Genomic DNA, 47779 nt, shown 5'->3' with positions numbered 1-47779 from the left:
AAAAGGGCGAAGTAAGTGCCAAAAGCCAAATGCTAAAAGAATAAGGCAAAAGGCAGAAGCTAAAAGAAGAAGGCAAAAGCAGATATCAGAAGATAAAAGTGAAAAGCTAAAAGTCTAAAGTAAATAGTCTAAAGTAAATAGGGTAAAGGCAAATTGAATAAATGACTATAGCACAGTTATAATTTATAAACTAAGGTTCAATAAAGGGATTAATCTCTAGGTCGGAATATTATATTCAAATTAGGAAATGTTTAAACTAGATCTTAATCTTTAATGTTGATCTTAGCTAGGAATATTATATTCAAATTATAAATATTCTAACTGGAATATTTATTTTAAACGATAAGATATTATTAGAGGTGAGTATATATTATTTAATAACATTAGTAAACTTTTAAAACTTGAACATTTAACTTAAAGGATAGATTAGTAAATTATCATCATTATTAGTTTAAATAAAAGCCTCTAATATTATTAGAGGCTTTATTATTTTTAAAAAGTAGTATTTAAATTATAAATTACTACTCTGTGGAGTAGATATATTTATGTTATTACTTTGGTTAGTTAGTGGTCTTGCTGTGCTTAATTCTATTTAGTCTTATTGCTTTTGAAAAGACTATCTAAAATTGTATTTATACCTTTAAAAGCCATAAATACAGCTAATACACATATTAGTATTGCAATTATTAATAGTGGAATATAGAAATCTCTTTCTTTATTACTTAATACGAGATAAAGTAATGTAGGACCAACAAACATTAGTAACATTGCTATACCCATTTGTTTTACTCCTTTTACAAGAATATCTTTGTCTGTTGATTTAGTTTCCATTGTTATAATGATTTATTGCATTTCTAACACTTTTGTGTGTTTTTAATAAACTTTCTGCTTCTGTATAAGTTATGTTTAATTCTGACATTATCATTTTTGTACCTCGGTCTACTAGTTTGTCATTACTTAGTTGCATGTCTACCATTTTGTTTCCTTTTACCTTACCTAATTTTATCATGGTTGTGGTAGATATCATGTTTAGGACAAGTTTTTGCGCTGTACCTGCTTTCATACGTGAGCTACCGGTTACAAATTCTGGTCCTACTATAACTTCTATAGGAAACTTTGATACTTTGCTTAATGGGCTATTACTATTAGATGTAATACAACCTGTTAGTATACCTTCTGAATTACATTGTTTTAATGCTGCTATTACGTATGGAGTAGTACCTGACGCTGCTATACCTATTACTACATCTTTTGTTGATACGTTATGTTTTGTAAGATCACTCCAACCCTGTGTTGTAGAATCTTCTGCAAACTCAACTGCTTCCCTAATAGCTTTATCTCCTCCGGCTATTAGTCCTATTACTACGTTATAAGAGACTCCGAAGGTTGGAGGACATTCTGATGCATCTACAACTCCTAGTCGTCCGCTTGTACCTGCACCTAGATAGAATATTCTTCCGCCTTGTTCTAATTTATTTACAACTTGCTCTACTAATGTTTCTATTTGTGGTATTGCTTTTTGTACAGCTTTTGGAACAGTATTATCTTCTGTATTTATATTTTTAAGCAAGTCTGTTATAGACATTTTTTCTAAATTGTTATAATTTGAATCTTGCTCTGTTGTTTTTGTAAATTTCATAGTTTAATGCTAGTACTGATTTGCGTTAGAGATTGAGGCATTTGTTGAAGCTCCTCGCAGAGAGCGACTGCCGAAAGCGCGACCCTTGTGGTAACGCCCAATAGTTATTCTACAATATAGGTAAATTGGAAAGCTTGTGACACTCTAAAGTAACCTAGTGGAAAATTATCTGGATTTGTAATGTTTACGCAGTTTCCTCTAACAGTTGCTGGTTGGGTTTGAAACGGACCGCCACCACTATCTGAGGTTTGTTGTAATAAAATATCCATGAATTGATAAAATTGTTGGGATATTCCGTAATTATTTATGGTTACTTGGTTTCCTGACTCTAGGTCTTCTTCTGAGTAAAATGCGAATATCTGATTACCGTCTGTAAATTGATCGTCATAAACTTCTAATACTGGAATTTCGGGAATATCGGATATAAACTCGTAAAAGTAGTAATTGTCTATATTAGCTGGATCAGTATAATAGGCTTTAAGTTCTATATCTTCTCCAGAAAAACCGCCATCGTTATTCTGTTCGATATAATCTATAGGAGTTACTGTTGTGAGTACTTCTGTACCTACGTACGTTTGATTTTGATATATAATAGTTAATGTATATTCTTGATTAATTTGAGGTATAAATGTTGATGTTCTATATATTCCGGTTTCAGCATCTTCTAAAAATTGAAACATATTACCATTGTTATCTTCCACAGTTACGATTGCATTATTGGCTGGTGGAACTTGTGCATCGAAAAATGGTGCAGATAATGTTAGTTTTATTTGTTGTTGAGCTCCATCTGTACCATCAAACCAATTTAATGATGCTTCTATCACTAATTTAGGATCTGATGTTGGGACTTTTAAATCGATTACATCTTCGCAATTAAAGAGTGTAAATACTATTAATATATATAGGATTTTTTTCATTTTTAATTAAAATTTAAAATTGTAAGATACAGATGGGATTAACCCGAAAATGGCAAGTCTTGTTGCTTCGTTATTTCCTGTCATTCTGTTTTCTCCAAAAGTTATTGATGCTGCGTTGCGTCTGTTATATAGATTGTATATACTAAAGACCCAATAGCTTTGCCATCCGGAAGTTTTATCTGGTTTTGGTGTGTAATTAGCCGATAAATCCATACGATGATAGGCTGGTAATCTGTCTGTGTTTCTATTACTGTAACTAGGTATATTTATTCCGTTATAGGTGTATTGTCCATTTGGATATGTTGTTGGTTGCCCTGTTTGAAATAGGAAGTTGGCATTAAATTTCCATTTTTTATTCCAATCATAACTACCAGTTAAGGATATGTCATGTGTTTTGTCATAAGCTGTGTTATACCAATTACCATTATTTATACCAGTTTCGTTTGTTGTGCGACCGGGAGTTTTCTGTTCGGATTTTGAAAGCGTATAGGCTAACCAACCTTTAAAACGCCCTTCGTTTTTTCTTAATAATATTTCTAGTCCGTATGCTCTGGCTTCTCCATTAAGTATTACTTGCTCTATAGCATCGTTAGCAATTAAGTCTGCTCCGTCTATATAATCAATTCGGTTTTGAATTTTTTTGTAATAAGTCTCTACTTCTAAACTATATTTATCATCATTAAAACTTCTAAAGTACCCTAAGGCAACTTGGTCCAATAATTGAGGTTTTACATATTTACCGCTAGGTGTCCAAACATCTAATGGTGTAGGAGAGGATGTGTTTGACAATATATGTAAATATTGTGTCATCCTATTATAACTAGCTTTTATAGAGGCATCATCGTTTAACTGATACGCTAAGGATGCTCTTGGTTCTATATTTGCGAAACTTTCTATAACATCACTTTTATTATAAGATTCTGATCCTGTTGGAGTCGCTTTTTGATAGATTTGAAAATCGTTATTAAAAACAACAGCTTGATTATCTTGATACGTATTTAATTGGTCTTGCCCTAAACGTAGAAAAGAACTAATACGTAATCCGTAACTTAGATTTAATTTATCTGTTATTTTATGTTCCGCATCTATGTACACAGCATTTTCAAATGCATATTTATCTGTTAGTTTAAATGGGTTTATTCCTGAAGTTGGCGTAGATGGTTTAATATCTCCTGGATTAAATTTATAGTAAATACTATTTAAACCATATTGTAACTTGAAGCCATCGGCTACGTAATGTTTAAAGTCGTATTTGAAATTAAAGTTTTGAATTCCGGAATTCCAATCAAATTCTACAAAATTTAGTTTTAAACCATAATAGTAATCAGAATAAATAACAGACATATTGGAGAATAATTTATCAGAGAATAAATGATTCCATCTAAAATTAAGGACCGTATTACCATATGTGTTTTCAAAGCTATCTGAAATACTAAAGACATCACGACCAAAATAACCAGAAAGGTAAATACTGTTATTATCGTTTATATCGTAGCTTAATTTTGTGTTTAAATCATAGAAGTAGGCTTTATTATCTATGTCAAATAGAGGCAGAAATAAATGTGCATAACTGCTACGTCCACCAAATAGAAAAGACCCTTTGTCTTTTTTTATAGGTCCTTCTGCTAAAATACGAGATGCAACGATACCAATACCACCATTCATATGAAACTCTTTACTGTTACCTTCTTTCTGATAAATATCTAAAACTGAGGAAACTCTTCCTCCATAACGTGCGGGAATACCACCTTTATATAATTTTATATCTTTTATGGCGTCAGGATTAAAGACGGAAAAGAATCCAAATAAGTGAGACGAATTAAAAACAGTAGCTTCATCCAATAATATTAGGTTTTGGTCTACAGCACCACCACGGACATTAAACCCAGAAGATCCTTCTCCAGCGTTAGTAACACCTGGTAATAGTGTGATGGCTTTAATTACATCAGCTTCTCCAAATACCACAGGAATATCTTTTATAGTTGCAGAACTAAGCGCATTAACACTCATTTGAGGTTTTTTAATGTTTAGTTTTTCTATGTTTTCTGTAATAATTACTTCATCTAAATTTTCAAAAGATTCTTCTAAACTAAAGTTTTTAGAAATATCGCTATCTAAAGTTATTGTCTGGATAGCATCAGAAAATCCAATATAAGACACAATTACTTTGTAGGTTCCTTTAGGAAGTGTGATGGAGTAAAAGCCATATTCATTAGTAACAGCACCAGTATTTAATTCTGGTATAATTACGTTAACGCTAATTAAAGTTTCATTACTACTAGCTTCTGTTATTTTTCCACTTAAAGTGAATTTTTCTTGTGCGCAGAGTACAGAACTACAAAGAAGGAATAGTATTAAGATATAGTTGGTGACGTGTTTCATTGTTTAATTTTGAGTAGTAAAAATAATGAAAATGTGCCTTAGTAATTAGTATTTAACGTTAAGATAAAATTTATTTGGGTTAACTATTTAGGCTTAATTTTCTAAGTTATTTATTATTAAACGATGGTTGTGGAACATTAATATATTATTTATTAATAATTTGAAATAAAAAAAGCCCCCAATTGGGAGCTTTTTTATTCTATAATCAGTGACTTAGATACTTTTAAGTAAGTTGTTAAATAACTGAATAGGTCTCATTACTTTATTTGTTAATTCTTCGTTTGTTGAGTAATACCCTTCAAGATCTACTGCAACACCTTGGATATCATTTAAAGCGGATATAATTGTAGATTCTTCAGCTTTAAAAGCTAAAGCTACTGGTCCAAATTGTGCTTTTAAAGCAGCATCCTTATCTTGGTTTGCTAATGCTTCTGCCCAATACATTGCTAAATAAAAGTGACTTCCTCTGTTGTCAATTTCACCAACTTTTCTTGATGGTCCTTGTTTGTTTTCTAATAATTTTTCAGTTGCATCATCTAATGCATCACCTAAAACTTTTGCTTTTGGATTATTATTTACTTGACTGAAATGTTCTAAAGATACAGCAAGTGCTAAAAATTCTCCTAAACTATCCCAACGTAAGTGATTTTCTTCTAGTAATTGTTGTACATGTTTTGGAGCAGATCCACCAGCACCAGTTTCAAATAAACCACCACCGTTCATTAATGGCACAATAGATAACATTTTGGCAGATGTACCTAATTCTAAAATTGGGAATAAATCTGTTAAGTAATCACGTAATACATTTCCAGAAACAGAGATTGTATCTTCTCCAGCTTTTACTCTTTTTAAAGTAAACTCAGTTGCTTTAATTGGAGATAAGATATGAAGTTCTAAACCTTCAGTATCGTGATCTTTTAAGTATGTATTTACTTTTTTGATTAATTCTGCATCATGAGCTCTGTTTTCGTCTAACCAGAAAACAGCAGGTGTTTGAGATGCTCTAGCACGAGTAACTGCTAATTTTACCCAGTCTTGGATTGGTGCATCTTTAACTTGACACATTCTCCAGATATCTCCAGCCTCAACATTATGAGAAATTAATACATTTCCGTCAGTATCAATAACGTCTACTTTACCGTCTGCAGCAATTTCAAAAGTTTTGTCATGAGATCCGTATTCTTCAGCTTTTTGAGCCATAAGTCCTACGTTTGGAACTGTTCCCATTGTTGTTGGGTCAAAAGCACCATTTTCTCTGCAAAAATCGATTGTTGCAGTATATATTCCTGCATAACTACTATCAGGAATTACGGCTTTAGTATCTTGAGCTTTACCATCCGCATTCCACATCTGACCAGAGTTTCTTATCATTGCAGGCATTGACGCATCAATAATTACATCACTTGGTACATGTAAGTTGGTGATTCCTTTATTACTATCTACCATTGCTAAAGCAGGGTTTGCTTTGTAAGCAGCATCAATATCTGATAATATCGCGTTACGTTCAGCTTCTGGTAACTCACTTAAGTTACTTAATAAATTTCCGAATCCGTTATTTACGTCAACACCAATTTTATCAAATGTTTTGCTGTATTTAGCAAATAAATCCTTGAAAAATACACGTACTGCGTGACCAAAGATGATAGGGTCTGAGACCTTCATCATTGTTGCCTTCATATGTAAAGAGAATAGCACTCCTTTTTCTTTAGCATCTTTAATTTGTGCTTCTAAAAAAGTTAATAATGCTTTTTTACTTAATACAGTACCATCAATAATTTCTCCTTTTAATACCCCTAAGTTATCTTTTAAAATAGTTTCATTTCCTGATGTATCAGTATGTACTATTTTAATACTAGTTGCCTCAGCTAATGTCACAGACTTTTCGTTGTTTGCAAAATCACCTTCTGTCATTGTAGAGACATGTGATTTAGAGTCTTTAGACCAAGCACCCATTGAGTGTGGGTTTTTCTTAGCGTAATTTTTTACTGCTTTTGGAGCACGTCTATCAGAATTACCTTCACGTAATACTGGATTTACAGCACTACCTTTAATTTTGTCGTAACGTAGTTTTGCGTCTTTTTCTTTGTCATTTGTTACTTCTTCTGGGTAACTTGGTATAGCAAAACCTTTTGCTTGTAATTCTTTTATTGCAGATTTTAACTGCGGAATAGAAGCACTAATGTTTGGAAGTTTTATAATGTTAGCTTCTGGTGTTTTGGCTAAAGCACCTAAAAAAGCTAAATCATCAGACACACGTTGGTCTTCTGTTAAGTAGTCTGGAAAGACTGCTAATATTCTTGAAGCAAGTGAGATGTCTTTAGTTTCTAATCCTATTCCTGAAGAAGCTGTAAAAGCTTGTACTATTGGTAAAAATGAACGCGTCGCTAAAGCAGGAGCTTCATCTGTTATAGTATATATAATTTTTGGTGTATTTGACATAAATATATATTGTGTATTAGTTTAATTTTAAGCTTGGCTAAGATACAAAAAACAGGAGGTATTTTAAAGCGAAAACGTTTACTTAACACTCCAATTGGTTGGAAAATAAATTGAAGCTTAGTTTATTGCGGAATTAATAAAAAAAGAATAATATATTAAGAAATATGGATTTTGTAGCTATCTAGCAAGCCATGAATTTCCGCTTTCGAAAATTTAGCACCTTTTATTTTGTTGTTTTCGGGATTGATAGAGTAGTTGTAGGATGTTAAAAAGCTAGCATGCTCTACATTAGTATTAAAAAAGACAGCATGCTTAAAGTCACACGCGTTAAAATTTGATTTTGAAAAGTTTGCTTCTGTTAATTCTGTCTTATCAAATGTACATTTGTCAAACTGCGTATTTACTAATTTAACTTGATAAAATGAGGCAAAATTAAGTTGACAATTCTTAAAGGTAATAGACATTAACAACTGATTACAGTCATTAAATAATACTCCTAATAATTTACAGTTTTTAAAAGTTACATCTTTAAAGGTGGTATCTGATGTTTTACTATTGCTTAAATCACAATCTATAAATTCACATTCTAAAAAAGTACTTATAGACAGGTAGCTTGCGTTAAAATTACAGTTTAGAAAACTACAATTGTCATATTCCCCTTTTTGTAGACTATTGATGGTGAAGTCTTGATTTTTAAACGTTTTGTTCGGTATAAAGGGTAAGTGCATCAGTTTTTGTTTGTATGGTTATACAATATAAATGGTTTTATTTTAAAACAGGTTGATTTTATATAAATTACAAAAGCCATAACATAATAGATCTAACTATTGTTGTTATGGCTTTTTTGAGATAACACTATGTTGTCTTATTTAATTTTCATTAAATCAATCCAAAACTTACGTTTTACATTTTTTCAGAACAAACTAACATTAAATCAATAGTACATTTGGGTGTAACTTTCAAAATGTATTGACTTGTTACTAAATGTACCAGGTAATTGCTTTTCTTGATGCTTACTTTATAGTCCTTGTTTACACAATAACTACTTTTCTTTTGCATCGTTTTGTTTAAATACATTCGCTTTCACTCCTGTAGTTTACTTAAAACTTTCAATCTTACTAGTTAAATCCTGCGTGCATGATTCACTTTTTAAAATATCATGGTTTTTAATTGACATGACTACACATATTATTTTAAAACCTCAAAAAACAATTAAACTAACTCAAATTCAATTTTTGATTGAAACCAATTTTACTATTGTTGTTAATTGTCTTACTAAATTACGTTTTATCTTCAAGATTTTACAAAATATAACCACTTAGTTATTAACTAGTTATGAACCGTAGTTATTAACAAAAGTTAATAACGCAAAAAAGCCTAACTTATAAAAGTTAGGCTTTTTATTATGTGTAAGGTTGAAGATGTTATTTTCTTCTAACTTCTTTAATTCTAGCTTTCTTACCAGTAAGACCTCTAAAGTAAAAGATTCTAGCACGACGTACTTTACCTTTTTTGTTAACTTCAACTTTCTGTAATGCAGGTAAGTTAACAGGGAAGATACGCTCTACACCAACTGTTCCTGACATTTTTCTGATAGTAAATGTTTCAGAAGAACCAGTTCCTCTTCTTTGAATTACTACTCCTCTAAAAAACTGAGTACGTACTTTTTCTCCTTCTCTAATTTCGTAGTACACAGTAATTGTGTCTCCAGCTGAAAATTCAGGGAAGTCCTTTTTAGTTACAAACTCGTCTTGTACAAATTTTATTAAAGATTCCATCTTTATTTTATTTTTAATGATTGATTCAGAGCAACATTCACGTATCTCGCCAGAGGTTAATCCGAAATTGGGTGCAAATATAAGTAAAAACTAAAAAGTATAAAGTATAATTGTTAAAAAATTTGAAGCTTTTTTAAACCTAATTTCACTGTAGTACGTTGTTGTTTAATGTCTTGTTTATTAGTGATTTAATTGGATTATTTATCCAATAAATCTGGGCGTCTTTCTTTTGTGCGTTGGTAAGCTTGGTCTTCTCTCCACTTATCAATGTTAGCAGCATGACCACTTAATAATATTTCTGGAACTTCTAAGCCTTTATAGTTTCTTGGTTTTGTATAAATAGGAGGAGCTAATAAATTGTCCTGAAAACTATCCGTTAAAGCAGATGTTTCGTTTCCTAATACTCCCGGTATTAATCTTATAACAGCATCACAAAGTACAGCAGCACCAAGCTCTCCTCCGGATAACACATAGTCACCAATAGAAATTTCTTTAGTAATAAGTAAATCACGAACACGTTGATCCACACCTTTATAATGTCCGCAAAGGATAATAATATTTTCTTTTAATGAAATATGATTCGCAATACCTTGGTTAAGTGTCTCTCCATCGGGTGTCATATATATAACCTCGTCATAATCTCTTTCTTCCTTTAGTTTAGAGATGCATTTATCAATGGGTTCAATACTCATGACCATACCGGCTCCACCACCAAATTGAGTGTCGTCAATAGATTTATAGTTACCTGTAGTGTAGTCTCTTAAATTATGAAAATGTACTTCTACCAGGTCAGCTTCTATAGCGCGTTTTAATATTGATGCTTCAAACGGGCTTTTTAATAATTCTGGTAAAACAGTTATTATATCTATTCTCATGGTTTTGCTTTATAGTTTGCAAAGATAGAAGAAATGTTTGGATGATTCTACGTCAATTTATTCTCGTTTTTATCCTAAAAAGTAAGATGATTTGTTGTTGTGTCTATTTAATAGGAGTGTTTTTAATCATATTTTTATAACAAAGTCAAATGTAGATTGGCTTAAATACTAGTCTTTTTATTACTTTCGCAGCATTAAAAAACAGACTATGATTTCTATAGATAATTTGGCAGTAGAGTTTAGCGGTACCGCTTTGTTTAGTGATGTATCTTTTGTGATTAATCCAACGGATAAAATTGCTTTAATGGGAAAAAACGGAGCAGGTAAATCTACCATGATGAAAATTGTTGCAGGTAGACAAAACCCAACACGAGGACATGTTAGAGCTCCAAAAGAAGCTGTAATTGCTTATTTGCCACAACATTTATTGACAGAAGATAATTGTACTGTTTTTGAAGAGGCAGCCAAAGCGTTTAAGCATGTTTATGATATGCGAGACCAGATGGAAGTACTTAATAAAGCGTTAGAAACTAGGACGGATTACGAGAGTGATGAGTATATGTCTATTATTGAGCAAGTGTCTGATTTAGGTGAAAAGTACTATGCTTTAGAAGATGTTAATTACGATGCAGAAGTAGAAAAAGCTTTAAAAGGATTAGGCTTTAGGCAAGATGATTTTACAAGATTTACTAATGAGTTTTCTGGTGGATGGCGTATGCGAATTGAATTGGCAAAAATTTTATTACAAAAGCCTGATTTAATTCTATTAGATGAGCCCACTAACCATATTGATATAGAATCTGTTATTTGGCTAGAAGATTTTTTAGTTAATAAAGCGGATGCAGTTATGGTAATATCGCATGATAGAGCTTTTATTGACAATATTACAAACCGTACTATAGAGGTTACTATGGGACGTATTTATGATTATAAAGCTAATTATAGTCATTATTTACAGTTAAGAGAAGATAGACGTGTACATCAAATAAAAGCGTATCAAGAACAGCAAAAGTATATTGCGGATAATATGGCTTTTATTGAACGTTTTAAAGGAACATATTCTAAAACTAACCAAGTGACTTCGCGAGAGCGTATGCTTGAAAAACTGCAAATTATAGAGATTGATGAAGTCGATAATTCTGCATTAAAATTAAGTTTTCCTCCGGCACCAAGATCTGGAGATTATCCTGTTTCTGTGCAAAACTTAACCAAAAAGTATGATGATGTTGTGGTCTTTAGTGATGCTAACATGTCAATTAAAAGAGGGGAGAAAGTTAGTTTTGTTGGTAGAAACGGAGAAGGTAAGTCTACAATGATTAAAGCTATTTTAGGTCAAATAGACTTTGAAGGAGAATGTAGTTTAGGTCATAATGTTCAGGTTGGGTATTTTGCTCAAAACCAAGCGGCTTTGTTAGATAACGATTTGACTGTTTTTCAAACGGTGGACGAGGTTGCAAAAGGAGATGCTAGAACAGGTGTAAAAAATATTTTAGGTCGCTTTATGTTTAAAGGCGATGATATTGATAAAAAAGTAGGTGTTTTATCTGGAGGAGAGAAAACAAGGCTAGCTATGGTTAAGTTATTATTAGAACCAGTTAACTTGTTAATTTTGGATGAACCCACAAATCACTTAGATCTTAAATCTAAGGACGTATTAAAAGAAGCATTAAAAACATTTGATGGGACATTGGTATTAGTCTCTCACGATAGAGACTTCTTACAAGGTTTATCTGAAAAGGTGTTTGAATTTAAAGAGCAACGCGTTATTGAACATTTTGAAACTATTGATGCCTTTTTAGAACGCAATAGAATTAAGAGTATTGCAGATATTAATTTAATGAAATAAGTGTTTAGAGATTAAATCTGTCTTCAATAGATTTAGCCGTTCGTTTTAAAAATTTAGGAGCAATAAATCGGTAACCAAAGTACAGACTAGCATAGCTTTTGTCTGTTACAACACTTTGTGTAAGCTTTTTATTTACAGCGTTAGAGTCAAAATTGAAACTAGCGCCAGCGCTAATAGTTTCTGAGGTATACCCAAATTGTAATGTAAAGTCTAAAGCACGAGTAATAAACGTGTTTTTGGTTGTTGCTATTTGGTCTATTTTTTCTGTTGTAAAACGAACCCCTAAAGCAGGAGCGATAGAAGAGGAAATAAACCAATGTTCTTTAAATGCCCAAGTATAATAGTATGCCGGAGCTATTGCAATGTCAAAGCTGTTTTCTGCAATTTTTTGATTCTCTATAGTATTACTTAATCTATTAAAACCATACTTTAATGTCGGGACTAAGCTTCCTGCAGTTTCTCTCTGCCATTCAGTAAGGTGCGTCAAGTGTTTTAAAGAAAAATTATCATTCAACACATAAGATGTAGTACCAATCCAACTGGTTGTTTTTAAATTAGGGAATTGTGCCAATACATCTGCATGATTATCTTGATAAAATCCTTTGACTTTTCTGTATTCAAAACTCTGTATCCATTGTTTTATAAAAATATTTAACTGGGGATTGATAAACTTAGACTTGAAATTAGAATTACGACTGCTTGGAGAAAATCCTACTTTTAAACCTAAAAACTTATAGTTAGCAGCGACTTGTAATCTGTACGTGTTATTTGCATTTACAATAACAGATTGCCCATTATCTTGGACGGAAAACGACTCGGACTGCGTGCTAATATTAGATTTTACTAGTAAATTTTCTTTAAATGAAATCACAGCATTCTGTCCACAAACAAAAGTTGTGATAAATATTGAAACAATTAAAAATGTATATTTCATAATTATAGTACAGAAATAAAGGTGTTGATACCTTCTGTTGCAGATTCAGCAATAACAGTTACCTTTTTAGAGCTAGAAATAGATGGGGTTGGATCAATAAAAAAGGTAGGCGTATTTTCCGGTACATAATGCATTAAGCTTGCTGCGGGATATACTTGCAGTGATGTACCTATAATTAATAATTTATCTGCTGTAGCACAAATCTCTACAGCTTTATCAATTAACGGTACGGCTTCTCCAAACCAAACAATATGCGGACGCAATTGGTTTCCGTTTTTATCTAAATCCCCTAGATTAAGATCTTTTTTCCAATCAAAAACTAGAGCTTCATTTTTTGTACTCCTTACTTTTAATAATTCGCCATGTAAATGTATGACGTTTGTACTACCTGCGCGTTCGTGCAAGTCATCTATGTTTTGCGTAATTATGGTTATTTTAAAATGCTTTTCTAAGTTAGCTAATTCTAGATGTGCTTTATTGGGCGCTACTTCTAGTAACTGTCGTCTGCGCTGGTTATAAAACTCTAATACTAATTCTGGATCAGCCTCAAAACCTTCTGGAGAGGCGACTTGCATAACATCATGACCTTCCCACAAACCATCAGCACCTCTAAACGTTTTTATGCCACTTTCTGCGCTCATACCCGCTCCAGTAAGTACTACTAAATGTTTCATAATTAATTTGATGTTTTTATTTTCCAAGCTTTATAAGGCTCAGACTGGACTAATACTTCTAAGATGTTTTCGCCATTATCATCATCTTCTTCAACATAATTAATTATATCTGCCCTATCATAGCCTTCGCTAATTAATGTTTCTATATAGGTTGTAGCATCTTTAAAGTTTTCCATCATTACTAAAGTGCTTAAATATCCAGCTTGACCTTCAAAAAAATCAGGATAGTTATCTATTATATATTTATAGTTGTTAAGCGCAAAGTCATAATTTTCGTCATAAAACGCAACATTTGCTTTTATAAAGTTTAAAAAATCGTCTTCTGTTTCTTCTTGTAGTTGATTAATTACTTGTATAGCTTCAAAGTAATCTTCTTTATAGACATAGTAATCAATTTTGTTAAGCACAATAGTTGGATCGTCTTTATAGGTTTCTATTAATTCTTCTAAAGTAGCAAGATATTTTTCGTCATCAACGTTGCTTGCCATTAAAGACTTAAATATTAAGAAAAACTTTTCTTTAGACAGCTTAGAGGTTATACCATCCATTAATTTGTAGGCTAGCTCAAAATTTCCTGATTTTTTATATTGTATTGCTTGAAATAGTTCTGTAACACCCTCGTCTTTTGTTGTTTCTATTAGTCCTAATATTTTTTTATTGGGTGCTACATAAGTCATTAATCTTGACATGGTAGTGGTAATATTTTCTCCAGCAAGATATAAGTAGATGTCGGATATTAACATCTCAGAATCCTTTTTATGGATTCTGTAATCATGATAATTTAATCCACCTTCGGCAGAGTATAGTCTAAAAAGGATATAATAGGTTTGTAAATTTTGATCATATCTGTAGTTTACAAAATCGTAATACGCACCATTTTCTACTTCGGTTATAATTTCTTGAGGAAATAGGTCTAGGCCTTGTTTAATTCCTTTGACAAAAGATTTTAGGTAATCACTATTTAAATCTGGGGTAGTATTGTCTTGCAGAATACGTTTTAGTAATGCGTTTTTATACAGTTTTCCAACAAAAGGTTCTGATTGGTTATTAAGTACGGAGCTTTCTATTAAATTACCTAAAGCAACTACTTTTTCAGAATTGGTGTCGTTGTAAGTAATTGTATCATTAGGATTAAAATTAGCATTGTTTTGAGCAATAGCAAAAATTGAAAATAATAGATATAATGATAAAGAGAGGATTAGTTTGTTTAGTGCCATTAAAATTTTTATTACTTTTGATATTAGATTATAAACTTAAGATTAATTCCCTTTAATATCTTAATGCTTAGTAAAAAATAAGTCATTCATTTAAAAAATTAATCCATGAAATCCTTTCACTACCTTTTTATTATTCTTTCTATTACGTTATTTACTAATTGTTCGGACGATGATGCTTCAGAACAAATAATGTCTTTAGAATCCGAAATTTTTAATATTGCAACTGTAGGTTCTTCTGGAGTTTTTGGTACTATTGAATATTTTAAAAACTCTAATAGTACAATTACTATCGAAATTAATTTGGTTGGTATAGCTGTTAGTCAGTCTTATCCAGCTACAATATATTTTGATACTGCTGTAGAATTTGAGCAATCTACTACAATGGTTGCATTAAACCTGGAACCTGTTGATGGTAATACAGGAAAAAGTAGAACCACTTTTTCTACTTTAGAAAACGGGACAGCAATTACTTATGAAGAATTATTAAATTTTGATGGTAATGTTGTCATTAATCAAAGCGGTACCAGCACATCAGTTTTAGCGCAGTCAGATATTGGTCAAAATATTGTAACTACTAATAATATAAATTATGCTTTAAATGGGGTTGATGTTACTGATATTTCAGGAGTTATAAGTTTTTCAGAACGTGTTAACGGAGAGGCGCTAGCTGTAATTACATTAACTGGTAGTCCAGCAGGCGGTATGCATCCAGCACATATACATGTTGGTAGTGTCGCAACAGCACCTGGTTCTATTATGTTTAGCTTTACACCTGTTGATGGTACAATGGGTATTAGTAAATCTAATATCGCTAAATTGGACGATGGTACACCGTTTGGGTATACTGACATTTTAAATGTTAATGGCTACGTAAACGTACATTTAAGTAGTACTAATTTAGGCACTTTAATTGCACAGGGTAATATTGGTATAAACTAATTATAAATACAAATTTTTACAAAAGCCTGATGGTAATCCCATCAGGTTTTTTAATTTTAAAATATGGTAGATTTACAATTATTAGAACATTTAGAGACCTTTTTAACAGACCACCGATTGGAGCGTTTTAACAAAGTCCTTAGTCAGCGTACTAAACACTTTACTGTAGCTACAGAGGATGTCTATCAATTACATAATACCAGCGCTGTGATGCGTAGTTGTGATGTTTTTGGACTACAAGAGTTAAATATTGTAGAAGAAACTAATAGTAAAAGTATTGATAGAGAAATTGCAATGGGCGCACAAAAATGGGTCGATTTAAACAGGTACCATTCGGTTAAAGAGTGTATCACAGATTTAAAAGCTAAAGGGTATCAAATTGTGGCAACCACACCTCACACGGACGATTGTGATTTATATGATTTTGATGTGACTAAAAAGTCTTGCTTTTTCTTTGGACGAGAAACCGATGGTTTATCAGAAGAAGTTTTAAGACAAGCCGATAGTTTTTTAAAAATACCAATGGTTGGTTTTACTGAAAGCTTAAATATCTCTGTAAGTGCAGCAATAGTATTACAACATGCAACTTCTAAATTGAAAAAAACAGACATTGATTGGCAACTTACTGAAACTGAATTGTTGGAGAAAAGACTAGATTGGTGCAAGAAAACGATTAAAAGTTACGATGAGATTACTGCTCGTTTTTATAATGCAAACAAATAGAGTAGAGAAAGACTTATAACGCAATGCTATATTAAAAAGCTAGTAGTTAATTTAAGACATAAAAAAATCTCAAATTATAATAATTTGAGATTTTTAAATTTTATAGTATGTGTAAAAAGTTATATTCTTTTTTTACGACCTCTGTTTAATACTTTGTATTCTTCATAACATTCGCTAATAGCATCTAATATTTGAAGATCATTGGCAGTGCTTACAAATTCTAAAGAGTAGTTACATTGGCTAACAATCTCGTCTAAGTCAACTTTATTAACGCCTAATAATGCTATTAGTACTTCTCTATCAAATCGATTAGCTAATGTGTTTCGGATGTTATCATCTTCCTTCATTTGCTTCAATTTACGTAACTCTTTTCCTTTTTTGCTAAAGGTGTTATATAAAAAGTCTAACGGGTTAAATATCGATCCTAAAACCTTGGTAACAGCGCTAGGTTGTTTTTTACCAGCTTCATAACCATTAGATAGTCCTGAAATACTATATCTATAATTGTTGTTTATTTTAACTTGTTTGATGTCTACTTCTAAATAACCAGTTAATTGTAACCCCGTAACTACAACTTCTTCTAAAGCTAAAGCTAGTTCTGTTAATGTAATTGTAGATTTATCAATTCTGTCAACCCAGTCATTAGTTACTTTTACTTTAATAGATTTAAAACCTAAATAAGATAAGTGTAATGTGTCATTAGCTTTTGCACGTAACTCAAATTCTCCTTTGGCATTAGTTGCAGTACCTATAACTTGATTTAAGTTAACAATGTTTACATTTTCTAGGGGTTGCTTTGAGGTAGCATCAATGATAATACCTTTAACGGTAGAATCTGATTTTACAGCAGTAGAGTCGCTAACTTTTTTAGCGGTTGTGTTTTCTTTTGCTTTAACAGAGTTGTCTTGAGCAAACCCAAAAGTTATGCTTAAGCTAAAAAGTAATATAAAAAGGGAATACTTCATGTAGAATAGTTAGAATATAAAAATAACAAAGAAAACGCTAAAAATGACGTCTTCTTTGTTATTTGACTAAATATTAACAAAAAGGTTTAAGTTTTTGCTATTCTAAAACTATGTTTTAATCTTTACGTCTAGATCTAGTTGGTCTAGAGTGAGATGTTTTAAATTCAGATTTATCTCTGTCAGAACGACTTGATCTATCAGAACCACCTTCATTGCTTCTACGTCTGTCACTTCTGCTAGAACTGTCATCGCTTCTTCTTGAGCGTCTTTCTCCTCTTGGTTTATCATCACGACGTCTTCCGCCACCATTTCCACCTTCACGACGTCTTCCACCGCCACCACGGTTTCTATCACGACCACCACCACGACTTCCGCCTCTGTCTTCTGTAACTTCTACATTAACAAAACGTCCATTATCTTTGTAATCTGTAAAGAATGCTAAGACTTTTTCTTGGTGTTCTTTTTCTGTATTAAAGAAAGAGAATGTTTCTTTTACATCTACTTTAAAGACATCATCACGACCTAAATCTAAAACTTCTTTTAAGAAATCTTTTAATTTCATCCAATCATAACCATCTTTTTCTCCAACATTAATAAAGAAACGTGCTGCGCTTCCAGAAGATTGTGGTCTTCCTTCACGACCACCATCACGACCTGAGTCTCCACCTGCAACATTTAAGTTTTTAGATTTTTGATAGTAGTTAAAGAAACGTGTAAACTCTACAGAGAAGAATTTTTTGATAAGTTCTTCTTTTGAAGTGTCTTCAAATAAAGCGTTGATATCTCCTAAATACTTATCAATCTCATGATTGATTTCTGTGTTATGTATCTTATTTGCTAAAGACATTAATTGTACTTCGCAAATAGCCATTCCGTTAGGAATTTCTTTTAATTCAAATTTCTTGTTGATAATACGTTCGATACTTTTTAATCGACGTACTTCACTTTTAGAAACAATTACCATAGATACACCTGTTTTACCAGCACGACCTGTTCTACCAGAACGGTGTGTATATGTTTCTATCTCGTCACTTAATTGGTAGTTAATTACGTGAGTAATATCATCTACATCAATTCCACGTGCAGCAACATCTGTTGCAACAAGCATTTGGATTTGACGTGATCTAAATTGTTTCATTACAATATCACGTTGATTTTGAGATAAATCACCATGTAAAGCTCCTGCACTGTATCCGTCTTCAATTAAGTTTTCGGCTACTTTTTGTGTATCACGTTTTGTTCTACAAAATATAACTGAAAAGATATCAGGGTTTGCATCTGCTAAACGTTTTAAAGCTTGGTAACGGTCACGAGCGTTAACCATGTAATATTCGTGAGAAACGTTACTTGTACTTTCATTTTTATGACCCACAGTAATTTCTTGTGGATTAACCATAAACTTCTTAGCAATAGTTGAAACTTCTCTTGGCATTGTAGCAGAGAATAACCATGTGTTTTTGTCTTCAGGAGTACCAGATAAAATTTCTGTAATATCTTCCTTGAATCCCATGTTTAACATCTCATCAGCCTCATCTAAAACCGAATATTGGATTTTAGTAATGTCAACTAAGCGACGATTAATCATATCTTTCATACGACCAGGCGTAGCTACAATAATTTGTGCGCCACGTTTTACTTCTCTTGCTTGATCAGTAATACTTGACCCACCATATATAGCAACAACATTTAAACCTTTACAGTATTTACCGTAGGCTTTCATTTCGTTTGCTATCTGTAAACAAAGTTCACGTGTTGGAGATAATATTAAACCTTGAGTAGTACGACTATTTACGTCTATTTTCTGTAACATTGGAAAACCAAATGCTGCAGTTTTACCAGTTCCAGTTTGCGCTAACGCAACTAAATCTGTGTCTTCGTTTAATAAAATTGGGATTGCTTTTGCTTGTACTTCAGATGGTGTTTCAAAACCTAAATCTTCTATACCTTTTAATAGATCTTCGTTTAGACCTAATTCTTGGAATGTGCTCATTCTTTTATTTTATGTATTTCAATGTCAATCTGTTTGGTGTTACAAATAGAAGCGCATTGAATATACTTAACCTAAACTTCTAATAACACATCCTCTCTCTGAGGAATATATAAACCCTCATGGGTTTTTCAAGGTGCAAAGGTACGTTTTAATTCTGGATATTCAATCTTTAATAGATTATCCTTGTTAAGTACAGTAAATAAAAGGGGTGTGGTGTTTTTTGTGAAACCTAATCAAATAAAATGACGCTTTAAATTGGTCTAAAAAAGGTTGTTTTGCGCTAAAAGAGGTCTGTTTTTTAAATTACTGATTTAAAAGTTTAAAGTCTATTTAAAAAAGCAACTAATTGTTGTATAGCTTTACCGCGGTGCCCAATGCTATTTTTTAATTTTAAATCCATTTGTGCAAATGTGCTGTCATAACCATTGGGTTTAAAAATAGGATCGTAACCAAACCCTTTGTCTCCTTGTTTGGAACTAGTGATTTCGCCTTTACAAATACCTGTAAATGTGTCCAAGTTATTGTTTAAATGTAATGCAACAACCGTTTTAAATTGCGCGTTTCTATTATCTTTTTCTATTAGGTTTTCTAATAATAAGGACATGTTATCATTGTCATTACGCTGTGGACCTGCGTATCTGGCACTAAAAACGCCAGGTGCCCCGTTTAAAGCTTCAACTTCTAAACCGGTATCGTCCGCAAAGCAATCAAAGCCATAATGTAGTTTTATGTACTCTGCTTTTTGTACTGCATTGCCTTTAATATTTGGTTGGGTTTCTGGTACATCTTCAAAGCATCCAATATCTTTTAAGCTTAACAACTTAATATGTGACGGTATTAAGTTTTGGACTTCTTTGACTTTATTTTGGTTGTTTGTAGCGAAAACGAGTTGCATAATGGGCTTTTTGTTGCAAATTAATAATAACTACTAATTTTTGTAACAAAATTTAAGTTTTTGTGTCTAATAAGCATGAAAAAATTAATCTTAATAAACGCAATTGTTTGGGCCACTATTGTTATAGTAGGCGCATACCTTTTTAAGGGAGATGAAAACTGGAAATACTTTTTCGGTTTAATACTAGTCGCTTTTTCTATAGTTAATGGTTTAATGGCCAATCTTATTAAAAAAGATAAGAAGTCGTGTTGTTAGTAGGTAATATAAATCCTACTTTTTTCTTTATTTTTTAACAATTGATGTACTTTAGCTCCAAATTTCAAAAAAACTTTTAATGCTTAGATTTATTATTATCACTTTTATTATTAGTGCATCTACTTTTGCAAATGCTCAAAAAAAACAAGATTACCCATTAACGCCAAAAGATGCTACAGTTGATGTTTATTTTGATGAAAAAATAGAGGATCCTTATCAATGGATGGAGAATTCTGAAGATATTAGGATGTCAGATTGGTTGGATGAGCAAACTAAAATCACTGATAAAATAAAAAAGCGATACACAAAATGGTGGATGCTTAGAAGTCAGATAGCAACCATGTATCATGGTGTGCGTACTAAAGAAATTTCCTCTTACAAAGAAAAAGAAGATAGCTTAAAAAGTAAGTATGAATTTGATTTAAAGAATTTCAATTCAAGCAGAGCAGCTGATTTAGTGTATAGAGTAAGAGGTCAGAAAAACTACAGGAAGTTAGTAAGGATTAAAGATTTTATGCTGGATAAAGACGATAATGTTATAATTACTAATCGTTATTTGAATGAAGAAGATAATTTAATAGCTATCGAAATGTCCCATAATGGAGGCGATTGGAGAGAGGTGTATTTCTTTAATTTACTAACAGGGGATCTGTTTGAAAGTAAATTATCTAATTTAAGAGCTAGTAGTAATGTAATATGGCAAGGTAGAGATGTTATTTATGATTCTTATGATGAAGCAGAAGCCGGAAGAGAACTTTTAGATAAGGCTAAGGGACAAAAGTTATATTATCATAAATTGGAAGATAATCAAAGTCAGGATAAATTATTGTATCAAAATGGAGACACATCAGGGACCAATAGGTTTTCTTATTTTAAGCTGAATGAAAAGTTGTTTTTCAAACATTATTATACGGTAAGAGGTACTATTTACAGAGCACTATCTGTGGCTAACATAAATCCAGAATCGTTTTATTTAACTAACTTTTTATTATATCCAAATACACCAGGTCTTTATGTTAGTGTGGAGGAACTGTTTGGTAATACGGCTATTTTAAATACAAATTGGGAGGCTACTAATGGTAGAGTTTTATCTGCGGATATTACTGAGTTAAATAAAGTGTCAGAGTTAATAGGAGAGTATGATATTTTATTAACTAACGTAAATAAATTAGGTAAAGATAAATTGGCATGTATTTATACTGATAAAGGAAAAAATATAGCTTTAATATTTAATATGTCGGGCGAGTTATTGCGAAAGATTGATTTTCCAGAAGGAAAGCAATTAAACTATTTTTATGAAAATGAAGATAACGCAACGCATACCGATTTTTGTGTGTCATCCTTTTTTCATCCTAAAATATGGTATCAATTAAATTTGTCAGACTTAACATTTAAGCCAACGCAAGTGTTGTCTGTACCATATAAAGTAGAAACTTTAGAGACAAGATACATTAATTACAAGTCCAAAGATGGTACGGAAATACCAATGTATATCTCATGTTTAAAGGATACTAAATTAGATGGGAGTAACCCAACGTTGTTGAGAGGTTATGGAGGCTATGGAACAACTATTGTTCCTAGTTTTGACGAATCTTTAACCTTATGGTTATTGCATGGAGGTATTATTGCGGTGCCTAATATTAGAGGTGGTGGTGCAAAAGGAAGTGATTGGGGATTAGCAGGGCGTGGATTAAATAAGCAGGTTGCAATTGATGATTTTATTGCTGCTGCAGAATATCTTATATCTGAAAAATACACTAATAAAAATAAATTAGCCATTAATGGTGGGTCGCACGGAGGATTATTAGTTGGGGCAGCTTACACGCAAAGACCAGAATTATTTAAAGCAGCCATTGCTGATGCAGGTGCTTTTGATATGTTGCGATTTTCAAAATTTACAGTTGGTTCTGTAAATACTAATTTAAACGAGTTTGGGTCTGTTGACAACAAAGAAGATTATTTAAACCTAAAATCATATTCGCCATTACACAATATTAAAGAAAACGTAAGTTATCCAAACCTCATGTTAATTACAGGTAAGGAGGATGATAGGGTTCCACCATTACATTCTTATAAGTTTTTAGCAACACTTCAAGAAAAAGGAAGCGACAAGTCGCTTTACAGCTTGTTACTTATTGATGGAGCTGGGCATGGAGGCGCATTAAACAATCAAGATTTTGAAAAATTAATCTTATATAAATATGCTTTCCTTTTTGATCAATTAGACGTTAAAATTGACTAACAACTGTGTCTTTTTCTATCACCTATGGTGATAAGGTTCATTCCTTAAAATTGTAAAACCACGGTATAATTGCTCAATAACAAATAAACGCACCATTTGATGGGAAAATGTCATTTTAGACAATGATATTTTTCCTTGTGCTTTTGCATATACTTCAGGGCTAAAACCATAAGGTCCTCCAATTACAAAAACAATTTGCTTAGCTCCAGAGTTCATGTGTTTTTGTAAATAGTTAGAAAAACCAACGCTATCAAATTGTTTACCGTTTTCGTCAAGTAAAATTAAGACATCAGTCGGCTTTAGCTTTCCTAAAATAAGGTCACCTTCTTTCTGTTTTTGTTGGTCTTCGCTTAAATTTTTTACTTTTTTTAAATCTGGAATAATTTCCAAATCAAAACCTATATAAAAACCTAAACGTTTTGTGTAGTCGTCAATTAGCTGTTGTAATTGCTTATTATCGGTTTTGCCAATGGCTAGAAGTTTTATAGTCATGTGCAAATTTACAATTTATGAGATAAGATGCGTTAATTTTTTAGTTTGAAAAATGATAAATCAAAATAGTAAATCAAAAATGTATTGTTATTTTTACATCAAATAAGAAACACATGATAAGTCAAGCGCAATTTGATAAAGAAATAGAATTAATTATAACTAACGCTATTAGAGAAGATGTTGGAGATGGTGATCATAGTTCATTATCTTGTATTCCTGCATCAGCGCAAGGTAAAGCTAAGTTGTTGGTTAAAGACGAAGGGATTATAGCAGGGGTAGAATTTGCTAAGCAGGTATTTAGCTATGTAGATGCAGACATGAAGGTCGAAACCCTTATTGAAGATGGGAGCAGAGTTAAATATGGTGATATTGTGTTTTATGTTACTGGTGCATCACAATCTATTTTAAAAGCGGAACGATTAGTGTTGAATGCTATGCAACGTATGAGTGCTATTGCAACAAAAACAAGACAGTTTGTAGACTTATTAGAAGGTACAGGAACAAAAGTTTTAGACACACGTAAAACAACACCAGGTATTAGAGCTATTGAAAAATGGGCAGTTAAAATTGGTGGCGGAGAAAACCATAGGTTTGCTTTATACGATATGATTATGCTTAAGGATAACCATATAGATTTTGCTGGTGGAATTACTAAAGCTATTCAAAAAACAAAACAATATTTAAAAGACACTAGTCGTGATTTAAAAATTATTGTAGAAGCTAGAGATTTAAACGAAATCAAAGAGATTTTAAAAACCGAAGGTGTTTACAGAATACTAATAGATAATTTTAATTACGAAGACACTAAAACAGCTGTAAAACTAATTGGTGATCAATGTTTGACGGAAAGTTCTGGTGGAATTAACGAAAAAACAATCAGAGACTATGCTTTATGTGGTGTTGATTTTATTTCGTCAGGTGCATTAACGCATTCTGTTTATAATATGGATTTAAGCTTAAAAGCGGTAGATTAATTTAATAGTTTAACTATTTAAAAGGTTAATAATTAACCAATAGATGTCTTTAATAACGTCTTAAAACTATCATTTTTAACACCGTAATAGCTAAGCATTTACACGAAAAGTGTTTTTGATAAAAAGTAAAAGCAAATCAAACAATTAAAATTAAATGTCTCAAGCCATAGAGGAGAAGCTTAACAAAATACCGGTGGTTAACATTTTGGTTAAACTATTGGGTAAAATAAAACTACCTGGCTTAGTGGGATTATCTATGTATGATTTAATTGAATTGTACATTATTGGCATCGTAAAAGGGGCATTAACAGCACGAGCAAGTGCAATAGCTTATAGCTTTTTTATGGCATTATTTCCGTTTTTGCTATTCGTGATTATTGTCATTCCATATATCCCAATAGACGATTTTCAAACAGATTTTTTGGTCTTTTTAGAATCTATTTTACCACCAACAACATCAGATTTTTTTTCCGATAATATATTTAATAATATAGGAGGTAATCAAAACGGAAGCTTATTATCCTCTGTGTTTTTGTTATCTATTTTTTTAATGGCAAACGGTATTAATGCCTTGTTTTCTGGCTTTGAAAACTCATATCATGACCAATTAACACGTAATGTGTTTAAACAATATTTATATGCGCTAGGTATCGCTTTAATTTTATCCTCTTTACTAATTGTGACCGTTGCAGTTTTAGGATATTTTAATATATATGTCATCGATAATTTAACAGATCGTGGTTATATTGCCAAGCGTCAAGTTAGTATTTGGAGTACATTAGCACAATATGGCTTTTTTGTAGTTATGGTGTATATGGCAACCGCAGTGTTATATTATTTTGGAACAGCAGAAGGAAAGTCGTCTAGGTTTTTCTCCATTGGTGCACTGTTTACCACAATACTAATTTTAGTGACTTCCTTTTTATTTGGGATTTACATCGAAAATTTTGCACAGTACAATGAGCTGTATGGCTCGATTGGTGCATTATTAATTTTATTATTTTATTTATGGCTTAACGCAAATATCCTATTATTGGGATTTGAGTTAAACATGTCTTTAAAACAACTTAAAAAAAGTTTTTAATTATGAAAAAGTGTAGTATCGTTTTATTAGTTCTATTATTTAGTTTATCAGCTCAAGCACAAGATGTTTTTGGTCAATGGAAAACTATTGATGACGAAACAGGTGAAGCAAAATCAATTGTAGAAGTCTATGAAAAAGACGGAAAAGTATATGGTAAAATCATTGAAATTTTTAATAAAGACAGACGTGATTTACCATGTGTAAAATGTGAAGGAGACGATTATAATCAACCAATTTTAGGTTTGGATATAATTAAGGATATGACTAAAGATGGTAAGTACTATAAAAACGGGACAGTTGTAGACCCTCAAAGTGGTAAAGTTTACGACTTAAGATTAGCAGTTACAGAAGACGATACACTTCAAGTTAGAGGTTATATTGGTTTTTTCTACTCTACTCAATACTGGGAACGTATAAAATAATTACCAATTAAAAAGGCCAATATATTTTGCATTATATAGATGTTATATTACCCATTCCTCTAGAAAACCGTTTTACATATAGTATAACGGAGGCAGAGAGTGGGTTTTTAAGTATCGGAATGCGTGTGTCTATCCCTTTTGGGAAATCAAAAATATACACAGGAATTGTCGCGTCAATCCATCAAGTAAAGCCTTTAATTTATGAGGCAAAGCAAATCCATCAAATTCTTGACGAAACACCAATAGTTACAGAAATGCAATTGCAATTATGGCAATGGATTGCTAAATACTATATGTGTACAGAAGGCGAGGTTATGCGTGCGGCATTACCAAATGCTTTTTTGCTTGAAAGCGAAACCATTATAAGTAAGAATAATGCTATTGAATTAAATGAAACAGATTTAAAAGACGACGAGTATCTTATTTACGAAGCATTACAACGCCAATCATCACTTAAGATTCAGGATATTGCCAACATTTTGGATAAAAAAAATGTGCTTCCTGTAGTAAAACGGTTAGTAGAAAAAGAAGCTATTATTTTAAATGAAGAAATTTACGATAAGTATAAGCCAAAATATGTTAGATATGTTAAGCTAACAGAAGACTATACTACTCCAGAATCTTTAAATCAATTATTAGAAGCATTAAGTAGTAGAGCAAAAAAACAGCGGGATGTTGTTATGACGTTATTTTCTATTTCTGCAAAGACTAAAAAGCCAGTTAAAGTTTCGGATTTAGTGGCAGAAAGTAAAACAACTTCTGCAACAGTAAAAGCGTTAGTTGATAAAGGTATTTTAGAAGATTATCATATCCAAACAGATCGTGTGGTTTATGATGGAGAAGAGAATGAAGCTTCAAAAGCTTTAAACGAATTTCAAACGGAAGCTTTACAGCAAATTAAGACTAGTTTTAAAACTCAAAACGTCGTGCTTTTACATGGTATTACGTCTTCCGGTAAAACGGAAGTATATGTAAAGCTAATCGAGGAAGTTATCGCAAAAGGACAACAGGTCTTGTATTTATTGCCTGAGATTGCATTGACAACACAGTTGGTTACTAGACTGCAAAACTATTTTGGAGAACAAGTAGCGGTGTTTCATAGCAAGTATTCTGCTCATGAGCGTGTTGAGGTATATAATCAAGTATTAAATAATTCAGCGAAAGCGAAAATAGTTTTAGGCGCTAGATCATCTATATTTTTACCTTTTAAAGATTTGGGATTAATTATAGTGGATGAGGAGCATGAATCTTCTTTTAAGCAATTTGATCCTGCACCACGTTACCACGCGCGTGATGTGTCTGTCGTTTTAGCATCGCTTTTTAAAGCAAAAACACTTTTAGGAAGTGCTACTCCAAGTATTGAGAGCTATTTTAATGCGCAGGAAAATAAATATGGTTTAGTCGAAATTAATAGACGTTATAATAATGTTCAGTTACCAGATATCGAGTTAGTAGATATTAAAGACAAGCAGAAGCGTAAAAAAATGAAAGGGCATTTTTCCGATAGATTAATCGAAGAAATGACTGAAGCAATTGCCGATGGACATCAAATTATACTGTTTCAGAATAGAAGAGGGTATTCGCCAATTGTAGAATGTAATACTTGTGGACATTCGCCGCAATGTCCTAATTGTGACGTTAGTTTAACGTATCATCAATTTCGTAAACAGTTGCGTTGTCATTATTGTGGTTATAACAGTGCGATGTTAATTAAATGTATGGCATGTGGGACGCCAGGACTAGACTCTAAAGGTTTTGGAACGGAACAGATTGAAAGCGAGGTTAGACTGCTATTTCCAACCCTTAAAGTAGGGCGTATGGATTTAGACACGACAAGAGGTAAGTTTGGTTACGAAAAAATTATAACTGCTTTTGAGCAGCAAGAGATTGATGTGTTAGTCGGTACACAAATGTTAACTAAAGGATTAGATTTTAGAAACGTTAAGTTAGTTGGTATAATGAATGCCGATAACATGTTAAACTTTCCGGATTTTAGAGCGCATGAAAGAAGTTTTCAGTTAATGTTACAGGTGTCTGGTAGGGCAGGACGTACCAATAAGCAAGGGAAAGTACTAATTCAGACTTATAATCCATATCATAAAATATTGCAGCAAGTCTCAATAAATGATTATGCCGGGATGTTTAAGGAGCAGCTAGAAGAGCGTTATAATTATAAATACCCACCATATTATAGATTAATAAAAATTACACTAAAACATCGCGATTATAATAAAGTAGATATGGCAGCAGATTGGTTAGCAAAGTCGCTAACACAATTGTTTAAACATAATGTTTTAGGACCTGAGTTTCCGCCAATATCTAGAATTCGTAATCAATACCATAAAAACATTCTAATTAAAGTACCGCAAGGTCAGCCATTAGGTAAAACAAAAGAAGCTATTAAAAAAGTAAATACTAGTTTTGCTGCTATTGGAGGTTTTAAAGGAGTACGAGTTATTATTAATGTCGATAATTATTAGAGACGTGCTACTAGTTGTAGTACTTTATAAATTTTACATCAAAGTTATTGGACATAAAAAATCCCACTTAAAAAAAGCAGGATTTAATTATATAAAGAATGTAGTTGTTTAGATGCTATTTAAAGCTTCTACTAACTGTGTTTTTTTGTTTCTACTTAAAGGTATTTCGTAAGCACCAACTTCAACATTTTTACTGTTAAATCGGTCTACTTTGTCAAGATTGACAATATATGATTTGTGGATTCTTAAAAACTTACCTTCTGGTAATTCGCTTTCAAAAGCTTTCATTGTAGATAATACAACAAGACTGGTGTCTTCAGTTACTAATTTTACATAGTCACCAAGTGCTTCAATCCATTTAATATCTCTAATGTAAACTTTACGTTTTTTAAGATTACTTTTTACAAATATATGTTCTCCTTCTTCTTGATTAAAATCAAGTTTTAATTTATGGTGCTCTACAGCTTTATCAACTGCTTGGCTAAAACGTTCTCTAGTTATAGGTTTTTGTAAATAATCGGTAGCATCATAATTAAATGCTTTAAATGCGTATTCTGTTTTACCAGTTACAAAAACAATTTGAGGTTTATTATTTAGTACGTCTAGTAATTCAAAACCATTTAATACAGGCATTTCAATATCTAAGAAGATAAGGTCTACCTTATGTGTATTTAATCCGTTTTTAGTCTCTAAAGCACTGCTGTACTCAGCAATCAAGTTTAGATGATTGTTGTTTTCAATTAGCTTTACAATAGACAGTCTTTGTATTGCTGAATCGTCCACTACTACACAATTTAATACCATAGTCTTTATTCTTTATAGGTTAAGTTATCGACAATAGTACAAAAAATAGGGATTAAAACCAAAAAACTCCGCTAAAATGTAAATTTTAACATTTTAAAAAGATTTTATTGAACGCTTTATTTTGTATTAAAAATGATTGAAAAGTACTTGTGGGATTAAATAAAAAGAATTATTTTTGCACTCATTTTTAACACAAATTAAATTAGATTTTTATGAATCATTATGAAACTGTTTTCATCTTAAATCCCGTTTTATCTGAAACACAGATAAAGGAAACAGTACAGAAATACGAAGAATTTCTTGTATCTAGAGGAGCAAAGATGGTATCAAAAGAAGATTGGGGACTTAAGAAGTTAGCTTACCCAATTCAAAACAAAAAAAGTGGATTTTACCACTTATTTGAGTACCAAGTAGAAGGAGAAGTAATCAATCCTTTAGAAGTAGAGTTTAGACGTGATGAGCGTTTTATGCGTTACTTAACTGTAGCTATGGACAAACATGCAGTGTCATGGGCGGAACGTAGAAGAGTTAAATTAAAACAAAAAGCTTAATTATGGCAAGTATAGATCAACAAGCAAAAGGAAAAAAAGAAGGAGAGATCAGATATCTTACACCTTTAAATATTGAAACTAACAAACAAAAGAAATATTGTCGTTTCAAAAAGTCTGGTATCAAGTATGTAGATTACAAAGATGCAGATTGGTTATTAGGTTTTGTTAACGCTCAAGGTAAAATTTTACCAAGACGTTTAACAGGAACTTCATTAAAGTATCAAAGAAAAGTGTCTGTTGCTGTTAAAAGAGCACGTCACTTAGCTTTAATGCCATATGTAGCAGATTTATTAAAATAAAAATATCATAACAATGGAACTTATATTAAAACAAGACGTTGAGAACTTAGGATTTAAAGACGATGTTGTAACGGTAAAGAACGGTTATGGTAGAAACTTTTTAATCCCTACAGGACACGCGATTTTAGCAACTAAATCTGCTATCAAATCGTTAGAAGAAACTTTAAAGCAACGTGCTTACAAAGAAGCTAAAGAGGTTGAACAAGCTAACGTAATTGCTGAAGCAATTAAAGCTTTAGAAATCAAAATAGCTGCTAAAGTTGGACAAGGAGACAAATTATTTGGTTCTGTAAACAACATTGATGTTGCTGAAGCATTAGCTAAAGAAGGTCAAATAATTGAGAAGAAATTTATCTCTGTTACTACAGTTAAGCGTTTAGGTAAATATAACGCAGCAGTACGTTTACATAGATCAGTAAATGTTGATTTAGAATTTGAAGTTGTTGCTCAAGCATAACTAAAAATTGTTGTTAACAATACGTTAATAAATAGTATTCAAATATTAAAGCCACTCTGTAAAGAGTGGCTTTTTTTGTTATATTTTTGTTAAATGTTATGCTTGCATAATATCAAAAACAATCAACACAACAATATAACACAATGAAAAAACTTAACTTAACTATTACTTTATTGTTATTTACAGTACTGAGTTTTGCTCAGGTCACTACATCTAACATTAAAGGTCTTGTTCAGGATGACACCAACGAGCCATTATTTGGTGCCAATGTGGTAGCAGTACATGGTCCAACGGGAACTAAGTATGGCGCTATTACAAACTTAGATGGACGTTACAATTTATTAAATCTTAGAGTAGGTGGACCGTATACGGTATCTATTACTTATGTTGGATTTAAAGAGCAAACATTTACTAATGTATATTTAACATTAGGTAAAACAACAAACTTAGATGCTGCAATGAATGGTAATGCCGAGTCTTTAGATGAGGTTGTTATTACAGGGTCTGCTTCTGGTACTTTTGGAAGTGATAGAACTGGTGCAGAAACTAGTGTTGGAAGACGTGAGTTAACAACGTTGCCTACTATTTCTAGATCTGCTGCAGATTTTACAAGGTTAGAGCCTTCTGCTTCAGGAAACTCTTTTGGTGGTAGAAATGATCAATTTAACAACTTTAGTTTAGATGGTGCAGTTTTTAATAATCCATTTGGATTAGATGCTGCAACTCCGGGAGGTCAAACAGATTCTCAGCCAATATCTTTAGATGCTATTGAGCAGATTCAAGTATCTTTAGCACCTTATGATGTTACATTGTCTGGTTTTACTGGTGCTGCTGTTAATGCGGTAACTAAAAGTGGAACTAATGAGTTTCATGGTACTGTTTACGGTTTTACTAGAAACGAAGACATGACTGGAGGAAAGATTAAAGGAGAAGATGTTTTTCAGTCGGATTTAGAACAAAACCAATATGGTGTTAGTATCGGAGGTCCAATTGTAAAAAATAAATTATTCTTCTTTGCTAACTTTGAAAAGGACGAACGTTCTGATTTAGGTACAAATGGTTTTGTACCAGATACAGGAAGTGGCGCAATTAACGAAACTCGTGTTTTAGAGTCTGATCTATTAATTGTTCAAAATGCATTATTGGACTTAGGATATGATCCAGGACGTTACCAAGGATTTAATTACGATTCAAATTCTACTAAAGGTATCTTTAAGTTAGATTGGAATATTAATGATAATAACCGTTTAGCGGTAATTTATAATTTTTTAAATGCATCTAAACAAAAACCTGCACATCCATCAGCATTAGGTTTTAGAGGGCCGGACACAAACACATTACAGTTTGAAAACACAGGATATGAGATCAATAATAACATCAAGTCTTTTCAATTAGAATTAAACTCGACGTTATCTAGTAGCGTAAGTAATAAGTTTCAAATGGGGTATACTCATTTTGACGATTATAGAAATGCATTATCATCACCAGCACCAACAATTACAATTACAAATGGTGGTTCTAATTATATTATTGCAGGACATGAGCCTTTTTCTATTAACAATACATTGGATCAGAAAGTATTTCAATTTTCAAATAACTTAAACTATGTTGAAGGTGATCATACGTACACTGTAGGTTTCTCTTATGAGAAATTTCAGTTTGATAACTCTTTCAATTTAGGAGCTTATGGAGCGCAAGGCGTCTTTTTTCCAACAACAACAATGGACGATTTTCAAAACTTTGCAGATTCAGGACAATTACAAGCATTATTTAACGATGCTGCAGCTGCAAACGCAAGTTTAGAAGCAAACGGTGAAGGTGTTGCAGGGGGTTGGGCATTAGCCGAAACGAATGTAGGACAATTAGCATTTTATCTTCAGGATGAATGGAATGTTACTGAAAACTTTAAATTAACATACGGTGTTAGATTTGACAAGCCATTATTTTTTGACTCATCTTCAAAAGCACAAGATGTTATTGATAGAGCATGTTGTTATGCTCCAGGAATTGAATATGTAAATCCTAATACAGGAGAAGGTGTGTTTTTAGATAACACTAAAATGCCATCAAACAAAGTATTAATCTCTCCAAGAGTTGGGTTTAATTATGATGTAAAAGGAGATAATAGTTTTCAAGTACGTGGTGGAACGGGATTATTTACAGGTCGTTTACCATTTGTATGGTTAGGTAACCAGATTGCTAATCCAGAAGTATTCTTTTACCAAGTAGTAGATCCAGATTTTAAATTCCCTCAAGTATGGAGAACAAATATTGGAGCAGATTACAGATTTGATAATGGTATTGTTGCAACAACAGATATTTCTTATACAAAAGATATTAATGGAGCACACGTACAAAACTGGGGACTTCGTAATCCTACGGGAACTTTAAATGCGCCTGGAGATACAAGAGCAATCTACACATCAGATGATGTTATTAATAATGCTTACGTATTTACAAACTCAAACAAAGGTCGTGTTTGGAACTTTACAGCTAAGGCTCAAAAAACATTTGATAACGGATTATACACAAGTGTTGCTTATAACTACTTAAACTCTAAGGATGTTAATTCAATTGAAGCAGAAATTACGGGTGATGCATTTGCATTTAATCCAGTAGTTGGTAATGCTAATAACGATGTGTTATCACATTCTAAATACGGAGATACACACCGTTTTATTGGTGTTGCAAGTAAAAAGTTTACTTATGGTAATGATAAATGGTCAACAACAATCTCTACGTTCTTTGAGTACGCTCAAGGTGGACGTTTTAACTACACTTATGGTGGAGATTTAAACGGAGATGGTTCTAACTTAAACGATTTACTTTACGTACCTACAGCTGCAGAATTACAAGACATGCAATTCTCAGGAGCTGGACAAGCTGAGGCTTTTGAGTCTTTTATCCAACAAGATGATTATTTAAGTGATCGTCGTGGAGACTATGTAGAGCGCTACGGTGCTTTAGCTCCATGGAGAGGACGTTGGGATCTTAAATTACTACAAGACTACAAGTTTAATGTAGGAGGTGGTAAAACTAATACAATACAGTTTAGTGTTGATGTATTAAATGTTGGAAACTTATTAAATAGTGACTGGGGTCTTGTACAACAACCAAGTTCTGTACAACCATTAGGAGTAGATGTTGATGCATCTGGTGTGCCAACATATACGTACACAGGAGCAACAGAAACATTTTCTTATAACTCAAGCTTATTATCAAGGTGGCAAGCACAATTTGGAGTTAGATACATTTTCTAGTCCATACGTCATAGATATTTTTTAAATTTGCGCTCCTTTTAAGGGGCGCATTTTTTTTTATTCAATATTATAACTTAAAACATTTTTAAATGATTTTTTTATTTCAACGCTTTCGCGGAAACCTTGCCTTTAAAAACATATACTTAGCAGTGCTATTAGTGGCTTTTGTGTCTTGTAAAAAAGAGACAGCTCAAGTATCAAAAACAACTACAGTAGATGCTTCTACACTTAAACAATCGGCGTTAATCGAAACTTTTAAGTACCAGCCAGAGCAAGAGTTGATTATTAGTGTGCACAGAGGTGGTAAAGGTTTAAAGCATTATCCTGAAAACTGTTTAGAAACTTTAAAATATATAAATGATAGTATTCCTGCTATCTATGAAATTGACATCGCGCAGACTAGAGATAATGTATTAGTATTAATGCATGATAATACATTAGAGCGTACCACTACTGGAACAGATAAATTAAACAAGTATACTTACCAGGAGTTGCAAGCCTTTAATTTAGAAGATGATTATGGTAATGAAACAGCATTTAAGATACCAACGTTAAAAGAGGTCTTACTTTGGGCTAAAGAAAAAAACGTAGTACTTACATTGGATAAGAAAAAGAGTGTGTCTTTTGACGCTATTGTAGCTTTAGTAAAGCAAGTAGAAGCAGAAGATGTCTCAATAATTATTACATACGATTTAAAGCAAGCGGAAGAAGCATACGGTTTAGCGCCTAATTTAATGTTATCTGTATCTGCTAGAAATCAAAAAGAATTAGATTGGTTATTAAATTCAAAAATACCAACACAAAATATGTTAGCATTTACGGGGACAAGATTATCTCCAAACTACTTTTATAAAACAGTACAATCACACGGTATAAAAACCATGTTAGGTACATTAGGAAACTTAGATAAGCAAGCAGAGGCAAAAGGAGAGGTGCCATATACGTTATGGAGAGATAAAGGAATAGATCTTTTTGCAACTGATAGACCTTTTGAAGTAGCTAAAGCATTAAATATTAAGAAATAGAGAAGATGAAGTATTCTAGACTTACAAAAGAACAATTTGAAGAATTACATAAAGAGTTTATTAACTTTTTAGCAACACAAACCATTACCGCAGACGAGTGGGATAAGCTTAAAACGGAAAAGCCTGAAGTTGCAGAGCAGGAATTAGATGTGTTTAGCGACTTGGTTTGGGAAGGTGTCTTATCTACTGTGAAGTATGTTGAGCAGATATCGGAGCACAACATACATTTGTTTGTGTTTAACGAAGATCACATGCATGTTATTGGAATTAAAATAGATGGACCTATAGATGTAACAACAACTGATGGATTTAATTGGTTGCGTGAAAATTTAATGGATGATACGGTTACATTTACTCAAGGTAAAAAAGATTATTCTGAAGACAAAAACTTAGATAAATTTAAGTTGATACAATCCGGAAGTGCAATTACAAAAGGGGAGTTGTATGAGTATTTTAACAAGTTAATCAACTAAGACATTCGTAATTAGTAAAAACGTATTACAGGCTTGTTATGGTAGGTAATAGTGTTTTTTCTTCTAAAGGGACACAAAGACAACAGTATTATATATTTTTGTCAAGCCTACAGTAGTAGGTTCTATTTTAAAATTATAAGTAAACATTAAAAATAGTTCTGCTTTGGCAGAAAATATTATGGCACAAAAACCAAGCATACCAAAAGGAACAAGAGATTTTAATCCAGAACAAGTAGCAAAACGTAACTACATTTTTAGTACTATTAAGTCTAAATTTGAGCGTTTTGGGTTTCAACCTATAGAAACACCAAGTTTTGAAAACTCGGATACCTTAATGGGTAAATATGGAGAAGAAGGTGACCGTTTGATTTTTAAAATTTTGAATAGTGGTGATTATTTGTCAAAAGTAAATGATGACTTATATACTGAGAAAAATTCAAATAAAATAACAACTAAAATATCAGAGAAAGCATTGCGTTATGATCTTACAGTACCATTTGCAAGATACGTGGTACAACATCAAAACGATATAGAGTTTCCGTTTAAACGTTATCAAATGCAGCCGGTATGGCGTGCAGATAGACCTCAAAAAGGACGTTTTAGAGAGTTTTATCAATGTGATGCAGATGTTGTAGGAAGTGATAGTTTATGGCAAGAGGTTGAGTTTGTACAATTGTATGACGAGGTCTTTACTGCTTTAAAATTGGAAGGTGCGACTATTAAAATTAATAATCGTAAAATACTTTCTGGTATTGCAGAAGTTATTGGAGCAAGTGATAAGTTAATTGACTTTACTGTTGCTTTAGATAAATTAGATAAAATAGGAGAGGAAAAGGTAAAAGAAGAAATGCTTGGTAAAGGTATTTCTGAAGCTGGTATTGCTAAGCTTCAACCGTTGTTTACATTAACTGGCGATTTTGGTTCTCAAATAGCCAGTTTAAAATCAATATTATCAACGTCTGAAGAAGGTCAAAAGGGTATTGAAGAATTAGATTTTATTAATACTGCAATTTCTACTTTAGGTTTAAAATCTGCAAAGTTGCAATTAGATGTAACTTTGGCTAGAGGATTAAATTACTATACAGGTGCTATTTTTGAAGTATCTGCACCAGAAGGTGTGGCTATGGGATCTATTGGTGGAGGTGGAAGATACGATGACTTAACAGGTATCTTTGGTCTTAAAAATGTTAGTGGAGTAGGTATCAGTTTTGGATTAGATCGTATTTACTTAGTTTTGGAAGAATTAGGATTGTTTCCAGAAACTATAACTAAATCTACTGAGGTTATCTTTATTAACTTTGGAGATAACGAAGCTTTGTTCTGCTTAAAAGCTGTAAAAGCATTAAGAGAAGCTGGTATAAATGCTGAGTTGTATCCTGATAAGATTACAAACGGAAAACACATGAAAAAACAAATGAATTATGCTAACAAGCGTAACATTCCTTTTGTTGTTTTAGTTGGTGAAGAAGAATTGAAAAATAGCCAGTTTACTTTAAAAAATATGGTATCTGGAACTCAAGATACTGTTGACTTAGAAACAATGATTTCTAAAATAAAATAAAAGGTAACTCTTTATAATAGTAAAAGCCGAAACGCAAGTTTCGGCTTTTTTAGTAAATGAGAATTAATTTGGGGTATTCACTTACTCAACTAAAACTTTTTTAGATAGTTCTCCATTATCTGTTTTTAACTTAATAATATAGGTTCCTGTGCTAAGTTTTCCTGTTTTTAATTCGATGTAATCTTGAGTTTCTAAATCTGAAAAATCAGCAATAAGTTGTCCTAATATGTTATAAAGATTTACAGATGTTATACTATTTAATTTAGGATTGCTTACAACAATACTATTACTGCTGTTGGCGTAATAAGTGTTTAGTGTAGTTTCTAAAGTATGATCCTCAACTCCTAAAGTTTCTGAAGCACTAAAGACCAATTCAAACCTATCAGTATATTCTCCTGCGGCTAATTGTATTGTAAAATCAGATGCTCTTAAATCGCTATAAGTGGCATTTAAAATATCATGTATGTAAATGTCTAAGTCAGAAGGCACGTTTTCTAGCGCATCAATCGTAATCGTGTTGTTACCGTCTAAGTTAGTTTTTAGTATTAAAGGTAATACTGTGCTAGTGTTAATTACATCAATCCCTTGTATGATGTAATTCCCGTTGTTAATATCCCAATACATATCATCAATTTGGTTTTCTGTACTTTCACCATCATAGCCCCAATCATAACCAGAAGTAGCATTTGGATCTTGAGTTACTAGCAATTGTCTGTGTATTCCGTTAACGGAATTTAAGCCTAATCTAATTTTTAACCTTTCGTCAGAATTATAGTTGTCATCGGTTGTATTGTCAACATCTTGCCTTACAAATACTGAAGATCCACTGCCTTCTTTTTCAAAGACACGTTGATTATTATTAAACTTTAAAGTACCAGTGTTTTCACTTTTTACAAAGAAACCTTGTGCTACGGGAATATAACGACCCGGTAATTTTGATGGAGTACCACCAGTCGCTACTAGTGGGTCATTTGTACCATAACTTGCAGCAGGTGTTGCTCCGGATAGATTGTATGAGGCATAACCACCTTGGTATTGTGCTAAATTATGAGAGCCACCTCCCCAATGTTCCCAATAATATAATGTTCCTGTTGTGCTTCCTGCACCTTCAATGGTAGGCCCGTTATCTATAATAAATTGATGTGCATCTATTGCAGAGGCATAAGGGTTTCCAATTAGATACTCGTTAGCAGCTGTAATAGGAAGTGTTATTTCGCCATTGTTAGGTTTTCCTTGGAAGACATAGTTTTGTTCTGTTAGTACATTTCCATTAGTGTTATTGACTCCTTTTAGAGTAAAACCTTCCCCTGTATTTAAAGATCCTGTACTTCTTACATGTTGCCAATCGGCATAAGCTCCAGATTGATTAGCGTATTTCCATATCCAATAATCAGCGATTCCAATTGGGGTACCTGATGTACCGTCATAACTGTTTGTAATAAAGTTAATATCTACTGGTGCTGCAGGATTACTACCGTCTTTAAAAATTGTAGGTACCGTGTAGCTATTATTGTTACTAGTTGTATTTGTTACGCCCACAGGAGATGACCAATAATTATAAGTGTATAAATCTTGTGTTCCTTGTTGGTCGCGTTCTAGAGTTCCGGAACTGGTGCTGTCTAAATCACTTTCAAAAGTTTGTATTAATTGAGATTCGCCTTGTAAATCAATTTTACCATCTATTTTTAAATAATGCGTGATAGTTAAACCATTTCCAGAGTTAGTCGCAGTAGTACCATCTGCAGTTAAAATGTTGTTTTGTACATTTAAAGCTAAAATAGTCCTGTTGTTTTTATTTATTGAAGGCAAAGTTGCATTCACTAAGGTAACGTTGTGGTTGGTGTTAACTATATTCCAGTCTATGGTAATATTTGGGTCCACTATAGATTGTGATCCTGGAATATACCACTCGGTACCACTTGCCCAACTATTAGAGTTGTCCCAGTTACCATCTGCTGAGGTGTTGTAGGGTAGTGGAGAGGTTTGAAACTCTAAAGTAAACTTACTAGGGTCTGTTAAGCTACCTCTATTGCCATTTCCAGAAACATCGTTAAGATGGGTTCCGATATAAGAGTTCATGTTGTAATACGCCTTAAGATTGGTCCAGTTGATACTGTTAATATCATTTTTGGTAATTGTATTTGGTACAATAACGCCATTAACAACGGTTCCTGCTTTTTCAAGTTCTTGGTTCATAACATAGCGCAGCTGCGTAATAGAAAGCGCTTGATCCCAGATTCTAACCTCATCAATATCTCCTTTAAAAAAATCTAAAACATTTGTTTTGTCAATATAAATGGCGCCAATAGCAAAGTCAGAACCATTAGGAGTCGGGTTAATTAATGTTTTTGTAGTATCCAAAACCCCATCAATGTATAATTTAGCAATGCCATTGTCGTAAACACAGGCGACGTGATGCCATACATTATTTGGAATTGTAGTATTGGATTCTATTCTTCCTGAAGCGGTAGTTCCTATAGTAAAGCTTACTAAGTTGCTATCTGTTAAAAAGAATTTATACCCATCAACACCATCATTTTTTGCAACTATAGTTTTGTCTGAAGCTAGGGCGTTTGAACCATTTGTTTTTACCCAAGCGGAAGCAGTAAAATCTCCAGCTAAATCTATTTTGTCTCCAACTAGTGTAAAATTATCTACACCGTCAAAGCCTAAATGTCTTGATTTTATTTCTTCATGTGCTACTCCAAAAGTGAAATATTTTGTTCCATCAAAATCATAACTACCTTCTTTAGTTGGGATACCATTAAAAGTATTGGAGTCTAAAAATACTGTTTGCAGATTGGTTGAAAAACCAGCATCATCAGAAACTAATAGTACGTAGGCATCGTTTCCTGTTAAAGGCGGTAAACCTGCAAGATCTGTATCAAATACTGATACCTCAACTTTTCCAATATCATCACCAGCAGTTTCAACTATTTTCCATTTTCTGTTCATTACATCTGTAATGGTAGTAACAGTTGCAGGTCCTAAGCTAACTGTAATTGAGCTTCCTGAGGTACTTGTGTTTTGTCCATCATTACCCCAAACTAAAAATTCATTACTAGTATTAAATGCGCTGGTGTTGAGGTTGTTTGTTGTTTCTGTATTAGTTAATGATATTGCAACAATACTTGAGTTGTTGACACTTTTAGATTGTTTTTGGGTTAAATCAGAATCGTCATCTCTTCCAATTCCTGCAATATCATAGTTAAAACCTGAGTTAGCAGAAGTATCCCAAATTACGGATCCGTTTGAGGCAACGTAATCTTGTGACGTTCCGTTAACACCTAATGTTACTCCGTATTTAATAGCAAGATAAGATTGTATTTTATTACGTTCGTCTAATAGGTTTGCATCGTTTTTACGAGAAGAAAATGAGATTATTTCTACTATTCTAGCATTTGTTGCTGCTTCATAACCTTCACTTCTTCCAATCCAATAACGAGAATTATTTACATTTGAAAAATCTGAAATATCATTCTGTACGGTTTCAACATTATTAGCATTGTAAAACAACTCTTGTCTAGTTAAAGCGCTATTGTTTCTGGCGTTTAATATTCCTACATTATTATAGTTGTTTGACGTGTTGTTGTCAGCGACACCGTATCCAGTGTATGGTGATGTTGCAGTTGTTGGTCCTACGCAATACGCAAAGACTTCATTAGTAAATCTTGCAGAGTAACGCCCGTATCCAAACCCTGTAACGTCTACTGTATTTGTATTAATATCTTCGTCTCCACAAAATACATCCATATTACCAAATGTTGCATTTATATTAGTGTCAGGTAAAATAACAGCAAACATATCTTGAGTGTAAAAACCGGTTCCTCCTTCTAAGAAATCTCCATTTGTGCTGTCGTAAGAGTAATCATCATCTGTTGGGGCTAGTGTATAAGAGCTATCAAAGTCTAAGACTGCATTAAAATTAACGTTGTAATCAGGATGGTCTCTGTATGTTGGCTCTTGTCCTGCGGTATTTACTGTAGCGTTATTTGTATTTGCTTGATCATACCATGTTGTTATAGGTTGGTTATCGCTAACACCAGCACCATCATTTGCTTTTAGCCATGTTTCTAAGTTAGCAGTAATACCTCCTGGTCCATTGGTTACTGATGATGTTGTACCGTACCCTTGGATGTAAAAAATATAAGGGTTTTCGTTAGAATCGTTATTTGCTATTGTCAGTATTGCAGATCTTAATCCGTTGGCAGAAGGATCAAAAGTAATATCAAAACTAGTCGTATTTCCGGCAGCTATAACAGAAGTAGGAGTTGTTGTTAGCGTAAAGTCTGAAGCGTTTGCTCCTGTTATTGTTACATATGGGGATAAACCTGTTAAGTTTAATGGAAGTGTTCCATCATTATTAATTAAGAATGTTTTAGTAGCGTTTCCTGTAGTAACATTTGTAGATCCAAAATCAGTGTTGTCTGAAGTGTTTGGTGTTGTGTCTCCATTGATTATGCTAATGCTATTTCCTGTAATATCTATTTCAGGTAATGGTGTTGTGGTAGCAATAAGAGAAATATCGTCAATAGCGATATCGCTTCTAAAACCATTACCTGTTGTTCCTGAAAATCTTAGGTTAATACTTTGTCCAACGTATGCGCTTAAATCTAATGTAACCAAAGCCCACGAAGCACCATTGCTAGTTTGCACTTGACCAGATTGTGACCAGATGTTGTTAGGAAAGGTTGCGCCATTATTTGTACTTAAGTCTACATTTAGATTTCCAGTAGCGCTACCATACATGTGATAGTAAAATGAGAATACCGGATTGCTGGCACCGGATAAGTCAAAACATGGGCTTATTAAATTAGCGGTACTGTTATTATAATCAGTTGCTTCTGTGTATAAATAATAGTTGCCATCATTAGCAGTTGAAGGCCCGGTATTACTAGATGGTGTGCCATTAGCATCTCGTGTCCAATTCATGTTGTCTCCTGTATCTTGAGACCAATCTCCTAAACCAGATTCAAAACTTTCAGTGTATGGAAAAGTTGTAATAACAGAAGTACAGGTAGCGCTACATCCTCCAGAAACATTAAAATATAAGGTTGTTCCGCCTGAGTTTGCACTGTTACCTGAATTTGTTAATACAGTTGTACCGCTTGAGGTTATGGTAATATTGGAGGCGCCGCCATTCCACCCATCATTATATGTGTCGTAGATAGTAGCATAATAGTTGTTTCCGTCAGGTAAGCAGCTTAAATCTAAGGTTGTTGAATAAGACGAATTTGAAGCGCCAGTATAACCATCATCAATAGTAGCTAATAATGTACCTGAAGGATTATATATTTGCACCCTATTTTCTGAAGACCATTCGGGCCAATTTACTGTTACTTGAACTGCTGAGGTTTGTGCATAGGTTAAAGAGAAACTTAAAAACAAAACAGTAAACATCATGTTTTTACATAATGTTTTAGCTAGTAATACTTTAGGAGTATAGTTTTTCATAAGTAGGATTTTAGTTTAGTTGGGGAACTAATATTTAAATCGGGATAAAACTACCTATAAATTAGATGAATAACAAAATTATTCGATGAAATACATCTTTAGTGCTGCTTTGTGATTTGTTTAGACGTTTAAGTGTTTTTTAATACAGTTGAATGGTTTAAAAGTAAAAACCCAAAACAAGTGTTTTGGGTTTTTATTTATATAAAAAATTTTGTAACCTTTTATTATTCGATTAAAACCTTTTTAGAGAATGTCCCATCGTTAGTTTTTACTTTTAATATATAGCTACCTGTACTTATTACATTTGTTTTTAATTCGATTAAATCTATAGATTCAAAGTCATTAAAAACAGTAATTTCCTGTCCAATTATATTAAATAAACTCACAGATTTGATAGTTTCTAACTTAGGGTTGTTAACTACAATAGTATTGGAATTATTTGCATAATAAAATTGTATTGTTGTTTCAATATCAAATTCATTTGTAGACAACACTTCAGATTGACTGAATCTTAATTCAAAACGATCTGTATAAGCACCTGCAGCAAGATAAATTGAGAACGTATCCTGTTTTATATCATGATATAGGTTGGTTACTGTATCATAGATGTAAATTTCCATGTTTTCCGGTGTGTTTTCTAAAGCATCAATTACAAAAGTGTTTTCTCCGTCCGTATTTGTATGTACTCCTAATGGTAATATCGTAGAGGCGTTAATGGCATTTGTACCTTGTATTATGTACTGGTTGTCTTCAATCATCCAATAAATATCATCCATTTGAGATTCGTTGTTTTCTCCGTCATAACCCCAATCGTAACCTGAAGTAGCATTAGCATCTTCAGTAACTAACAACTGTCTGTGTAAATTGTTAACCGAGTTAAAGCCTAATCTGATTTTTAAGCGGTCATCAGAATTATAAACATCACTAGTTGCATTAGTATCAGAGGTTCTTACAAATACAGAGGAAGCTCCTTCTTTTTCAAATACACGTTGACCGTTATTAAACCTAATGCTTCCTGTGTTTTCACTTTTAACGAAAAAACCTTGAGAAACAGGGATGTAACGCCCAGGCAGTTTAACCGGTGTTCCGCCTGTCCCAACTAGTGGGTCATTAGTTCCATAACTGGCAGCAGGAGTAGATCCTGATAAGTTATAGGTAGCATAACCTCCCTGATAATTTGCAAGGTTGTGAGAACCACCTCCCCAATGTTCCCAGAAATATAATGTTCCAGTAGTGCTTCCTGCGCCTTCAATAGTAGGTGCATTATCCATTATAAATTGATTAGCATCTAAAGCCGAAGCGTATGGGTTACCTACTAAATATTCATTACCTACTGTTATTGGTAGTGTAATATTACCGTTGTTTGGTTTTCCGTTAAAAACATAGTTTTGTTCTAATAAAACGTTTCCGCTTGTATCTGTAACCCCTTTTAAGGTAAATCCTTCTCCAGAAATTAAAGTACCTGTACTTCTTACATGTTGCCAATCTGCATAAGCGCCTGATTGATTAGAGTATTTCCAAATCCAATAATCTGCAATTCCTATTGGAGTTCCTGTTGTTCCATCATAACTGCTAGTTATAAAATTTATGTCTATTGGATTGTTAGGATCTGTACCATCTTTAAATACTTGTGGTAAAGTGTAAGCATTATTATTTGTACTTGTATTACCAACACCTACTGGAGAAGACCAATAATTGTATGTGAATAAATCTTTTGTACCCTGTTGGTCGCGTTCTAACACTCCGGAACTAGTTACATCAAGATCACTATTTAAAGATTGAATTAATTGAGATTCACCTTGTAAATCAATTTTACCATCTAATTTTAAGTAATGTGTTATAGTTAAGCCATTTCCAGTTCTTAGACTTGTAGTACCATCTAGCATTAGCGTATTGCTTTGAACATCCATACCTAATACACGTCTGTTACTATTATTATTAGTAGGTAAACTAACGTTATCCATGGTTATATTATGACTTGTTTGTACAATATTCCAGTCTACAGTTATATCTGAATCTACGATTGATGCAGAGCCTGGAATGTATTGTTTGTCTCCATTGGTCCATGTATTATGACTAGTCCAAGTTCCGTTAGATTTAGAAGAATAGGGTAGTGGAGCAGTTTGGAAATCTACAGTATTTAGATTTCTTAAAGCACCTTGTCTATTATTACCTGATGCATCATTAGTGTTGGTGTATGTGTAGATGGACATTGGATAGTATCCTTCTAGTGTATTCCAAGCTAGCGTTGCGGTTTCATTATTTGTAATTGTTGTTGGTAATACTTTACCAGAAACAAAGGCTGCGTTTTGTTTAATTTCTTGATTTATAATATAACGTAATTGGTTTATGCTTAAAGCGGTACTCCAAACACGTACTTCATCAATATTTCCTCTAAAAAATTGTGTTGTACCTGTTTTAGCAGCAGAAGCCACATGAAAAGAATTAGTTGTGCTTACAGGTGCAGATCTGTTTACGGACCTATCTAAAACACCGTCAATGTATAAAAAGATTTTTGTGCCATTGTAAATTGCAGCAACATGATGCCATTCGTTATCAGGGATTTTAGTAATACTGGCTAATGTCTGATTACTTCCGTTTTTCCAGTACATTCTAATTCTGTTGTCATTTAAAATTTGAAAGTCATAACCTTCTGTAAAAGGATTGTTTCGTTTTGAAACAATTGATTTAATCCCAGTGTCAGCTGCGTCTCTTTTTATCCACGCAGATATCGTAAAGCCTGAAGGGTTTAAATCTAAATTGTCTTCCATGTCTATATAGTCTGTAGCACCATTAAAATATACAGAGCGCACAACTTCTACTTGAGGCGCGTATCCAAAAGTGATATATTTTGTACCATCAAAATCGTAGCTTGTTTCAAGATCAGTACCATTAATGGTCATGATTCTGTAATCTGCTGTGGGGTCAAATACAGGTGTATCTGAAATAAACATATAATAGTTACCCGGAGGGCTAATGTTTCTAATTGCATTTTGAGGAATTTTGATTTTTACATCTGAGACATCTCCGCCATTCTCTACAACTTTCCAAATACGTTGCATACCAAGAAAACTAACAGGAGTAGATAAACCTGAAATTCCTGAGCTCATGTCTACAGATATAACATTTGGTGCAGCGTCTAAACTAGCATTATTATTTCCCCAAACTAAAAATTCTTTATCTCCAAACGCAGTAGAGTTGGTGTTAATATTTGTAGAATTTGTATCATGTAAATCAGTTAATCCCATTGTAAGAATACCTTGAATCCTTCCGGTGCCATCAGTATTGTCATTTACACTTCTAGATTGTTTTTGATTTAACTCAGAGTCATTATCTCTACCTATACCTGTTATGTCATAATTGTAGCCTAGGTTTGCAGATTGATCCCATATTATGTTTCCAGAACTATCAACATAATCTTGAGAAGTACCATTTATACCTAACGTTATGCCATATTTTATTGCTAAATATGACTGTATTCTATTGCGTTCTTGTGTTAGGTTGTTATCAGATTTTCTTGAGTTATATGTAATTACCTCAGCAATACGACCATCAAAACTACCATTCCAATATTGACTTCGACCCAACCAGTATCTTCCATTATTTATTGTAGCGTATCGAGATATATCATTTGTTTCGTTCCCAACTTGATTGGCATTAAAATATAATTCCATATCAGTATCACTAGCATTCTGTCTAATATTTACAATTTGAATTTGATTATAATCTGTTGATGAATTAGTGTCTGATCTAGCATATCCATTTTCAGTGGGATTTGATGATGTTTCACTTGTTGTTCCTATACAATATGTCAGGCGTTCATTATTTAACCGTGCAGTATAAGATCCGTAACCAAATCCAGTAACGTCTTCTGTATAGCTTTCTGTTAAAGGATCTGAGCTAGTAAAAGTATCTAATGGTACCATAGAGCTTGTAATACTAGGATCTGGCATTAAAACAACAAACAAATCATTGGTGTTAAAACCTCCTGTTCCTTTTAACTCATCTCTATTAGTTAAATAGGTCATGTCAGAGCCTGAGGTGTTGTTATTGTTTTCAAACTCTATCACAGGATTAAAGTTCATGTTTTTACCACTATTATTTCTGTATACTGGTTCTTGACCAGTTACAACAACTTCGGCATGATTTCCTTTTCCATTATCAGACCACTTGGTAACATTTGCGCCATCAGAACCATAAGTTGTACCATCAAGTTGATCTGCTTTTAGCCATAAGTCTAAATTATTAGTTACACCGCCTGGTCCATTAGTTGGCGTGTTATAAGTAGTACCAGTTATTAAAATGTCATCGACCATTACATAATCATTTGTGTCACTAGCATCACATCGTATTCTAAATTGTCCTGTTGGTAATATTGGGAAGCTAAAGTCTGTAGCCATTAATGTTACCGTTTTACTGTAATGTATAACAGAATTAGTGCTTTGGAAATCCGCAGATTTAGTTGATACATTTCCGCTTACAAATCGCTTTACTGTTTCCCAAGATGAACCTAATCCACCACTATTGTATTCAACAAAAAAGTCTTCGCCATTTTCCATACTTATTGCTGTAAAGAAAAACTTAAGATCAATTTTGTCATAAATAAATAAACTATATGATGGCGAGGTCATAGCTGAATCATCTCCCGAGTTATCTCTTAGATAAAAACTATTATTTGCGCTGTAAGCATAAGTTGCGTTATTGGTTCTGACAGCTCTAGACCCTCCGGTCCAGCCTTGATTTCCAGATTCAAAGTCATAAAATCCTAAAGTAGTTTGTGAATTGGAGGTTTTAATAAATAACGTAATCGCTATTATTGTAAAAAAAGCGTTTTTGAGGGTCAAAAATTTCATAATTAGTTAAGTTGTAGTTAGGGACTAAATATTAAGTGTCAAATATACTGTATTTTGTCTTTGAAATGCAATTTTATTCGACAAACGACATATCTTAAATTTCAAATAACTGGTAATCAATATTTTAAGTGTTTTAAAAAAAATACATTTCAACCTATTTTATGGTATTTGAACGACTTTTTGTTGCGTAAAAAAAGCTAAATAAATCAATATTTAGCTTTTTTGAGAGTTTTTTTGTTTAGAATTTTATCAATTTGTGAGTGTGGATTATTACATTTTTGGAGTTAGAAATTCTTAAAAAGTAAGGTGCTTGTTCTAATCTTTCTAGATTATTTAAAACGATTTTACCGTTAATTGGTGTCGATATATTTCTGTGAACTATTCTTCCGTTTATATCATAAATTCTTGTGGTAATCATTTCATTTCTTAAAGCCAAAGGAAGTTTTATGTTTAAATAAGAATTAAATGGGTTAGGGCTAATGTTTATGTTTTCTATTTCAAAATCATGTACTCCTAAAGTAGGATCATCCATTCCATCACAATTTTCATCTATTCCGTTTCCTCCAATTTCGGTAGCTCCGGGAAAAATGGTATCGTTAGTATCGTCACAATCTTCATTATTTGTAGTGTATCCATCAGGAAGAGTACATGCTTCAATTATGTTGTCAAAGTCTCCGAAACCATCGTTGTCTGTGTCAGAATAATAGATGTTTTTAGGTCCATTATTTGATATTTCCCAAGCACATGTTATCTCATTAAAGATAGCTGTCTCATTACATTCTATTTCTGGTTCTGTAGGTTGTGTTCCTGTTACATCCCAAGTACAAGTCGTGTTGTTGAAGGTTGCAGTTTCATAACATTCTGTAGTTGGTTCTGCAGG

Annotated in this window: 35 protein-coding genes; 16 read left to right on the top strand and 19 right to left on the bottom strand. The window is 32.7% G+C overall.

The genetic code is table 11. The annotated features are described in order from the left end of the window. Positions 1-588: 588 nt before the first annotated feature. The 8 genes from CXF54_RS12480 to trmD all read right to left on the bottom strand — a co-directional run bounded on the left by CXF54_RS12480 (position 589) and on the right by trmD (position 10030). Positions 589-831: a DUF6095 family protein gene (locus tag CXF54_RS12480; protein ID WP_090842305.1), complete on the bottom strand. Its 243-nt coding sequence runs from the start codon at positions 829-831 to the stop codon at positions 589-591. Further along, positions 821-1639 carry an N-acetylmuramic acid 6-phosphate etherase gene (gene murQ / locus CXF54_RS12475; protein WP_101203808.1) on the bottom strand — a complete coding sequence of 273 codons (819 nt, stop codon included), beginning with the start codon at positions 1637-1639 and terminating at the stop codon, positions 821-823. Before murQ ends, CXF54_RS12480 begins: the two co-directional genes overlap by 11 nt. 104 nt (positions 1640-1743) lie before the next feature. Continuing rightward, a complete protein-coding gene (locus CXF54_RS12470) occupies positions 1744-2556 on the bottom strand; it encodes a DUF4249 domain-containing protein (RefSeq protein ID WP_101203807.1) in 813 nt (270 codons plus the stop codon). 6 nt (positions 2557-2562) lie between these two features. Continuing rightward, positions 2563-4938 carry a TonB-dependent receptor gene (locus CXF54_RS12465; protein WP_101203806.1) on the bottom strand — a complete coding sequence of 792 codons (2376 nt, stop codon included), beginning with the start codon at positions 4936-4938 and terminating at the stop codon, positions 2563-2565. A gap of 213 nt (positions 4939-5151) precedes the next feature. After that, positions 5152-7377, bottom strand: coding sequence for an NADP-dependent isocitrate dehydrogenase (locus tag CXF54_RS12460; RefSeq protein ID WP_101203805.1), 2226 nt, complete (start codon positions 7375-7377; stop codon positions 5152-5154). A 155-nt stretch (positions 7378-7532) separates the two neighbouring features. Further along, positions 7533-8105 carry a pentapeptide repeat-containing protein gene (locus tag CXF54_RS12455; RefSeq protein ID WP_101203804.1) on the bottom strand — a complete coding sequence of 191 codons (573 nt, stop codon included), beginning with the start codon at positions 8103-8105 and terminating at the stop codon, positions 7533-7535. A 696-nt stretch (positions 8106-8801) separates the two neighbouring features. Further along, positions 8802-9155, bottom strand: coding sequence for a 50S ribosomal protein L19 (gene rplS, locus CXF54_RS12450; RefSeq protein WP_090842292.1), 354 nt, complete (start codon positions 9153-9155; stop codon positions 8802-8804). A 197-nt stretch (positions 9156-9352) separates the two neighbouring features. After that, positions 9353-10030 (bottom strand): tRNA (guanosine(37)-N1)-methyltransferase TrmD, encoded by a 678-nt coding sequence (gene trmD / locus CXF54_RS12445; protein ID WP_101203803.1) that lies wholly within the window; start codon positions 10028-10030, stop codon positions 9353-9355. A 208-nt stretch (positions 10031-10238) separates the two neighbouring features. Here trmD and CXF54_RS12440 point away from each other — a divergent pair, with 208 nt between their 5' ends. Then, on the top strand, positions 10239-11876 hold the full coding sequence (locus CXF54_RS12440) for an ABC-F family ATP-binding cassette domain-containing protein (RefSeq protein WP_090842288.1): 1638 nt from the start codon (positions 10239-10241) through the stop codon (positions 11874-11876). A gap of 4 nt (positions 11877-11880) precedes the next feature. Here CXF54_RS12440 and CXF54_RS12435 read toward each other — a convergent pair whose 3' ends face one another. The 3 genes from CXF54_RS12435 to CXF54_RS12425 are packed head-to-tail and all read right to left on the bottom strand — an operon-like array spanning position 11881 to position 14701. After that, positions 11881-12810, bottom strand: coding sequence for a DUF4421 family protein (locus CXF54_RS12435; protein WP_101203802.1), 930 nt, complete (start codon positions 12808-12810; stop codon positions 11881-11883). A 2-nt stretch (positions 12811-12812) separates the two neighbouring features. Continuing rightward, positions 12813-13484 (bottom strand): SIR2 family NAD-dependent protein deacylase, encoded by a 672-nt coding sequence (locus CXF54_RS12430; protein ID WP_101203810.1) that lies wholly within the window; start codon positions 13482-13484, stop codon positions 12813-12815. Positions 13485-13486: 2 nt separating this feature from the next. Continuing rightward, positions 13487-14701, bottom strand: a complete 1215-nt coding sequence (locus tag CXF54_RS12425) for a tetratricopeptide repeat protein (RefSeq protein ID WP_101203801.1) — start codon at positions 14699-14701, stop codon at positions 13487-13489. Between the two features lie 105 nt (positions 14702-14806). Between CXF54_RS12425 and CXF54_RS12420 the strand changes: the two genes are divergently transcribed. Together CXF54_RS12420 and CXF54_RS12415 are read left to right on the top strand one after the other, a co-directional pair. Then, complete coding sequence (locus tag CXF54_RS12420) at positions 14807-15640, top strand: hypothetical protein (protein WP_101203800.1); 834 nt, start codon at positions 14807-14809, stop codon at positions 15638-15640. 63 nt (positions 15641-15703) lie between these two features. Beyond that, positions 15704-16363, top strand: coding sequence for a TrmH family RNA methyltransferase (locus CXF54_RS12415; protein ID WP_101203799.1), 660 nt, complete (start codon positions 15704-15706; stop codon positions 16361-16363). 119 nt (positions 16364-16482) lie between these two features. Here the strand turns inward: CXF54_RS12415 and CXF54_RS12410 are convergent, their stop codons facing one another. The 3 genes from CXF54_RS12410 to CXF54_RS12400 form a co-directional block, all read right to left on the bottom strand. Beyond that, positions 16483-17328 carry a carboxypeptidase-like regulatory domain-containing protein gene (locus CXF54_RS12410; protein WP_090842278.1) on the bottom strand — a complete coding sequence of 282 codons (846 nt, stop codon included), beginning with the start codon at positions 17326-17328 and terminating at the stop codon, positions 16483-16485. Between the two features lie 115 nt (positions 17329-17443). Further along, positions 17444-19318: a DEAD/DEAH box helicase gene (locus tag CXF54_RS12405; RefSeq protein ID WP_101203798.1), complete on the bottom strand. Its 1875-nt coding sequence runs from the start codon at positions 19316-19318 to the stop codon at positions 17444-17446. 319 nt (positions 19319-19637) lie between these two features. Beyond that, positions 19638-20213, bottom strand: a complete 576-nt coding sequence (locus CXF54_RS12400; protein WP_101203797.1) for a non-canonical purine NTP diphosphatase — start codon at positions 20211-20213, stop codon at positions 19638-19640. Positions 20214-20288: 75 nt separating this feature from the next. Here CXF54_RS12400 and CXF54_RS12395 point away from each other — a divergent pair, with 75 nt between their 5' ends. Both CXF54_RS12395 and CXF54_RS12390 read left to right on the top strand, forming a co-directional pair. Beyond that, a complete protein-coding gene (locus CXF54_RS12395) occupies positions 20289-20468 on the top strand; it encodes a hypothetical protein (protein WP_101203796.1) in 180 nt (59 codons plus the stop codon). A 79-nt stretch (positions 20469-20547) separates the two neighbouring features. Then, positions 20548-22710: a prolyl oligopeptidase family serine peptidase gene (locus tag CXF54_RS12390; protein WP_101203795.1), complete on the top strand. Its 2163-nt coding sequence runs from the start codon at positions 20548-20550 to the stop codon at positions 22708-22710. A gap of 18 nt (positions 22711-22728) precedes the next feature. On the opposite strand, the gene rlmH is transcribed toward CXF54_RS12390, so the two are convergent. Beyond that, a complete protein-coding gene (gene rlmH, locus CXF54_RS12385) occupies positions 22729-23202 on the bottom strand; it encodes a 23S rRNA (pseudouridine(1915)-N(3))-methyltransferase RlmH (protein ID WP_101203794.1) in 474 nt (157 codons plus the stop codon). 113 nt (positions 23203-23315) lie between these two features. On the opposite strand from rlmH, the gene nadC reads away from it, so the two are divergent. From nadC to priA, 4 genes are all read left to right on the top strand, one after another. Next, on the top strand, positions 23316-24176 hold the full coding sequence (nadC, locus tag CXF54_RS12380; protein ID WP_101203793.1) for a carboxylating nicotinate-nucleotide diphosphorylase: 861 nt from the start codon (positions 23316-23318) through the stop codon (positions 24174-24176). 154 nt (positions 24177-24330) lie between these two features. Beyond that, positions 24331-25260: a YihY/virulence factor BrkB family protein gene (locus tag CXF54_RS12375; protein WP_101203792.1), complete on the top strand. Its 930-nt coding sequence runs from the start codon at positions 24331-24333 to the stop codon at positions 25258-25260. A gap of 2 nt (positions 25261-25262) precedes the next feature. Continuing rightward, complete coding sequence (locus CXF54_RS12370) at positions 25263-25682, top strand: DUF2147 domain-containing protein (protein WP_090842264.1); 420 nt, start codon at positions 25263-25265, stop codon at positions 25680-25682. 23 nt (positions 25683-25705) lie between these two features. Further along, positions 25706-28162: a primosomal protein N' gene (priA, locus tag CXF54_RS12365; RefSeq protein ID WP_090842262.1), complete on the top strand. Its 2457-nt coding sequence runs from the start codon at positions 25706-25708 to the stop codon at positions 28160-28162. Positions 28163-28270: 108 nt separating this feature from the next. On the opposite strand, the gene CXF54_RS12360 is transcribed toward priA, so the two are convergent. Beyond that, positions 28271-28966, bottom strand: a complete 696-nt coding sequence (locus CXF54_RS12360; protein ID WP_090842260.1) for a LytR/AlgR family response regulator transcription factor — start codon at positions 28964-28966, stop codon at positions 28271-28273. A 212-nt stretch (positions 28967-29178) separates the two neighbouring features. Between CXF54_RS12360 and rpsF the strand changes: the two genes are divergently transcribed. From rpsF to hisS, 7 genes are all read left to right on the top strand, one after another. Beyond that, entirely contained in the window at positions 29179-29517 is a 339-nt protein-coding gene (gene rpsF, locus CXF54_RS12355) for a 30S ribosomal protein S6 (RefSeq protein WP_090842257.1), read from the top strand. Between the two features lie 2 nt (positions 29518-29519). Continuing rightward, the gene (rpsR, locus tag CXF54_RS12350; protein WP_090842255.1) at positions 29520-29816 is read left to right on the top strand and encodes a 30S ribosomal protein S18; all 297 of its coding nucleotides are present in this window, start codon (positions 29520-29522) and stop codon (positions 29814-29816) included. A 13-nt stretch (positions 29817-29829) separates the two neighbouring features. Then, on the top strand, positions 29830-30273 hold the full coding sequence (rplI, locus tag CXF54_RS12345; RefSeq protein ID WP_101203791.1) for a 50S ribosomal protein L9: 444 nt from the start codon (positions 29830-29832) through the stop codon (positions 30271-30273). Between the two features lie 143 nt (positions 30274-30416). Further along, positions 30417-33533, top strand: coding sequence for a carboxypeptidase regulatory-like domain-containing protein (locus CXF54_RS12340; RefSeq protein WP_101203790.1), 3117 nt, complete (start codon positions 30417-30419; stop codon positions 33531-33533). 89 nt (positions 33534-33622) lie between these two features. Beyond that, positions 33623-34558: a glycerophosphodiester phosphodiesterase family protein gene (locus CXF54_RS12335; RefSeq protein WP_101203789.1), complete on the top strand. Its 936-nt coding sequence runs from the start codon at positions 33623-33625 to the stop codon at positions 34556-34558. Between the two features lie 5 nt (positions 34559-34563). Further along, positions 34564-35031 (top strand): DUF6495 family protein, encoded by a 468-nt coding sequence (locus CXF54_RS12330; RefSeq protein ID WP_090842247.1) that lies wholly within the window; start codon positions 34564-34566, stop codon positions 35029-35031. A 178-nt stretch (positions 35032-35209) separates the two neighbouring features. Next, entirely contained in the window at positions 35210-36592 is a 1383-nt protein-coding gene (gene hisS / locus CXF54_RS12325; RefSeq protein ID WP_090842245.1) for a histidine--tRNA ligase, read from the top strand. Positions 36593-36673: 81 nt separating this feature from the next. Here the strand turns inward: hisS and CXF54_RS12320 are convergent, their stop codons facing one another. From CXF54_RS12320 to CXF54_RS12310, 3 genes are all read right to left on the bottom strand, one after another. Beyond that, positions 36674-42046: a LamG-like jellyroll fold domain-containing protein gene (locus CXF54_RS12320; RefSeq protein WP_232782614.1), complete on the bottom strand. Its 5373-nt coding sequence runs from the start codon at positions 42044-42046 to the stop codon at positions 36674-36676. A gap of 224 nt (positions 42047-42270) precedes the next feature. Further along, positions 42271-46899, bottom strand: a complete 4629-nt coding sequence (locus tag CXF54_RS12315) for a LamG-like jellyroll fold domain-containing protein (RefSeq protein ID WP_101203788.1) — start codon at positions 46897-46899, stop codon at positions 42271-42273. A 238-nt stretch (positions 46900-47137) separates the two neighbouring features. Next, on the bottom strand, positions 47138-47779 hold a 642-nt coding region (locus CXF54_RS12310; RefSeq protein ID WP_157823447.1), incomplete at its 5' end, for a MopE-related protein.

The sequence above is a fragment of the Olleya sp. 1-3 genome (assembly GCF_002836085.1).
Lineage (GTDB): Bacteria > Bacteroidota > Bacteroidia > Flavobacteriales > Flavobacteriaceae > Olleya > Olleya namhaensis.
This window is presented reverse-complemented; position numbering and strand designations above follow the sequence as displayed.

Excerpts from the sequence above, each read along its gene's own strand:
- CXF54_RS12395 (WP_101203796.1), top strand. The coding sequence starts at position 20,289 with ATGAAAAAATTAATCTTAATAAACGCAATTGTTTGGGCCACTATTGTT.
- CXF54_RS12370 (WP_090842264.1), top strand. The coding sequence starts at position 25,263 with ATGAAAAAGTGTAGTATCGTTTTATTAGTTCTATTATTTAGTTTATCA.
- nadC (WP_101203793.1), top strand. The coding sequence starts at position 23,316 with ATGATAAGTCAAGCGCAATTTGATAAAGAAATAGAATTAATTATAACT.
- hisS (WP_090842245.1), top strand. The coding sequence starts at position 35,210 with ATGGCACAAAAACCAAGCATACCAAAAGGAACAAGAGATTTTAATCCA.
- rplS (WP_090842292.1), bottom strand. The coding sequence starts at position 9,155 with ATGGAATCTTTAATAAAATTTGTACAAGACGAGTTTGTAACTAAAAAG.
- CXF54_RS12320 (WP_232782614.1), bottom strand. The coding sequence starts at position 42,046 with ATGAAAAACTATACTCCTAAAGTATTACTAGCTAAAACATTATGTAAA.
- CXF54_RS12330 (WP_090842247.1), top strand. The coding sequence starts at position 34,564 with ATGAAGTATTCTAGACTTACAAAAGAACAATTTGAAGAATTACATAAA.
- CXF54_RS12470 (WP_101203807.1), bottom strand. The coding sequence starts at position 2,556 with ATGAAAAAAATCCTATATATATTAATAGTATTTACACTCTTTAATTGC.
- CXF54_RS12460 (WP_101203805.1), bottom strand. The coding sequence starts at position 7,377 with ATGTCAAATACACCAAAAATTATATATACTATAACAGATGAAGCTCCT.
- CXF54_RS12435 (WP_101203802.1), bottom strand. The coding sequence starts at position 12,810 with ATGAAATATACATTTTTAATTGTTTCAATATTTATCACAACTTTTGTT.
- CXF54_RS12400 (WP_101203797.1), bottom strand. The coding sequence starts at position 20,213 with ATGCAACTCGTTTTCGCTACAAACAACCAAAATAAAGTCAAAGAAGTC.
- CXF54_RS12315 (WP_101203788.1), bottom strand. The coding sequence starts at position 46,899 with ATGAAATTTTTGACCCTCAAAAACGCTTTTTTTACAATAATAGCGATT.
- CXF54_RS12390 (WP_101203795.1), top strand. The coding sequence starts at position 20,548 with ATGCTTAGATTTATTATTATCACTTTTATTATTAGTGCATCTACTTTT.
- rlmH (WP_101203794.1), bottom strand. The coding sequence starts at position 23,202 with ATGACTATAAAACTTCTAGCCATTGGCAAAACCGATAATAAGCAATTA.
- CXF54_RS12420 (WP_101203800.1), top strand. The coding sequence starts at position 14,807 with ATGAAATCCTTTCACTACCTTTTTATTATTCTTTCTATTACGTTATTT.
- CXF54_RS12455 (WP_101203804.1), bottom strand. The coding sequence starts at position 8,105 with ATGCACTTACCCTTTATACCGAACAAAACGTTTAAAAATCAAGACTTC.
- trmD (WP_101203803.1), bottom strand. The coding sequence starts at position 10,030 with ATGAGAATAGATATAATAACTGTTTTACCAGAATTATTAAAAAGCCCG.
- CXF54_RS12480 (WP_090842305.1), bottom strand. The coding sequence starts at position 831 with ATGGAAACTAAATCAACAGACAAAGATATTCTTGTAAAAGGAGTAAAA.
- CXF54_RS12405 (WP_101203798.1), bottom strand. The coding sequence starts at position 19,318 with ATGAGCACATTCCAAGAATTAGGTCTAAACGAAGATCTATTAAAAGGT.
- CXF54_RS12440 (WP_090842288.1), top strand. The coding sequence starts at position 10,239 with ATGATTTCTATAGATAATTTGGCAGTAGAGTTTAGCGGTACCGCTTTG.
- rpsR (WP_090842255.1), top strand. The coding sequence starts at position 29,520 with ATGGCAAGTATAGATCAACAAGCAAAAGGAAAAAAAGAAGGAGAGATC.
- CXF54_RS12375 (WP_101203792.1), top strand. The coding sequence starts at position 24,331 with ATGTCTCAAGCCATAGAGGAGAAGCTTAACAAAATACCGGTGGTTAAC.
- rplI (WP_101203791.1), top strand. The coding sequence starts at position 29,830 with ATGGAACTTATATTAAAACAAGACGTTGAGAACTTAGGATTTAAAGAC.
- CXF54_RS12410 (WP_090842278.1), bottom strand. The coding sequence starts at position 17,328 with ATGAAGTATTCCCTTTTTATATTACTTTTTAGCTTAAGCATAACTTTT.
- CXF54_RS12335 (WP_101203789.1), top strand. The coding sequence starts at position 33,623 with ATGATTTTTTTATTTCAACGCTTTCGCGGAAACCTTGCCTTTAAAAAC.
- CXF54_RS12465 (WP_101203806.1), bottom strand. The coding sequence starts at position 4,938 with ATGAAACACGTCACCAACTATATCTTAATACTATTCCTTCTTTGTAGT.
- rpsF (WP_090842257.1), top strand. The coding sequence starts at position 29,179 with ATGAATCATTATGAAACTGTTTTCATCTTAAATCCCGTTTTATCTGAA.
- murQ (WP_101203808.1), bottom strand. The coding sequence starts at position 1,639 with ATGAAATTTACAAAAACAACAGAGCAAGATTCAAATTATAACAATTTA.
- CXF54_RS12340 (WP_101203790.1), top strand. The coding sequence starts at position 30,417 with ATGAAAAAACTTAACTTAACTATTACTTTATTGTTATTTACAGTACTG.
- CXF54_RS12415 (WP_101203799.1), top strand. The coding sequence starts at position 15,704 with ATGGTAGATTTACAATTATTAGAACATTTAGAGACCTTTTTAACAGAC.
- CXF54_RS12425 (WP_101203801.1), bottom strand. The coding sequence starts at position 14,701 with ATGGCACTAAACAAACTAATCCTCTCTTTATCATTATATCTATTATTT.
- CXF54_RS12430 (WP_101203810.1), bottom strand. The coding sequence starts at position 13,484 with ATGAAACATTTAGTAGTACTTACTGGAGCGGGTATGAGCGCAGAAAGT.
- CXF54_RS12360 (WP_090842260.1), bottom strand. The coding sequence starts at position 28,966 with ATGGTATTAAATTGTGTAGTAGTGGACGATTCAGCAATACAAAGACTG.